Below are 57,671 nucleotides of genomic sequence, written 5' to 3'. Positions count from 1 at the left end.
TTCTCCTTAGTTCCTTTAAACTTCATAGGTGCATCATAAAAATGTGTTCCCGGAGTTATTGCATTTGTTTCAAACCCTGTTAACACTGTCGCACCTTTAACCGTTGATCCAAGCTCATAAGAACTAGTCAGCGTGCCTAAAGCATAATCTTCTACTTCCATTTTTCCGTCTTTTTCTACAAGCTTTTTCCCAGCCATTGATAATACTTGGCCATTTTTCGGATTCATCATCACTACGAAAGCACGGTCTAACATTGATTCTGATCCTTTATATTGTTTTAATATTTTTTCTATGCTCTCCTCTACTTTTTTTTGCAATTCCATATCTATTGTTAAAGTTAAATTTTTACCGCTTTTCCCTTCAGTAACAGTTTCCGTTCTAATAGTATTTCCTTGTTTATCAGCAATGCTTCTTACTTCTTTTTTTGTACCATGAAGTACATCTTCGTATTGCTGTTCGATATAACTTTTGCCGACCCTATCATTTCGGCTATAATCACGCACTAAATAATAATCTAATCGTTCACGTGGCAATCCTTCATCAGCATTTGAAACGTTACCAAGGACAGAACGGAATAGACCATCATTTACATAGATTCTCTCCCAATCAACTGATGCATCTACTCCTGGAAGGTTCGCTAAATTTTCACTAATCACCGCATATTCCTGTTCACTAACGTCCTTTTTAATAATTTGAGGTGCCATTTGAAAACCTGAGGTCATTTTACTTTTAATAGCTAACACTTCTATATCTTTAGCCGTTAGTTCTTGAAGATTTTTATCTGTAACGCGCTTCCTTTTTAAATCTTCTATTTTTTTGTCTAGCTCTTTTCCGGTAATATCCTTATCTCGGAACTTATCTATTTCTTTTTTTGATACTAAGTCTTGAGTAAGTTCTGGATTTAATTGCATCCAAAAGTCTTTCTTATCAGTCTCAGTTAACTTATCTATATCTTCTTGTGGCATTTCAATAATATCTGCAAGTTGTCTTGCTGATTTTAATATTTCTTCTTGTTTTACACCTTTCACCTTTGTATATGTAATCGTACGTAAAGACTTATTATCAACTACTGGATTTCCTTCACGATCAAATATTTTCCCACGTGGTACAGAAAGGCCCACGGTTGCATTTTCTCTCTTCTCTACTTCATTTTTATATGTTTCTCCATCAAAAATTTGCACTTTCCCTAACTGAATAATAATGCCAGAAAATAATAAAAATACACAAAGGAATAAAATATTTAACCGGAGAGGTACTACTCTACCACTTTTCTTCTCTTGCTTTTTCACCTTGTCATAATCTCCTCCTTACAATATTTCAAATAATAATCACATTTCTATATTAAAAGTAATGTACGATTTCTATACATTGCTTTGTACAAATATTAATATAATGTTTAAAACTTAATAGAAGTTAAAACAAAGGTAAAGAAAAGGTAAAGTTTACTAAATTAAATATAAAAAATACCCAATAACAAAAAGCTTAGTTTTCACTAATCGCTTTGTTATTGGGTATTAATTGATTTAAGAATTACTACTAGTGCGTATTGCTATACATTTGTCGTCGCAATTAGAAAGAGATTGTTAACTTAGTACTTTCGGTAAGTAAATAGTTACTGTTGTCCCGACACCAACCTCGCTCATGATACTAATTGTCCCTTGATGACTTTCAATAATTTTATAACTTAACATTAATCCAATACCAGTCCCTTTTTCTTTCGTACTATAAAAAGGTTCACCTAATCTCTTAATTCTTTCTTCAGGTATTCCTATTCCTTCATCTATTACATGAATGATGACACCATCATCATTTATTTCTTTTATGTGAATTGAAATTTCCCCACCATTTGGCATAGCTTCGATTGAATTTTGCAAAATATTAATAAATACTTGTTTCAATTGATTTTCTGAGCATTCAATAATTATATCTTTGTCATTCGTAAATAGTTCAACTTGAATATTTGTCAAAATTGCTTTTGTATTCATTAACGATACGACATTTTTAAAAATTTGATAAATATTTTTCTTTTCTGTATTTATCTCATCTGTTTTAGCAATTGCCAGAAATTCTTGCAGGATCGCTTCTATCCTTTCAATTTCAGAGAGCATAAGATCAAAATATTTTTCTTGATCTTCTTTATTAATTTGAAATAACTGTATAAAACCTTTAATTACAGTTAAAGGATTTCTTACTTCATGAGCCACGCCAGCTGCTAATTGACCAATTGCTGCAAGCGTATCTGATTTATTTAGCAATTCTTCTGTCTTTTTTCGCTCTGTAATGTCGCGTACAATAATCATAATTTTATCATGTAATAATGGTAAGCACCTAGCCTCAAAGAAATCAATACTTCCATTAAGTGTGAGTGGATATTCTACAATTACATTCGTTCCTTTTTCCTTCACTTGATTAATGGCTTCCTGAAACTGCTGTGCTACTGAAGATGGTAATACTTCGTAAAAATTTTTTCCCATAAAAGCTTCTGCGGGTACGTAAAACTTTGTAGGAGATCCTGCCTTGTAATCTATAATTGTGCCATCATCTTCTGTTAAGAAACATAAATCTGGTAAAGCTTTAAAAATTAATTCCAGTTCAGATGTTTGTTGTTTTAACTGCTCTTCTATCGCTTTTAAATGTGTAATATCTACACCAACAGCCCAATAACTATATCCTGTTACAGGAAACTGTTCTGATATATTCGACCACATTATTGTTTTGATTTCACCATTTTTACATGTTAAGTGCATTTCCCAATCTCTGAAATTTTTTCCACAAGTTAAAAATTTCTTTTGTATTTGATGGCGATAATTATGATCAGGATACAATAATTGCAGTGCATTAGGATTTCCAATTATTTCTTCAGCGGTATAACCTGTTACAATTTCGCATTCTCGATTCCACAAAACAAAATCTCCATTATAATCAAGCGCATCGACCATAACAGGCATGTTTTGTAAAATCGTATGTAGTTCCTCCTCTTTCTGAGAAAGCAACGTTGTATTTTCACTTTGAAATACTTTTATTGCGCTATCTAAAATTAAACTTGAGAGCATTTCAAAGTATTTTTGACAACTGAAAATTTCACTTTTTTTGGACCATACAACAAAAGATCCTAAATGTTGATTGTATAAGAAAATGGGGATTTCAATCTTTGGAAGTTTACTCTTTTTTATCTCATTCATTCCGAATGAAAAAACACACTCTTTTTCAGCATCAAGAAGTTGATGTGATATGTTAGTTAATTTATAAAATTGTTCTGCCATGGTTTCTATTGTACTCACATCAATAAGTTCCATTAGCCGCGAATTCATTCCTTTTTCACCTCAATATGTAAAATTAATACAAATCTAAAATTCATACTTCTCCATTATACGAAGAAAGCTAGTGTAGGTATATAGCTGTAGAATAATTATTCGAACAAATTTTATTTTTCAATTAAAACAAGAAAAGAATATATATACTGAATATACCTTTAATTAGTATATATTTCATTGATTCCTCACTTATTATCTAGATAACTTGAATTCCTTCTTACATTCACTGAATTTTTACTCGAGAGTCATACACGTTACTAATAGCGGTATAAACATGTAATAAGTATAAAGTTCATAAAATATTCACAATTTTTATGAAAAATATAAACATTTATTCCAATATATTCTATATAATAAAATGTAATAAGGCTTCTATGAATCTCATAGAATACCTTACCCCTAATAAAAAAGAAAAAAGAATCCAAATGGATTCTTTTTTCTTTTTTATTTACATTACATATTTATATAAAGCATGTGCCACACCATGTTCTTCATTTGATAACGTTTCGTATTTACACATTGCTTTTATTTCTTCTACTGCATTCCCCATTGCAATTGATATGTTCGCTTTTTCCATCATAGAAACATCGTTTAGGCCATCACCTATCGCTACAGTATTTTCAACCGGAATATTAAGATGTTCTGCTAAAGTATATAATCCATTCCCTTTTTGAGCATCTCGATGATTAATCTCTAAATTGTGCCAATATGAAGATGTAATTGCTAAATCTGTATTATGAAGAAATGTTTCTTTTAGTTTTTTTAATTTCTCAATATCATAAGAAAATGGTAATAGTTTATGCACATGTATATCTGTTTCTACAATTGGTTTACAACTTTCCGCACTATGAAACGCTGTATGCTCAAGATATAATGCTGCGATTGTTTCTAACTCTTTCAAGTCGAAATTTTCTTTTGAATTCTTCACATACTCAATTTCATTACGTACACTCTCTACTCCATAATCCGGTACATACACACCTTTATCAGTATAAAGCTGATAATATAAACCATTCTCTTCAAGATATTCTACAATTTCAAGTGCCTGCATATTTTGAATTGGATATCTCTTCATCATTTTTTTATCTTTATATATAAGAGCCCCATTTTCCGCAATGATTGGACACTCTAAATTAACTTCTAACAATAATCGCTCAATGTCAACAATAGAACGTCCTGTACAAATTGCTACAACATGGCCAGCTTCTTGACATGTTCGAATTGCTTCTGCATTTTCTTTACTTATCATTTTATTCCCCGAAAGAAGAGTTCCATCTAAATCAATTGCGATTAATTTCATTATTTCTTCACCACTTTCTATAAATACACGAGTTCTAATTAATTATTAGGTATCGTTTTCATACAATCCTCGTGAGGTACTTCTTATTTATAATTTATGAAAAGCGTTTCAGGTCAAGAAATAATTAAAAATAAAATCCAAAGCTTTTCTTTTTAAAAAAGCTTTGGATTTTAAACTATGAATTATAACTAATGTATTTTGTCTCACACATGTACACATTTTTTTCTTCAGTTGGGATATATACTTTAAACTTTTCTAGCCGTTTTCCATAGACATGAATCGTAATAACGCTTTCATTTTTACTAATTTCAAGAATATGACAATCCGCTGGTGGAATTACTTTATCTGTTTCTCCTTCTCCCAAATAAAGATTTCCTGTATGTGTTAAATAAACAAGTGAATTTCCAAGTTGTTTCGTTTGTATAAAGTTCTTCACCATAATCCTTCCTGAAAAAACGCCTTCTACTCCCCATGTGCCGTCATGGTCATGTAAAGGTGTAGATTGTCCATCTTTCCATACGAGAGCTAGTACTTCAAAACGTTTGAGCGGATCTTCATACAATAAATGTCGTGCATATTGAGTCAAATTGGCCTTCTGTTTATCTAACGGAAGCCATGTTTTCTTTTCTAAAAGTTCTTCTAGTAACTTTTCAATGCCACACACTATTTCTTCTTCAAATAAACCGTTTTCCATAAGATTTGTAACACCTTTAATAAACTTTTGAAATGATTTACTTCCATTACAAGTCAACATAAGAATCCTCCTCTACGTTTTATACAATTCCATATTAAGGTAATTGCCGAAAACTCACAATTGAGAAACAAAAAAACAAGATGCAAATGTATGCACCTTGTTAAGATTTTTATTTGGCTTTCAATCGAATAGGTAAGTATTTTAATGTTTGTTCATTTTCCAATATACATTTTTCTAAACAGAAAGATGGAGATAGCTCTATTTTTTCAAAAGCATTTATAAAGGTAGTTAATGCAATCTCAGCTTCTAAACGTGCAAGTGGTGCTCCTAAGCAAAAGTGAGGACCTTTCCCAAAGGTTAAATGCTTTTCATTTCCTGTTCGATGTACATTAAATTGAGAGGCTTGTGAAAATTTTTTCTCATCTAAATTCGCTGCACTAACCCACGCAACAATCATCTGATTCTTTTTCATGAAAGGACCAAATATATTTGTATCCTCTGTAATCCTCCGGGCCAATGTAACAGGAAAGCGATAGCGTAATACTTCCTCAATCGCTTTTAAAATTAAGTTAGGTTCTTTTCTTAACTCTTCATAAATTCCAGGTGAATCTACTAAAAAGCAATAAAAGCTATTAATAATTAAATTTGTAGTGGTTTCATTCCCAGCCGCTAGTAAACCTAATGAAAAGGTTACAATTTCTTCATCGGTTAATCTTTCGCCTTCATATTCAGCTCGAATTAAATCAGAAATGATATCATCGGTTAAATGATATCTCTTTTCCTGAACAATCGGTAGAAGGTATGCTTTGAATTCATGTAATGCTATCCCTTTCTCGGCATCCAGATCATTAAACTTTTCTTTACTATACGGCATAAATAAAATATCAGACCATTCTTTCATTTTTTTACGATCTGTTGTTGGGACTCCTAATAAATCGGAAATAACGGTAACAGGTAAAGGTGCAGCAAACTGTTCAACGATATTAACTTCACTACATTTTTCGATATGTTGTACAAGTTCATCTGCGATAGCCTGTATTCGAGGTTTCCACTGTTCTAAACTTCTTGGAGTAAATGCCTTAGAAACAATGGAACGTACATTGCGATGTTCTGGTGGATCTGTAGAGTTTATATTTATTCTAGTTTCTAAAGGAGGGATTGAGAATTGTCTGCGCTCCCTTCTACTTGAAAATAAGCGATAATCTGATAAAACACGATTTACATCATCATATAAAAAAACATTCCATACATCCTGCTCTTCATCATAATGAACTGGGTGATTATCCCTCATCAAACGATACCATTCATATGGATTCCATAATTCTTCTTTTGTTTTCAGCTTTGAAATTTCATGAACTAAAATAACATTTTCAGGTGAAGCCATAGTTCTTTCCTCCCTTTTCTTTTACAATAAAAGTGATAGGTCGGCAGTCCAAAGTTGTATAAACTATCATATGTTATTTTAACATATACCAAAGGGGATTTTTCATTAGAGAACTTGAGAAATATATAAGGGGGATTTTTATGTACGTTGACATTTTACTGCTAGCAGAATTAACGACAGGACCAAAACATGGATATGAAATTAAAAAAAATGTTCAAAATCGTTTAGGTGAAAATTTCGAATTAAATCACAACATGCTTTATCCTGCCCTTCGGCGCTTTGAAAATATGGGTGCTATAACGAAAAAAATACATAAACAAGTCGGAAAACCAAACCGAAATATGTACGATATAACAGAAACAGGAGAAGAAATTTTTTCTGAAATGTTACGAGAGTTTCCCGAAAAACTTGCGACAAACAATACAGAATTTCTTGTTCGTATTGCGCTATTTGAAAAACTTGACTATGAGGATAGAAAAGAGATTTTGACTGTACGTCAAAACGTACTATATAATCAGCTTACTGCTATTCAGTCTCTAGATGTTACCTCATCTTTTATTACTGAAGTCATTGAATTTAGTAAATCACGAATTGAACATGAATTGAGTTGGATTACATCACTTATGAAAAAAATATGAAAAAATAACAAGAAAAGTTAAAAACAATGAATGAAAATGATATTTATTATCAATACTATAATTAATAAAAGGGCAACCACGATTTGGCTACCCTTCAAACATTTATACTTCTGGATCGAAAGTTTTGCAATCTGTTTCTTCCGTTGTAGATGCATGTTTACCTTTATGACTTACTACGTAAATTGCCTCTGCACTACATTTATTACCGTTCGCCCAAAATTTACAGTTATTTACTTCACATAAAACGTCTTGTGCCATAGTATCACACCTCCTTGTTCTATTATCATTAACAAAATTCGGAGGTATGATACTCTTTGTCATGCATTTTTTATTCCCTTTTTAGCTTTCTTAATGGTTCAATATCTCCTCGTACAATCACATCTATATTTTCAGTTATTTTTTCAATGTCAAAATGCCACCATTGAATTTGTAATAATTCTTCTATTATTTCATTTGAAAATCTCTCTTTTATTTTATTTGCTGGATTTCCACCAACAATTGTATATGGTGCGACGTCTCTAGTCACAACAGATTTAGCTGCAATGATTGCACCATCTCCTATTTTTATTCCGGGCATAATAGTTGTGTCCATACCAATCCAAACGTCATTTCCTATAACTGTATCGCCTTTGTAAGGTAAATCAGACAAACTAGGTGTATACTTCTCCCACCCATTTCCAAAGATATTAAATGGATATGCCGAAAATCCATCCATCCGATGATTCGCTCCGTTCATAATAAAGTTAACTCCAGATGCAATACAACAAAACTTTCCAATAGTAAGGCGATCCCCAAGAAATTCATAATGATGTAATACTCGATTTTCAAATGTTTCTCCATCTTTCGCATCATAATAAGAATAGTCACCAACAAGTATATTAGGTTTTGTTATTGTATTTTTTATAAATTGAACGTTTTGATTTCCTTCAATAGGGTATTTAATATTTGGATTAGGATTCATTTTGTACAGCACTTCCTTTACCACTTATTTCACTTTCTACCGCTATTACTGGCTTTAAATTGTATATAGGTAAAATAAACAATAATCCAATTATAAAAAGTAAAGCCGTCCCTTCATACATCATACTTAATGAAAACATCTCTTTTAATGAGCCAGCTATACTCATCGTTACTACCATTGAACCGGTAAATAGCGGACTTAAAATACCATTTACACGACCTATAAAATCGGTATCGCTATTTTGAATAATAAGCGTATTAATACCAATTTGGATACAAGGAAGAGCTAAGCCACTAAAAAGCTGAGCTGTAAGTGTCACCCATAAATTTGTAGAATATCCTATAATGCCAATACCAATTGCTTGACCAAGCATACCGATAATTAACATCTTTTGCGGAGCAACGTTTTTCGCAAATACCATTGCTAATGCTCCGCCAACAATCATTCCCGCACCATTTACTGTTAGTAGCCACTGTAAACTCTCTTTTGATAATCCTAGCTGCTCAGTCACAATAAATATACCTAATGGTTGAATTAATCCTATACCTAGTCCTGCAGCCATAAAGCAAAGCCCTAGCAAAGTTAATGCTTTTTTCTTTTTGACATACTTAATACCATCCTTCATCTCCTGCAGCAGAGTGATATCTTTCTTTTCTACGTCGTTTTCAAGATCTTTCGGAAGAAATAACAATACAACTGCCGCAAGTAAAAACGAGATACCTGTTATGATGATTGAAATATAAATTCCAAAACTATGAAAGATAAATGTCCCTAGAATTGGTCCTAATACCATAAATATTGCAAATATCGTTTGATATATAGACATCGCTAATTGAATTTGTTCCGTTGATAAATGTTGTTTAAACAACTTCATTCCAGATGGTTGTGAAAACTGTGAAAGGATTGCAGAGATGAGTGTCACAAAAAACACAATTTTCCACGTTCCAAACATAAGCGTAATTAATACAGCGAATACTGAAATGGAACTTAACGTTTCACACCATATCATTGTCTTCTTTGGCTTCCACCTATCAGCAAAAGTACCGCCAATAAATGAAAAAATAAAAATTGGAGCGAATTCAGCAACTGAAATCATTGAAATAGCAAAAGCATCACCTTTTGTTATTTCCATTACATATAGTAATACCGCAAAGTTTCGAACCCATATTCCTATTTGTAAAAATAATGCTGATGCTAAAATCCCTTGAACAAACCGATTTTTTAATACTTGTGATACCCCATTGTTTTGTTTCGTTACTACATTTGTCGACATAAAAAAGCCTCCTATTTCATGTTCTGAACAGGAGGCAGCACAAATCATATAAAAAGACTATATATTCGCAGAGCGAAATACATCCCTTTTCTATAAATGTACAGACTAACCCTATTCAGAAGAATATTTCGTTTTTTAACGAAGATCTCTTACAAATAGAATTAGTTGATCATTGGGATGTCTTCACCCTTCCGTTTCAAATTTAAATAACACATACATACTCTATGTAAATCATTTTCGATGTATGCATGTCTCCTTTTAACTATTCTAGAAAGTTAAAGGTAATTCCTCTAAAGAACGCATTAAATAGTTACCTTGCCATTTAATTTCTTCACGATTCCCTTTTATTTGTAGTTCAGGCATTCGATTAAACAAAGTAGTAATAGCAATCTTTGCTTCTAACCTCGCAAGTGGAGCTCCTAAGCAGAAATGACTACCATGACCAAAGGCAATGTGACGGTTGTTCTCCCGTGTAATATCAAATATTTCTGGATTTTCAAATACTGTTTCATCACGGTTCGCTGAAGCCAATGCAATAATAACCATATCTCCTTTCTGTATTGTTTGATGGTGAATTTGAAATGGCTCCGCTGCCCATCTTGAAGTTGTAACCTCAACTGGAGAATAATATCGTAATCCTTCCTCAATAGCAGCATCAATTAATTTTGGGTTTTCTTTTAATAACTGTAATTGATTTGGATTTTCAAGAAGTGCTAATACCGTATTTGTAATTAAATTCACTGTCGTCTCGTGTCCTGCTACAATTAATAGCATTATCATTGAATATAATTCCCGAGCGCTAAGTTTATGCCCTTCACTCTCTGCAAGTATTAAAGCACTCACCAAGTCTTCTTTTGGCTCTTTTCTTTTAATATCAACTAAATAATGAAGATATGTAATAAACTCAGATAGTTGCTTTTCAGTTTCTCTTATTTCTTCTGGTGTTTCTGGGTAAGCAATGACAGCATGAGACCAAATTCTAAATTTCGCTTGATCTTCTTTTGGAATACCGAGCATTTCACTTATTACAATGATAGGTAAAGGGAACGAATAATCATCAACAAGATTTAATGAACCCTTTCGCTCGACTTCATTTAACAAACCATCTGCAATATCCTGTATTCTTCCTTCCAATTGCGTGATCATCTTCGGTGTAAAAACTTTTTGTACGAGTGATCGTAGACGATTATGGTTAGGTGGATCTGAATTTAACATATGAGTAGTTAAATAATCACTATTGTCAACCGTAAGAAACACATTCAATGCATCTTGAGGAAATATATTGGCTGGATCTTTTTTTAAGCGACTGTCTTTTAAAAGCGGCAAGGCATCTTCATATCTTGTGACAAGCCATTCCGCTCCTAGTTCAGTTTTATTCACAAATAAGATAGGTTGCATTTTTCTAGATTCTTTATAAATTTCATACGCATCTTCTTTAAATTGAGCTGAAGCTAAATTAATGCCATCCTCTATTTTTAGTCCAACTTTGTTTTTCATTGACATTGTATTCCCTCACTCTCATTTGTTTTTGAAAACCAACCCAACATATGCATTATACTCTAATAAAAACGTGAAAATTGTAAATTTTTAATCGAAATCTTACTTCGTATATTGAAAAATAAAAAAGTGAGAGAGTAAAATCGTTTCACTCTCTCACTTCTCTTTATGCGAAGCACATAAAATTACTAATTTGTTGATAGCGATAACTTACTTTACGACGACGACCACCTTGCCACGTGTAACCTGACACTCCATTTCTTCTCACTTCAGTCGGGAAGAACCATAAATCCCTTCCGAAAGGACCAGGACGATGTAAGCGTAAATAGCCCCATCTTCCTAGACAGTTACACATCCATGATTTCATATTACCTGGTTGTGCCGGAGAAGCAAATGTAGACGGTAACGACGGCGCTTGTGACGGTGGTGGTGACGTTGGAGCATCTTCCGCATCATCTGGTCTGTAATCTTCTTGTTCAATATCTCTTACTTCATTTGTAGGTTCATACCCGTAGTTTTGTGGATTGTAATACATCGCTTGATCATATGGATAATTTTGTTGGTTATACATATTAACAAATCACCTTCTTTTCATTCATTACCTTTACCATTCATATGTGATATGCCCTCGCTGGGAAGCTTGTGTATAGCCCAAATTCAACTTAAAAAGCTCGTATTATTAAAAATACGAGCCTTTCAAAAATAGAATGTGTTTATTATTTCCTTAACTTCACACTATAAAAACGCATTTCATCTAACGTACCTTCAAATTCAAATACTTCTTGTTTAATTAATTGTTTCAAGCGATATTCTAAGAAAGTATCTCCAACCAATTGTTCAACAAGACCAAGTGCTTCACCAATTACTCTAGGAGCTTTGAGGAACTCTCGATCAGCACCCACACTTTTCGCGCATTCAATTATAAATTGATCAAAATAATCTTCTTGTACAGAATGCACTTCATTTTCTTTCCACACTCTTAAACATTCTATGCTTTCCGATAATCTATCCCACTCATGTTCAAACTTCATTCGCTTCTCTTCAGTTAAATAAGGTAACTTTATAAAACTTTTTTGGAATAGAGCTAAACTTTCAGGTGGTAATTCTCCCGTTCCACGAATATCATACTCTTGTTTTAATATTTCTCTACTTGCTTCAGACGTATTAATAACTCGAATGTTTTTCTTATCCTTTAATTGTGCTATTACAAAACTTAGGCCTACATGTTCATGTGCATTATCAGCCTTCCAAATTGTAATAGGCGTTTCAACAGGAATAGTATGTAGTTCTTCTATAGTTGCTATAAATCTTGATAAATATTCTTCTTCAAAATAACTATCATAAGCAGTTAAGTTATTTATTAACCACTTCTGTCTTGCTAGTTGCCCCTCATTCGTATGCAACTTATATATCGGTCCAATTGAAAAGAATTCAGAAAAAGCGACAACACTCTCTTCATATAACTCTTCTTGGCTTAACATATATTTTAAGCAACCAGCCGTTGAATCATCAAAAGCAATATGTACGTGCGTACTTTCTATTACATTCCTTTTACAAGTAGGATTACTCGTTAATTGTTTCGGAATATCCATCAAATTTTTAATTGTATCTTCACTATAATTTTCTTCTAATAAGTTTAACTGTATGAGAATACTTTGAAGTAAATCTTTAGCCTCATCTTCGTACATATCCCCTACAGCATTTTTAATTTTATCTATCACACAAATCCCTCTATTCATTTCAAAAATAACGTAGACTATAGTGTATCATTTTAGTATAGTTCTTTAAAGTCAAATTCAGATTGCTACAGCAATCTGGATTTTCAACAAAAGCTCTCCTTATATTTTTGAATTGCTAAATATTTTACTTTAAAAATCTTTGTATCTAAATGTATAATTATATAAAAACAAAAATATAGGAGCTATATTTATGGATAAAGTACTTACAAATTATAAACATTACTTAAAAAATTGGAGATTTATATTTATTTGCATACTACCTGCTATTGCCTTATTCGTTACTTTCGATGTCATCTTTGAACTACTGTTTCATCAAAATTTCTACTTATCTAACTTAATTTCTGCTATCATATTATTTTTAATATTTATTAACGTTAAAGATAAATTTAACATTAAAGGCTAAAAAACACTATTTCAAAATAGCCCTTTATTATTGCATCCTACTATAAAATAAGGCTCATAGTAGATTTTCATAAAAAATAAGAGCACCCTGCAATTGGCTGCTCTTATGTGATTAGAGGTTTTTTCTGAGTATTAAGTAGGACACGAAGATCTTGTCCTACTACATAATATATGCTTGTACTTATTATTTCGTGCATGTATTAAGCACCATGTTCAGGTACTTAATATATGCATAGTCATTGCTAAAAAATCTACTCAAATATTCACTGTACAATTTCATATTTATAAATTAAAAAACATCCTCAATGGATGTTTTTTATCTAACGATTTTAAGCTTCCATAAACTTAGCCGGTACACCAATTTTTTCAACTACAGAAGATATATTAGTAGGATTAATCATTACATTTTCAATACATACTAATTTATTTTCTAATATCCCATTCTCTGTAGTAATAAGTTCTTTAAACCGATCTAAAGTCATTGAGAATTTATGTTCACTTCCACCATTCATACTAACTTTTACATACTTCATAGTGTCACCGCCTTTCATAATAATTTACATTTCGACAAGAAGGCGCTTACATCCTTTTTATTTACTCTTAGATTTCTCACGTTTACATATATGTTGAGAAAAGAAACTACTATTATTTACTCACAAAATTATTGTTAATAAGAAAGATAAAGATAAAAATGCACAAAGTGGAATATATAAACTGGTATCCATTCTTGCAAAGTGCGTATCTTTTTGTCGTTTAAAGATACCAAAATAGTTAAACTCACCAATCACTCTAATAGAAAAGACAATCATACAAATCCAGGAACCGACTTGAATAATAACATTAGGAACCGCAAAATGAACAATATTTGCTTGTTGCAACAAAATTATTGCTGCCATACTTAATAATAATGCAATGAACAATGTCATTCCGGTGCGAGGTGTAAACGCCTTTTCCCCTGATTTAGTTGGAATAACACTATTTGTCCCCCAATTACCTCCGAAAGCCCAATATACATGTAAAAAGCTAACTAAGAATAATATACAAGCAGATATATATGTAATGATAAGCATTTTATCCTCCCCTTATTTTAGTTCCTATCTATAAAATATGCTATTCCCCTCCGCAATAGCAACCTTCATTTCATTACATAAAAAAACCGTAATGATTTATCAATATTAAGATAAGTCATTACGGGGTTATTAAACTTCATTATGCATTATACCTATTTCTTCGGCGTTCCATCCTTGTTTGACCTTGAACTGCATTTTCTTTGTATGGATCTATTTGCTCTGTCATTTCATATGTTGCAACTGGTTCTTCGTACTTATACTCATGGATTTTTTCTGGCATTTTACTTTTAGATTCTTTCCCACCAAACTTAAATAGTTTTATCTTTAATTTCGGTAATCTTGGAAGACGAATCTTAAATGATAATCTTTTGTGTTTCTTTTTTGGTCCAAGTAGATTTATATTTTCTTTATTATTATCTTTCTCTTTGCGGTGAATGAACATCGCAAGTAATCCTCCTATTACAAGTCCTCCAATTAATAGTAATATATATACATAATGGCTTGTCATTAAGCTCGTTATGCGTTCAAGTATGACTAACGACTGTACTTCTTTTATATCCCATAGTAAAGCGGCCCATAATGAGAATAAGCCCAAAGTAAGTCCATATGTACGAAAACGGAATAAACATGGAATTAACGCGACACATGCAGCAATTTTCGCATTTGCTATGATTGAGCTTGTTGCAATATCTTGATGCCAAATAACTAACAGTAATGTTATAAATGGCGCATACGCTATCCAACTGCATATACGTGAATACATCTTTTTAGCAAAATAACTACCGAAACTAGTAAAAAATAAAAGCCCTCCAATATATATAGATTGTTCTAGAGGGATTTGCTTTGTAAGTCCTGCAATTGGAAAGAGGCCGCTCAGTAGCATTAAGAGCACATCTAATTTCTTCACAATTCCCCATTCCTTTCAAATTTTTTCAATTAATAAAAATCGTTTTTCCATATGAAATAGTTTTTGTATTTCTAAAAAACATATTAATCCTGTCTGCACATAAAGTAAATATGTAAACGAAAAGATACTTGACAAAGGATATCCTTATTTACATAAAAAAATGACAAATCCTGATCGATATAACGAGCAGGATTTGTTTACTAGTATTTAAAGTAGAATAATTGAATCTTTCTTTTCTACTTTTACTACATCTACATCCAATTCATCATCAAATTCTTTAAACTCTCTTGCATCTATGTCAGTAATATAACTCTTTATTACCTTTTCCATATGCATGGAATATGTCATGTGTACATTCTTTTTCGAAAGCATACTAGAATTACAGCACATGTAATGTATCATTTTAGCGATATAATCCCTTTCTACAGGTTTTACACCTAATGGTAGAATTTCAAGTATATATCGCTGAAAAATCCCACTACAATTAAGTGAATATTCACCAGTGCTATAATACATCCCTTTTTGATCTGCATATAAGCCAATGCTATCTAAAGCATCATCACATTCTATTAAACCGTAACTTGGTACATCAAAACCTGTATTTATTCTAATAATATTTAAATTTGGAACCTTTAACACCTCTGGAACAATATTAGGTAAAATATCTATATTAATTTCTTTATTTTGTAACTCTTTTATCCAATATTTTCTCAATTTTGCATCTACAATGAAATAAACTTGTTCATTTTGTTCTTTTGCATATTGTACAATTTCCATTAATGTTTCGAAAACATATTGTTTAAAAAGAGCCCCCATATCATTTCTCTTTGATGGTTGTGGTAAAAATGTATTATGTTTATTTATATTTAATAATACGCAATCAATCGTTTGCCACTCTGTACTCCCATATAATTTATATAAAATTTCTTTTCCTTTTATTTTTGAAAAAATAAGTAAGAAATCGAATTTCGATATTCGTTCAATTGATAAATTAACATATATACAAGGTAAATTTATCTTATTCCAACTACGCTTCAAAAATCCTTTTTGCTCTAATAAACTAAAAACACTATTTACAATTGTTTTACGAGATACACTTTGGCCTATAAATAAATTAATAAATGTTGAAATACGGTTTGCTCGTGCAAATCCCTCTCTAATGATTTGTTTTGGATCAATTTTTTCTCGTCCATCACAATTTTTCAATGCGATTAATGCTAATGTCGCATCACTGCACTCGCCCGCGGTAGCATAGACAGCTTTCTTAACATCATCTACAAGATTTGTTTTATATTTTTGGCAATATTGCATTTTATATGGATTTTGTAACAACTTTTCAATATTGTATCTCACAATCTTTAATAACACTGGAAAATCTGTATTCAATACATAAGAATTTTCACCAACTTTAGTTAAAACAATTTTGCTATCAAGTAATGCTTGTTCTATTTCCAGCGCTATATTTTCAGACCAAACTTCTAATGTTAATGTCTCTAATCCTTTTGGTGCAAATAAAGGAAATAATTCATTTTTGTTATTTGTTGCTACCTTTTTACATTCTGGAAGTATTGTGAAACAAGAGAATTTACGCTGAAATTCTTTAAATAAATACTCTCTTTCCTTTACTGTTATACCCGGTTCTATTTTAGTACCTTGAACTTTATAAATTCTCTCATTGTATGGAAATAACACCCTTTTATTTTCTCCTACAATATAATCTTTCGGATATTGGAGAATATGGTCTAAATCCACCTCTCCTCCTATTTGAAAATCATCTTTTAAATTTCTAAATATCTTAATCCATTTCATGCCGGTTGTAGCTTGTTGTATTTTTAGTTTTACAAACCGTATTTTTTTATTATTTGACGCAAACTCTGAGGTAGAAATCAATATCATGCCTCGTTTCCGTCTTAAAAGTAAAGGAATATCTGGATGATTATATTCTTGATAAAATCTCCGAATCCCTATTGAAATATTTAATAATGGAGCGTTCTCACCACCGCGGGTTATGCATTCGAATCGATATACATAGGAGAAAAAATCTTGTGTTTTTTCATCTTTTATCGGCCCTGACATCGCCTCACAAATATTTTGTGATCTAAGAGGGGAAAAATAGATTTCTTCTTCATTTGTATTTTTTAAATATATAGGACGCTCACAAAAAATATGTGAGATTAAAGCGGGCACCCACTTAGAATACGTTTCATTATCATGTAGTACTGGCAAATTAGAAATCAAATCGGATTGCCATTCATATTTTGGTGGTTCTACTAATCTATTTGGTTTCCAATCATGAATAATCTCATACCAACTTTGAAAAATATAATCGAGCTGCTCTTGTCTAATAGGTTCTTTCGATACAATCCATGGTGTATTTTCATTTAATACGTATGGGTTATGCTGAATAAACAATATATCCGAAAACATATCATACAATCTTTCATTCAAACGTTTCAACTTACTCGTTAATAAAAATGTCTTATAATGTATCTCTACGATGTCCAGCCATTCAATAGGAAAGTATATAAATGATACCTTTTCATTTAAAAGGGGTTCTACTATATTTTCAAATGTTAGCAGCCTTAATTTTTTCATAAAATGATTCCTTCCTTTCTTCAGTTGTCTTGATTATCAAAAAGCTAGAACAATAGTTACTTAATCTAATCCATTTAAACCAAGTATTTAAAAGAAACGTAAAAACTGTTTATCTACATAAATTATTATCAAACCGACTCTTTCAAAAATTCAAAGTAATTATCATGTATAACACCTCTATTATATTTGTATTTCAATACATTCGAATTATACATTATATATAATGCATTGTACTTATCATTTACAATAACTTTACAAAAAAACCAAAAAAGAACACCTTAATTCGGTGCCCTTTTTACAAATATGAACCTTTATGCAATTGAACATATAGATAACAGTAATCCCCAAAATGAAATTGCTCCTGTTAAACAAATACAATCAGCAAGACAAATAGAAGACTGCGATAATGGAACAAATGACCTACTTGTACTCGAACCATATTGTTTTATTTTCTCATAATTCACATCTAACATTAGATGTAAACATGTTACACCATCCTCAATAGTATGTAGAGGTTCTTTTTCTAATCGCTCCAATAATTTACTATCAAAAGCAACTGATAGAGGATACTGCTTATCTAATTTCATATTTTGATAAATTAGTTGCAAACGAGATAATATATTGTTTTTCTTCTTTTCAGATGTTACTGTACATTTCATTTTATTAAATTCATTTAATAACAGTGTCAATTCATCTCTTTTTCCGTATAAATCTTTAGCTATTTTTCTCTTTAGTTTATACGAATGGATAATAGATTTTAGTTCAATCATATTCATACACTTCCTAATTACATATTATTTACCCAATTATTTTATAGATAAACAGTACTTTTTAATCTTATTTAAATTACACTCAAGCATCTTCACTTACTATCGATTAACATTACATTAACCTTACAAAGTTGTAATGAATTCATTAGCTAGAAGGAATCAATCCCTAAACCAGACAGATATTTGATGATAAAACCATAAGAAAAAAGCAATGATTAGATTTTAAATCTAGTCATTGCTTTATCCATCACATCTTGATTACATCTATATATCTTATTGTTACTCTTTCACTTGAATGATTGAATATATCCATTAATAATGGCTATATTCTTTGTCGGCACGTACATATAACTAATGTTTTTTAATTGATAAAGTGAAACTTTAATCAGCTCTCACCAATCGGGCTTTTATGGGCAGTCCGCCACCTAACTTCTCTTTGCTCTCGCTGAATTTTTTTGGGGATGTTACTGCCCGCATCTAGCAAGATAGATGTTATCAATATTCATACGTTACAATAGTACCGGTAGTATCAGTAAAACCATCAAAACAGTTAGAGCAACCACCACAACCGCCACAGCGACGAGCAGCATCTTCAATATAGTAATATGGATATTGGTTTTGCTGGTCCCAATAGACAATATTTCCAGATCGGTAATCATTAAGACTTAACGCTTGTAGTTCTTGTTGAAACTGATTCATTTTCATAACCTCCGTTTATAAAATACAACCTCATCGATGCTTCCCTATGTTTCTGTTCGTTACATCTAAGTAGGAATAGCGCTATAAACTAAGTTCAATACGTACACCAACAAAGTATGACTTATCACTAAATGATGCACCTTGTTCATATACCTATTTTTGCTATGGGCTCATTTTTATAAAGTGAAACTTTAATCAGTGGGGTTTTGTTCATCCCCTACCTAACTTCTTTGCTTCCGCTGAATTTTGAGGTGGGGGGCTTACTGCCCGGCAAATAGCGTGATAAATAAAAATTAAAAAATATGAATTCTATCGTCATATCTTCATACCTACTAAATTCAATTAATTTCTCAATAATTATGTTGTCATATCCTATATATTTCCGTCTGCCGCTTAGATTTTTCTGTACTGTAAATGCCTTTCGCTATAACACCTCCAAGTAACCGGTTTCTATGACAGATAAGAAATTCCTACAAAGAAAAAAGCCCTTATTAGGGCTTTTCATTCTATTTCTCCAGCAAAACTCTCTATGAAATTCCTAATAGAAAAAAGACACACTTAGATTGATGCGTCTTTTTGTGATGCCTCTTTTGTGAAATCATATAAAGCAATTGCGCCTAAAAGAACAAGTATACCTTGAGGAACATCTAGCAAAATAGTTTTCCAAATTTCTGGAATTACCCATTTAATATCTGCTGCTGTTTCAAGATATGTTTGGAAATAGCTGATTGTAAAATTAATTATCCCTAAAAATACAAACAACGATAAACCAAATCGAATTAATTTCTTATTTGTAAACATATAACACCTCTCAAAATTCATTGGATATTCCTGCTTTTGCTTCTTTATATTTCCATATCTTTATATCTAATTTTAACACATAAAGAACTCAAAAAATACGATATGCATATTTGCATATCGTATTAACAACACTCCATGATAATTTAGGAATTCCTGCGAAGAAAAAACAACTCCGTTACAGCTAATAGCTCGGGTTTCTTTTCTTATTTAACTTCATACCACCAACATTTACGTTCTTTAATTGTAAAATAAATGTGACAGAAGTTTATCCAGTTAATGCGTAGACAAGTAAATGAGCTAAATTATCGATATTCTATTTCGCCATATCCGTAGCACTAATGACTTTATGCAAATTTGACAAGAAAAAATATATAGATAGGTATGATCCAGACCTATCTATAACATTACTTCTATTCTTTATCCAATTACATCTTTTACGTCTGTATCCACTGGCCACTTTTCTAATGTATAAGCCATTTCCCAAAATGAATATTCATATTGACTGCTAATAATAAAATGCTGTTTCATACGTTTGCGGTCTGCCTCTGTTACTTTTTCAGCGATAGTATCTAAACGTGTAATTTGTTCTTCAACTAGCGTACGGAACCAATCAGATCCATAAGCAGAAATCCATTCGTTATAAATTGGCTCTTCCGGCTGGCACTCTTTTAAGCGTTCGCCAATTTCATAATACAACCAATAGCAAGGTAAAATTGCTGCAATGATATCTCCTAAATGCCCTTCATACGCAGCACGATACATATGTGAAGTATACGCATATGCAGTTGGCGCAGGAATAAAATTATCTTTTTCTTCTTTCGTTATCCCTAGTTTTTTAGCAAAATTCTCATGTAAAGATAACTCGGCCTCATATGTATTTTGAGCATGATATGCCATACGAGCTGTCGTCTCTAATTCAAGAGCTTTTGCAGCTCCTAAAGTTTGTACTCTAGCAAAATGACTCAAATAATATGAATCTTGAAGCACATAATAGCGAAAACTAGCTAAATCTAATGTTCCTTCACCAAGTTTTTTTACAAAAGGATGGTTAAAACTCGCTTCCCAAATTGAATCTACTTCTTTACGTAATGATTGTGAAAAAGTCATTTAAATCCCTCCAATAATGTATAAAATATAAGTATTTATCCACAATTATTAAAGCTGTAAAATAAAAAAACTTTCTTTACAGGCGTAAAGAAAGTGAAATTGACAGTATTTATTTACTCATTAAATAGCAACGTCTTTCCCACTTCCCTACGCTGGCATTAACCAGATCAGGTACTAAGAGTCTCAAAATCACATTTGATCTCAGCCTATAAAAGGCCCCCCTAGTGGATAAATATTTTATTTTTATAATGTATTCATCATAGCATACTTCGTGAAACTGTCAAAAGAATTAGTTATATAATCTCCTTAAAACCCTTCTTCATTTCTAACTTTTAATGATGTTTCAATAATCATATCTAATAGTTTGCTATAACTAATTCCCGCTGCTTCTGCACTTTTGGGCAATAGGCTTGATTGTGTCATCCCTGGTAATGTATTAATTTCCATTACATATGGAATTCCGTCCTTCACCATCATATCAACTCTTGCATAAACACTACATTTTAATGCTTTATAACAAGTCAGTGAAGCTTTATTTACACGTTCATTAATTTCTGCTGGAAGTTCGATAACTTCCTCAACCGTACTAGTATCATCATATTTTGCATTGTAATCAAAGAACTCGGCTGCATGTCGAATTGAAACTATAGGTAACTGTTTTCCATCCAGAATAGAACATGTAATTTCATCACCTTTTATATACTTCTCAATTACTACTTCAGAATCCCATTCGAATACAGTTTCTAGCATTGAGATCAATTCATTTTTATTGTAAACGATTTTCACCCCGACACTCGATCCGCCAGAGTTTGGTTTTACCACTAATGGAAATCCTAACTTATCTAACTCATCAAGATTTAGATCCTCCATTTTTGTAAGTTCAATCCAATCTGGTGTTTCTACACCTTCATAACGTAAAATCTTTTTCGAAATATTTTTATCCATACATATACTGCTAGATAACATATTACTTCCGCTATAAGGAATCCCTAAACTCTCCAGTGTTCCTTGAACTGTCCCATCTTCTCCGTATTTTCCGTGTAATGCGAGCAATGCAAAGTCAATGTCTTTCGCTTTTTCAATTAAATCCATTTTTTCGTTTAATGTAATTGGAACTATTTCATACTTATTTTTATCTAAATGAGCAATCATTTCATTCCCCGTCATAATTGAAACTTGTTTTTCAGACGATACCCCGCCCATAATAACACCGATTTTCATTTTCTCAACTCCAAATTTCATTTTTTAATGTATCACCAATTATTTTAATTCCCCGAACTATTTCTTCTTCTTTCAAGCGCGAAAACCCTAATCGGAAAGTGTTCGCTCCTTCTCCATCAGAGTAAAAAACATCTCCAGGTGAAAACGTAACGCCTTTCTCATAACACTTTTGTAAAAGTGTGCGGGCATTCATATGCTCTTCTAGCTCTATAAATAAATGAAGTCCACCATCTCCAGTCATTCTTTTAAAAGGAATGTACTGGTTACATGCCCCGACAGCTAACTCATATTTTTTCTTATAAACAGATCTTGCCTTTTTTAAATATTTTTCAAAATATCCCTCATGTAAATATTGAAACAGAACAGCTTGATCTAGCGTAGATGTGTGAATCGTTCTTGCTCTTTTTACGCTTTCTAAATAATGAATCAGCTCTTTATCTGCAATAATCCAGCCTACACGTAAACCAGGGAAAAGCACCTTTGAAAAGCTACTAATATAAATCACATTATTGCCAGCTCCCGCAAAAGTTAATAATGGAGCTAAATGTGAACCTGAATAACGTAATTCTTCATTAAATCCGTCCTCTATAATAGGAACGTTGTATTTTGAGAATAACCTCATCAATTCCGTTCTTTTCTCTGAACTCGTAACAATACCGGTTGGATTATGATAAGAAGGAATTAAATAAGCAAAATCAAAATCTTTTTCACGCAAACTTTTTTCAACTTCATTCGTATCAATACCATCCTCATGCATATCAATCCCATGAACTTCAAGTCCATGTAAACGGAAAAGCTTAAGTGCAGCATGGTGAGTTGGATTCTCACAAATGACACGACCGGATTTTTTTGATAAAGAAGAGAGTACAATATCCAATCCTTCTGTAAATCCATTTGTAATTAGAATATCTTTATTCGAAATGTCTACACCTTTCATCTCCATGTAATGAAGTAAATAATTCATTAACGGTCTATATCCCTTTGCATATCCGTAGTTCAATATGATGTCCCCTTCAATGGACATACGAGTAAGAAAAGCTCTTTTGAAATTTTCAACATCAAATAGCTTCTCATCCGGGGCTATACTATTAAAAACAATCATTCCCTTTTCCCAACGAACACCATGTTTCATTAAATCTAATTCATCCGCTAATGCGGTCACTGTATTAAGTTTATTTTTCCAATCTATTTCAACAGACGAATTGTTAGATATATCCACCTTCGCAACAAAGTTCCCTTTTCCTTTAACTGCATAAATGAGTCCTTCTTGCTCTAAATCTGCATAAGCAGCGAGTACAGTGTTTCTACTCACACTTAGTAATTCACTTAGTTCCCTTGTTGATGGGATTTTTTGATCCCCGAGCAAATGCCCTTTCATAATCATTTTCTTCAAATAATCTTTCAATTGAATATAAACGGGACGTTCTTTAACAACTTTAAAATCCTTAAACAATTTCTTACCCCCTGCAATCATTTTTGCATATTTATTTCATTCTCAAAAGGTCCACGGCATATGTATTTTTTATAAAGGGCGGTACGGTCTTACAAATCTTTTCGATATAAGTTTATTACATCTTTTAAAGCTGCAGCTGCAGCGCCTCTTGGATTAGAAGCCCCACCAATTGTAGTAACTTGTCCCATCGTATCTGTAAAGAACGTAATTCCTTTTTCGGTTCCATTTACTTTTGCTAACGGATGATCTTTTTCTATTTCGCACGGTTCAACAGTTAAATTGACATTGCCACCCTCATCCTTATATGCTGATGCTATTAATTTAATAATTTTATGTTGTTCCTTAGCATTTCGAATTTGCTGTTTTGTAACGTGCTCGATTCCTTTTATATGTATATCAGTAAGTGTTTTCTCTGTTTCCATTAAGCTGTTTGTCAAAAGTAACAATTTACACGCACTATCTGAACCGCTTATATCTAATATAGGGTTTGTCTCAGCAATTCCTTTATTTTGTGCTTCTTTCAGTGCTTCTTCAAATGTCATATCTTCCTCATACATTTTCGTAAGAATATAATTAGTTGTTCCATTTAATATTCCTTCTATTTTTTCAATACTGCAACCGGCTAAACTAAATTGTCCAATATCTAGTGTCGGTAGTGCAGCGGCTGTTGCACCGCTATATCGAATTCGTATATTTGCGCCTTTTGCTGCTTCATTTATTTCTCTCCAATTTGTAACGAGCGCACCTTTAGAAATTGCTACTATATCCATCTGTTTTTCAATCGCTTGTTTCATATATTGTTTCCCTGGATTTCCATCTTTAAGATTTGTAACTGTTGATTCTACCAATACAGTACCACTTATGCTAGTTGTTGCACGTTCCTTCGGATGATACTCTAAATATTTTTCAATTGCAGCGGTACCGCCACCATACATTAATAAATGATGAAGTGATAAGCCGTCTTCATTATGTATTGCAATATTTCTCCCTAATACGCCGCTTACAACTAATTGAATCCCATATGTTTCATATATATATGAATATTTTTCATTTAATAATTTTATAAACTCTCTGCCTACTGTTCCGTATCCTGATAATACAACTTGAATTTTCATAATATCCCCCCATATTTTTCTACCAAATCACTCTTTCAATATAATATAAAGCGCTCTCGAATTCCATCGAGAGCGCTTTATTATTACCTATTTCGGTAAACGTGATAGCTTTTCAGCAATTGTTCTATAAAACTCTTGAATGCTAGAAAAACCTAACGAGTCTGAAACACTTAACCCTACCATGTCGAGATGGTCCCAATTCGCTTTCGTTTCGATATGATTCCATTTTCCAATCTGTAATGACTCATTATTATTTACAGTAACATTAGAAGATGGTGCAATCATAGAATTTGTATTTACTACACCATCATTTTGCCACCAAGAAGTATCAACTAGTGGACGGTTTTCTTCATATCTCGCATAAGAACCTAAGAAAAATGCATTTCCCATTAACACTTTATTCATCGTTATATGAGGCAAATGTAAACCTGTTATAGGTGCTGCTTGTGATGCATGTCCACTATAGGATAAATAATACACATCTGGTTGCGTCTTTACCCAATTATTTAACTCCTTTGCACCATCTGTACTTAAATCCCATTGACTTATATCTTTTGTATTTTTCCAAAGTGAACTATTTAGAATACGATTACTATATTGGAAAAAGGACTCTCCAGCATTCTTCTTTATACCCCATTGATCCAATTTAAAATCATATAATGATAAATTATTGTTTCCTCCAAAGCTTGCAGCTGTAATGAGTAAATCTTTAACGAACGGCAGTAGAAGACTACCATCCGCAAGTGTTGTACCGTTGTGAGGGGTTGCTAATGTTGTAACACTATGAACGTATGATTTTCCGCCTTCAAATAGTGGTGATATTTTGGTGTCTGGGTGATTTTTCACATAATTCTTTTCTTCAAAACTACCTTCTTTTAATAGCTGTACTAATGTTCTAATCGTTTGTCCACCCATGCTATGTCCAACTAAATGAACTTTATTTGTTTCACTCCAATTCGGCGCAAAACCACTATAAGTTCTGCCAAAACGATTATGTCCATGTTTCTCAGCATGGACTGCACCATAGTCTACTGTCCCACCGCTAATTTGTGCATACAATTCACATGCACGATCCCAGTTACTAGAAACAGGTCCAACAGCTGCGGTATGTACCGTATAACCATTTCGTTTCAAATCTTCCTGTATATCATGAACACCACCCCAATATTTTACGCCAAGCATTTCTTCTCTACCCCATCCAGCAAATCCATTCACCAATATGATAGGATAATTATTTTGTTGCCTCTCTTCAGCGTATGATATTTTCGCTGCGAATGAACATACGGTCACTAATGTAAAAAAACATATTTTTAAAAATAACTTCCCCATACTTTCTCCCCCTAATAAAACGTTTACATTTTTCTTTTTAAAAAAAATTAACAGAATAATTTAACAACTTAAACATAATGTAAAGTATTTTATATACGTTGTATATATAGAAAACATATACAAATGTTGATAAATATTAATTCAAGTAAATATTTACTTTTTACAATACAACTTGTAAATCTATTTATTTAGATTTATAATTAGATATAGTTTCCTCATGTTAAAAAGATTTAAAAACCATAAGAAAACTAATCTCATTGCTTGAAAAGGAGGAAAAATCATGCAAATCGGATCAAATATTCATACATTGTCTCAACCTACTAAAATAACTCCATCTAATCTTGAGCATAATACTATCTCTTCTACTAAACTTGAAAGTAAGAAAATAAATGATCCTATCAAGTTTGATATTCGTTTATCTGAAAAAGAAATGAAACAGCCTGAGCATAAATTTAATGAATTAGATTTATGGAAGATGTTAAAGGATAAAGGTGTTCCCTTATGGATCATCCTTGAAATGCTACAAAAGGCTCGTAAAGAAAAAGAAGCCCAAAATAATTCAGTTCAAAATTCAAATGGGATTGAGGAAACAAACGAGACTCGATTAAATGAAGTAATGTAAAGCATAATAATTGATTTGTCTATAAACTAAAAAGAGTTCGAAGGTGATGAAATTTTTATCAACTCCGAACTCTTTTTTAAGGTTTTTCGCCAATCGTTACAAATTGAAAAGATACTTCTCCTTCCAAACCTTTAATTAGCTTTTTTACTTTGACATTTTCATTAACCATTGTATTATCTGTCGACATTTTAGGTCTTTCATCACCTAGAGATTTCTTTAATTGAAGAAGGTGCATTTTCGTTTCATTTGCTTTTATTTCCTTATATACGCTATTTTTTGCTACAATCACATACGATTGCGTTGGATATTTACGAGTGTTTCCTATCCAAGTGTCACTATCGTATGTAACAGGAATCTCATTTCCTTCTATTTTAATACTTTTCATAGTCTTTTCGTCTTCATTTGTAAATAATAGCGATCCTTCTTTTGGGAATTTTGGTAACGTATCTAAAATATAATTGGAGCCATTACCTCGTTTATGAAAAATTTTTTCTTTAATCAGTGCTAGTGCTGTAGATTCATTTAAAATTAATACATGTCCATTTCCAACTTCACCTTTTTTCACAGAAAACACTTCATTTTCTTTCGTAATTTCCTGATAACGATTAATAATTGGTGAAATATTATTTTCATCTCCAATAATTAATACACCGTTTGCAGGAAATGAGTTATCCTTTTTAGAGCATGAACTAAAGCTTATTAAAAGTATTATAGTTAACATAAAAATAGTTAAAGTTCTTTTCATCACGGTTCCTTTCATAATTCATATCATTTTTTACATGCTTTTCTGTAATTTTATTAGTTGATATCCTTTATTGCTCCATAGTCTTATAAAGCTTTTGTAGGTAACGCCAACGAGTAATAAAGAAATATAAAACTTGTATACATATAAATGAAATTAAAATAAAAATCGAGCTATTTAAAATAGAAAAACTAACTAATTGTTGCAGTGCCGTATACGCTACTACAGTATGAATCACCGCAACAGCAATTGGTAAGAAGAACATTAATAATAACTGTCTCGTTACAACTTTCTTTAGCTCCCGTTTACTTAACCCCATTTTCGAAATCATTTTATACTGCTGTTGATCACGATTCAAATCAGTATATAATCGGAAATAAATAAAACTAGCAGCAAATGTAAAGAAAACGATTCCGACTAAAACACTTGCCATAAGTAATAAACCATTCTTTTGCTTTGCCTCCAACAAGTTTAATGTTAAAGCTTCAAAGTAGAAATCTCTGTCCCTAAGATCTTTATCGAATATACTCTTTAATTGATTGGAAATCTGTTTCGTTTTTATCCAATCATCTACAACAAATCCGTAAGTACGATGTTGAATATCTTCATCCTCTGGATTACTCGTCAAAGGAATTTCATCATACACATGATCTTGAACAGCAATATAAATACTACTAGAATCATGTGGTAAAACTAAATTCTCTACAGTTTTCTTCACACGAAATGTCTTTGTCCAATCTCCTTGAATGACTTCAATATTTTTTTTATAGTCACCATTTTTAAATTCTTGCTTTTGTGACACCCTCCCAGGGATTAGTAAAATTTCATCTTCTTTTTCAATCGTTTCATGTTGGTACCCGAGTGCTCTCGTAAGTTCGTTATATTCACTTAATTTCAATACATTTACGTTACTTTCTGTAAATTTACTTGAAGATGAAGCCATTCGATACGGAATATTTGTATCCAAGAGATGTTTTTTTATAATAGAGAGATGTTTATCTACCAATTTGTTGTTTTCAGAGCTTTCATACAGAAATGTATATGGGTTTGTCATCCACACTAAATTTCTATTACCAATAGCAGCTGTTGTACCAATAGCTGTAAAAGCAACTGCTGAAATAATAGATACAATAAAAAACATCGTTGCATTATCTTTCATACGGTAAATTAATTCAGAAAACGTTAATATATTTGTTCTTTTTAAAAAGAAAGATTCTCTCCTTTTAGCAAGATGTAATATATAAACGCTACACTGTGTATATAAAAAGTACGTTCCTATAATTACTAGTAAGACACCCATTCCAAGTGTAGTAAAACTGGAACTTGAAATAAAGCGAAATACTGAGAAATATCCATATCCTATACTAATTAAAGAAAGCAGTGATAATAAAATTGAAGATTTCGGTTCAGGTTTTGGTTTTTCCTCTGCTCGAATAAGTTCGACAAGTTCCGTTATTTTTACCATTTTAAATGTAAATAGTGAAACAATGAAAAATAAGAAAAGAAAAGTGATAACTGTTAATAATACAGCCTTCACTGGTGTATAAAAAGGCAAACCATTATTAATCATTAATACACTTGCGCTTATCAATAAAACTAGTTTAGAAAATATGAGTCCAATGAAAATCCCTATACAAATTGAACCAAGTCCAATCAACATATTTTCAATTAATAATAATTTCTTAAACTGTCTCATTGACATACCTTGCATCATTAATATGCCAAATTCTTTCTTACGAGTTTTTAAAAATGAACTAACTGAATATAAAATAAAGAAAAATGAAAATACAAAAATCAAACCTTGCGAAATTGTAAATCCCATCGTACCATATGCACTCATTGTTGCACTTGTTGATTTTAATTCCCCTTGTAAATCAGGATGAAATAATAAAAGAGCATACGTAAAGAAAACCATAATAGAAAATGTACTACTTAAAAAATGGGCAGCATATGTACGCTTATTACGAAAAATATTATTAAATGCGAACTGACGAAAAGTCATGCCTTTTCCCTCCTAACAAAGAAAGAACATCCATAATCTTTTGATAAAAGGCTTGTCTGCTTTCACCACAATAAATTTCGTTATATAGTTGACCATCTTTAATAAATACTACTCTACTGCAAAAACTCGCAGCATACGGATCATGTGTAACTAACATCATCGTTGCTTTTTCTTCTTTATTAAGAGTATCAAGCATCTCCATTACATCATTTGAAGATTTAGAGTCCAAGTTCCCTGTTGGTTCATCCGCAAGTAATAATTGCGGCTTATGAACGATCGCACGAGCGATTGCTGTTCTTTGCGCTTGTCCCCCTGATATTTCAAACGTTCTTTTATTCAAGATATCTGTAATATTTAACTTCTCTGCAATCTCTTCCAATCGCTTGTTCATTTCTTGCACGGAAACACCATCTAAAGTCATCGGCAATACGATGTTTTCTTTTACAGTAAGTGTGCTAAGAAGATTAAATGATTGAAAAACAAATCCTAATTGTTTTCTGCGGAATAACGCTAAATCTTCTGATGATAATTGGAAAGGATTTGTACCATTTATTAAAATTTCTCCCGATGATGGAGAATCAATAGTAGATACCATATTTAATAACGTTGTTTTTCCACTACCAGATGGCCCCATAATCCCTACAAATTCACCTTCTTGAATTGATAAATCAATATCAACTAATGCTTTATAAGGTACTTTCCCTTTATATACTTTACTAATACTTTTTGCATGTAAAATTTCCATGTATATTCTCCCTTCATTTGCACTTCTCATACCAGAGTGTAAATGAATTGTCTTACATCTCATATTGATTCATCTTTCATTTATCTTACACGCTTGTAAGATTTCTGAAAAAAACGATAATTAAACTGTTTTCAAACTAAAATTAACGCATACCTATCTTATAATAATTGTATAGTTGCAGGAATTACAATGTATATTAACTCTTTATTATATACTGAGAAAAGACCGATTGCTTTATCGGTCTTTTACTACCTAAATTTATATTTTTATCCACTCAGATTTTCGCAATATATAATGATTATATATTTGATTTTCTATCCTCTGTTGGCTCTTATAAATAAACCCGCATTTTTCAATAACTTTATTTGATGCTACATTGTTAATTAAATCAATTGCGTTAAGGACATTTAAATTTGTTTCTTTAAACAAATAGTCAAATTATAGTGCCTTTATCTGCTTCGTAAGTTCTATAAACCGTTCATCCAGTGCTTTATATTCTTTGTCGTTAGAAGTTAAAAAGCTTAATTTACCTAATACTTCTTGTCTCTCTGTTTCTAACGTTAAACGTAGTTCTTCAATCTCATCTCTTGTTTTAGTAGGTTCTTCTAGCTGCTTTTGTATCGTATTGTTTGAAAACACGAGTTTTGTGTTAGTGGTTTTCTCCAGAAAATATCGATCGTGAGATACAATTACTAATGTTCCGTTATACTTAGCTAATGTATTTTCAAGTTGTTCACGTGAAGGTAGATCCAAGTGATTCGTCGGTTCGTCTAAAATGAGTACATCTTTTTCATCTAAAATATAAGCCAATAGCTTACATTTTACTCTTTCTCCCATACTCATATGCTCAATCGGCTCTTTCCATTGAGACGCTTGGAATCCTAAATGTTTCATTAAATTTTGGACTTTTCCTCTTTCTTCAAACGTCTCTTTAAAAAATAAATTTTCTGGTGTTTTATCAAGCGGTAAATCAAAAACTTCTTGTGTTAAATAGCCGATGTTTGCAGATGGTGAAATCCATATTTCTCCTTCAGCAGTTTCCGTTCCCATAATCATCTTCAGTAATGTTGTTTTCCCACTACCGTTTGGTCCAACAATCGCAACTTTCTCACCGTGCTGAATTGTAAAATTAACGTTTTCAAATAATACTTTCCCATGAAAGTCTTTTTTTAATTGCTTCACTTCTAAAAAGCGTTTTCCTACTTTTTTGTTCGCTTGAATAGAAAACTCAACTGAATATTCTTCTTTCACACGTTCTACTTTCGTTTTCTCCAGCTCTTTTTCGAGTCGTTTTCGTTTTGACTTCACTTGTGCATCCATTCGCTTCGCTTTTACACGATAGAATTCTTTCACTCCTTCTTGTTTTGTAGACTGCGCGTGTGCCTTTTGTGACCATGAACTCAATTCTTTTATATGTGTTTCTACTTGTTCTATCTTTTTTTGCTGCTTTTCATATTCACGCTGCTGCGACTTTCTTTTTTGCTCACGTGCTTTCATGTAGCTCGTATAATTACCACTATGCTCAATTAATTTTTTGTCCTCAATTGACCATATTTTTGTTGCGACAACATCTAAAAAATATCGATCATGCGATACAACGATAACTGTACCTTTCATGTTTTTTATTTGTTTAATGAGAAATCCCGTACTAATCTCATCTAAATGATTTGTCGGTTCGTCTAATATTAAGACATTAGGATTTTCAGCAAATCCTTTTGCTAATCGAATTTTCAGCTTTTCACCACCACTTAAAGTATGAAAATCGTTCGTTGGCACGCCCCATTTCGCAAGAAGTTCTGCTTCTTTTGCAATTACATCATTACTAATAAAAGATTCTATTTCTTGCTCAACATATGCTATTGTCATATTCATTTGCATCCATTCAACAGTACCTTTTGAAGGTTCAATCTTCTCATTTATTAATTGAAGTAACGTTGATTTACCAGCACCGTTTTTACCAATTAATCCAATAACATCCCCTTGTTTTACTGTCACATTTAATTTCTCTAACAACATATTTTCCTTTATTTCAACATAAACATCATTTAATTTTAATAGTTCTTTCATAATACCGATCCCTTTCATTAAGGGAGAATAAAAAATCCTCCCAAATAAATTTGGCAGGATTAGTCATTACATTATTTATACCCAAATAAGCTATTACGCAAATCAAATAGCAAAACCGTTGTTTGGAATTGGGCAGACTAATCCTATTTTTTAGAAATTGAAATTTATTGAATTTCAACATTTAAAAATAAGATTAGTTAATCATCGTCCACCCATCATTCCTTTCCGTCGTTAATAACCATATTGTACCATACTAGTACTGTATGAGTAAATGCAATTATATGTGCTGTTAAAAAGATTGCTTTCTTTTAGGTTTATTTATCATTCCTTAACTTCATGTTGAATAAGCACAAATTACATTGATTGTAATACGTCCTTTAGATTTCCCCAGTAGTAAACTTCTAAGCACTCTCTCTTATATAAAGTGAAACTTTAATCAGTGGGGGTTTTCTTCATCCCCACTGATTATTAGTTGAACCAATCGGATTTTAATGGGCAGCCCGACCCCCACCTAATTTCTTTGCTTTCGCTGAATTTTGAGGTGGGGGTCTTACTGCCCATTAAAGCGGGATAAATTTTGTATAAAAACAAAATGTTATTCATTATCCAATAATCACTTATTGTTTTTCGATAAATTTTTATTGATTATTACCTTGTAATAAGCTATTATATCTTTACAGAAAATATTAATGTAAGGATTGAATTTATGGACAGGACATTAAAAATCACAAAGTTAAATATGTTTTTAAGGATTTTTCTCGTCCCGATTATAGTAGGGATAATTGTTGGTATACTGACTAAATTGGGGCAAGGTATACTTCCTGGACATTGGAATTCATTAGCTAATCTAGGAAGCGTTTGGTTAGTTCCATCCTTTTTTGTGGCTAGCTTTAGTTATTCTAAGCGTACAGCTATACTTTCTGGTATCCTTGCACTACTCGGTATGGTATTAGGCTACTATGGTTATGCAATAGTTATTAAAAATGTAGCTCACTCTATTTATTTTATATCCGTATGGATTGTATGTGCATGTATAGGAGGAACTATCTTTGGAGTTGCAGGTTTTCTATGGAAAGATACTACGGATCCACTTCATAAATTCGGAAGCGCGCTTATTAGTGGCGTTTTTGTAACGGATGGACTTCACATTCTTTTAAATTTTGAAGACTATAGTCACATGTTACCTGTTGGATATACCGAAGTCATAGTTGGGATTATCTTGATTCTTGTATTAGAACGCTCTAATGCTAATCGAATTTCTTCTTTCTTAATGATGGTTCCTATCACTATTTTAGGATTAATTGGATATAAATTATTAAGTTTGTTTACTTAATAAAAATTCATGAAGCTAGCTCTTTCAAAGGGCGAGCTTTTTTCTTACAAAAAACTATTTAAATATTAATAAATTATTAAAAACCTCTCATTTAACAGCCTTATTTATTATTGTGTCATTACACATACTTACACGACCTTTTATTAGAATCATACCAGTCTTTTATATCATTTTATTTAATCCATATAAAGTAAGGCTAAAAAACTTATTTCATAAGTTCTTTAGCCTGAGTCATTTTTACACATTTAAAATTTAATACGTACAACGGTACCTTTACCAACTTCTGAATGGATTTCTACACTATGTCCTAATTGCTTCGTAATTTCATATACGAGATATAGCCCCATTCCAGTTGATTCTTTAAAATCTCTACCATTTTCTCCTGTAAAGAAAGGTTTAAACACTCTTGGTAAATCTTGCTTCGGTATTCCTACACCATTATCAGCAATTTCAAGTATAACATTATTACCTTCCTTACAAGCTTTCACTTTAATCTTCTCTCTACTACCTGATGAATATTTAATCGCATTCGATAGTATTTGCCCAATTAAAAATTGTAACCATTTCGCATCACTTTCTACAGTAATGCCTTTATCAATTTCAAGCTCTGGATATACAAAATTCCGGATAAAGAACCGTTTATGCTCATGTACCGAATCATTCACTATTTTATGTAGTTGTACTCTTTCTACATAAAAATCTTGTGTAAATGCTTCTAAACGTGCGACATACAGAGCCATTTCTAATCCCTTTTTTAATCGATCAGTTTCCTCATTTATACTTTCAAAACGTGAATCTACTTCATCCTGTGTAATTAATTCTATTACAGATAAAGGTGTTTTCATTTGATGAATCCACTGATTCATAAAGGTTAAATGGTCATTATTTTTTCTCTCTTGCATTTGCAGCTGATTTTGATAATGTCGATATTGCACCTCAAGTAGTTCTTGAAGAGCAGCCGATACAGCTGCAAAATCAGATTTTTGAACAGATTCATCCAAAGATTGCATCGGGTTTGCTAGGCGCTCATAAAAAGAACGATGTGTAAAATAACGAAACACTAAATAACTTCCCATAAAGAAAACACCTAGAAACATTGCATATAACGCCGTTGTAATATGATTATGCCCATCAAACCAATATACGAGAAATATAGCTAGTAGTTGAATTATGGTAAAGCAAATAAGTGGTATATGATCACGTATAAACAACCTTATCATTTTTCTATACCATTATCCCAAGTAATATGAAATCTATATCCAACACTACGAATCGTTTCAATCGCACCTTCTATATGCAACGTTTGTAACTTTTTACGCACACGTGTTGTATTTACACTTAATGTATTATCATCAACATAAGATTCACTATCCCATAATTTATTAAGTAACACTTCTCTACTCACAACACGCGGATAATTTTTCATTAATGTCTCTAATAAAATGGCTTCGTTTCTCGTTATATCAATCTCGTCATTTCTAAGTTTCAATACAAGTCTTTCGGGATATAAACAAAGACCTTGTTGTTCAATCATTCGTTCTTCTAATTTCGGTGCATAATCTCCATATGCACGTCTTAAATGACTACGAATTTTCGCCACTACAACTTCATAATGAAAAGGCTTCGGAATAAAATCATCGCCACCGTTTTCTAACGCCATAACTTGATCCATCGTGCCTTCACGGGCCGAAATGAATAGTATCGGACATGTTGAAACTCCCCGAATTTGACGACACCAAAAGTACCCATCAAAACTCGGTAAATTAATATCTAATAAAACTAACTCTGGTTGTTCTTCTAAAAAAATGTTTAATACATTTTGAAAGTCCGATACAATAACTCCTTGATAACCATATTTCGCAACATGTGTCGATAATAGTTCTGCAATTTTCATATCGTCTTCTACAATCATAATTTTGACCATTATTGAACTCCTTTTTAATCCACAATCTCAAATATACTTATATAAAATAAATACTACCTCTTTTCACAAAATCAGTAAATTAAAAAAAGGATGCTTTTATACAAAAGTATCCTTTTTCGTCCCTTATCTATTTAATATGAAATTTACTAAAAGTAAATCCTAGTTTCTCCACATAATCCATTCCTAGTTCCATACGCGCTGTTTTCAGCGGATCCACAACTTGGCAAACTTTTAAATTACCTACTGCCGATAATAAAAGCGTTGCATCAACTTTAGACATTGCTAATTCTTCATGTAAAAATGTCACCATATTACGTACAGCACGATTTGCTGCATCATCTAACAATTTCTCTGAAGCAATCGTCATCATTTTTTCTTTTTGAATAGCCATTGGTAATGGCCATTGTTTTCCTTTTATAATTTGAACTGTTACCGTTACCTCACCAGCAACCTCTACACCACTAACACCAATTTCACCATCACCCATTGCTGCGTGTAAATCACCTAATGCTAATAGTGCTCCTGGGACATTAACTGGTAGTAGTAATGTTGTTCCTTCTTTAATTTCTTTACAGTCCATATTCCCGCCGTGATCATGCGGTGTGCCACATGAAATGCTCTCTTCTTTCGGTGCAGTACCAATTACCCCAATCATTGGATTAATCGGGATTTGTAGTTCACTTGAAAACAAAACATATTCATTATGTATTGGGACAATTTTCACTGTATTTTCATTTAACTCATCACCCATTACACCAAGGTTTGCACCTGTAGTTAAAACGCCCTGCTCTGCAATTTCAATTTTTTCAATCGTTACGACTAATATATCGCCAGGTTCTGCTCCTTTAACATATACAGGTCCAGTCGCTGGATTAATTCGGTTCCAATCTAATTCTTGTAACACAACATCTTCAGAATCGATTTGATTTTCAAAGCAATCATATGTTTCAAATACAAGACTGCTCCCAATTTCTACTTCCATACACGGCTTATTTTCTGGTGACATTGAGTAAATGATATGGTCTTTATGAATTCGATACATAATACCTCTCCCTTTTATATTTATCTACTATTACTAATTAGCTTTTTTTATACAAGCTCCTCTTAAAATTAAATGTTATTTTTATGTAAAAAAGCACGCAGATTGTTTTATAACATACACTCTTTACTATAACAGAAAGGTGGTATCACTATGCCCCTTATTCCATACAACGAAAGTGATGTTGATTTACTAGCTCGATTAATTCGTGCTGAAGCTGAAGGCGAAGGTCGCCAAGGTGAGGAGTTAGTTGGATGCGTTGTAGTAAACCGTGTATTTTGTGATTGCTTAGATTTTAAACAACTCCGTACCGTACGAGACGCTGTATATCAAAGACCCGGCGGATTTGAAGCAGTACAATATGGATATTTTTATCAACGCGCTCGTGAATCAGAAAAAGAAATCGCACGAAAAGTTTTACAAGGTCAATGGCGCTGGCCTGCACGATGGGCTCTTTGGTATTTCCGTCCAGTTGGAGCTTGTCCGCCTGAATGGTATAATCAGCCATTTGTAGGACAGTTTAAAAGCCATTGTTTTTATGAACCAAGTGGTGATGAATGTCCGAAAATGTATTCACGATAGTAAAATTTGCAACGCAAGTACTTAGAAATTTTGGTACTTGCGTTGCTTTTAACTGTGTTTTAGAAATCTAATAGTGTGATAAAATTTTCTATGCCTACTACATGTATTAATAATGGTATACGAGGACCATTTGATTGATTCATAATGAGCTTATATATAATAGTGAATAATTGTTTTTGATTTTCTTTCATTATTTTTTTATTTTCATGATGACAAATCGCATATAATTGCTCCATTAAGTTAGAGTAATCTTTATTAGAACGAAGTATTTTACAAACTTCTACTAGCCATTCTTTCTGCCTTTCATCTAATGTGTAGTAAAACTCTGCATTTTTCTCCTCATTTACCGCGATTAATTTTTCAGATTGAAAGTTTCTTATCCAATACTCTGCGCGATTGCTTATCGCTCTCATTTCATCTAATGCATAGCTCCTATCTATTTTCTTTAATATCCCCTGTAAAATAGTTGAATCAAAATTTAATAATGGTAACGTTCCTGCTACTTGATTAAATTTCGGATATTCTTTAATCTCACTATCAACTTTAGAGATTTTAATTGCATCAAATAAATCTTCATTTTTGAGCGTTTTATTTTCATAACTATCTTTCAATCGCTCATACTCTGTATAATTACGAATCACATCTTCATCCAACCCAATATGAAAAGCAGCGCCTGGTTTGTATTTTGCAAACATAAAGAGAATTACTTCTGGTATATACACTTTCAATAAATTGCTTGGTGTAATACTATTCCCTGAAGAACTAGACATTTTTTCATGATTCCCTTTAATACCAATAAAATCGTAAGAAACGTAATGAGGCGCTTCTCGATTGAATATTTTCCTTGCAATTTCTTTTGATACATTATAACTACCTGTTTCTGATGAATGATCTCTTCCACCCGGTTCAAAAATAACATCCTCTATCATCCATCTCATCGGCCAATCGATTTTCCAGTTTAGTTTCATTTTATTTGTATTTAATACGGATAACTCTTTTTCATTTCCGCATTCACATTCATATCGGACTGTTTTTAATACTTCATCAAAATGTGTAATAGTTGTTGTATCTTTTCCGCATCTCTCACAATATAATGTAGCTGGATAAAACCTCTCTCGCTCTTCTTCACTACACTCTCCAGTTTTAAAATCCATTAAAATATCATATATTTCTTTTCGTTTATACAAAGCCTCTAAAATATTTTTGTTATACCTTCCGCTTCTATATTCATCATGTTGATAAATAAATTCTACTTCAATTCCAAATGCTTGAAGCGATTTTTCAAACTCTTTTTCAAAATGCTCCGCATACGAGTTATGACATCCATACGGATCTGGAATATCACAGTATGGCATACCAATATACTTTGCAAAAGATGGATCAATATTTTTTGGAACTTTTCTAAACCTATCATAATCATCCCACGAAAATATAAAACGAGTCTTTTTCCCTAAATCTTGAAGTGCTCTTACTACGAAATAAGTCGTTACGATTTCACGAAAGTTCCCAATATGAACAGAACCTGACGGACTAATTCCAGATGCACAAACAAACATTTCTTTATTTGGATGTTTCCTAATTAATTCATGTGCTACTTCATACGCCCAATGCATATATTACTCACCTCAATTATTTTTTGTTTCTCATTTCCAGTTTTATGCAACAAAAAAACTCCCCCCCCAAGATTATTCATCTTGAGGACGAGAGTTGTTAGCTTCGCGGTACCACCTTAGTTTGTTAATATGTCACCATATTAACCTCTTCAGGTACGGCAAAATATGCTTATACCCTATCTCTATAACGGGAGAACCCGTCGCACCATCCCTAAATAAATTAGTTCCTTGCGCAGCTCCAAGTCTTTTTTCATTAAGATGTATACCGCTCTTTCTCAGCTACCAGAGCTCTCTGTACGTATTCTTTCTTAACTACTCTTCTCTTCTATGCCTTAAATATTAGTTTTTTAATATGATAATTTATAACACTTTTATTGTCAAACTTTTCCGAATCGAAATCGTGAAATTATCTAAAAAAATTCTTTATCGCTTCTAATTGAATTTTGTGGCTACACTCATCACAACAATATGCCCCTTTTGGTTTCTCTTTAAATCGCTTATATTTTTCACTGCCTTCGTAAACACGAAATATATTCTTACAAGAAAAGCAAACAATCTCATAAAACATCATATGCATTTTCCTCTCCTTGTTTATACACTTTTTTAATCACTTGAGAAGGTCATTTTTCTACAGTATAAATTTTAATATCCTTTGACTAAAAGGTTTACCTCTATTCTTATCGAATTATATTAATATCTTATAACGCGAGGTGAACATCTTGTTCAGTAATATAGAATTAGTTTTAGATGCTAAAGCAAGTTTAGCTGAAGGACCATGTTGGAATGGAAAAAAGCAACTTTTATATTGGGTTGATATTATGGAGAGAAAATTATGCATATATAATCCTACCGCTAATACGAACCGAGTAATTGTTCTCAATCAACAAATTGGCTGTGTTGTTCCATATTTAGAGGATGTACTACTCTTAGCTATGGAAAACGGCTTTTATTCTATTAATGTAAATACAGAAAAACTGACACATATTTTTGACCCTGAACCACATTTAATAGAAAATCGTTTCAATGATGGAAAATGTGATCCAGCTGGTCGTTTCTGGGCAGGTTCTACAGATACATACGGTATGAATGCTGCAGGTTCCTTGTATTGTTTACATCATAATTTAAGTGTAGAGAAAAAAGTTTCACATGTAAATACATCAAATGGAATTGCTTGGTCACCTGATCATACATACTTTTACTTTATAGATACACCTACTAAAAAAGTGGTTCGCTATCAATATAATATACGTACTGGAGACATTCATAATCCAAGTGATGTAATCAATTTCTCTGAAAATGATGGTCTACCTGATGGTATGACAATTGACGAAGAAGGTTGTTTATGGATTTCACATTGGGGAGGTTCAAAAATAACTAGATGGAATCCCTCTACTGGAGAACAAATATTAAGCATTCCAATTCCCGCGTTATATGTAACATCATGTACATTTGGTGGGCCTAATTTAACAGATTTATATGTTACAACAGCCAGAACAAGAATGAGTGATAACGAATTAAAAGAGTATCCACATGCTGGTGGTATTTTTCGAATTCAAACAAATGTTAAAGGCTGTCCCACCTATTCATTTTGGAATAAAAATATTGGAGCTGAAACAATGTGAACCGTATCGATTACATAAGACAAGAAGAAAAGAAATATCACGACCTTTGCTATGAACAATATAAACTGTTTGAAGCTGGCTCTTGGCTTTTCAAACCAGTTAAAACGGTTATGGACTTGATGAACCACTTTGACGGACAAAACAACTTGCAAGTACTTGACCTTGGCTCTGGCGTTGGGAGAAATAGCATTCCAATTGCAAAAAAAATAAAAAATACTAGCGGCACCGTTACATGTGTTGATTTACTTAATTCCGCTTTAACAAAGCTACAAATTTATAGCAAAGAACATGATGTATTCGAGGTTATAAAAACAGAAGAAGCAGCAATTGAAAACTATCATATTGACTCTAACGCTTATGATTATATCGTTGCAGTATCAAGTTTAGAACATGTCAGATCAGAAGAAGATTTTAAAAATGTACTCCACTCTATGAAAAGAGGTACAAAAAACGGCGGTATTAATTGTTTAATTATTAACTCTAACATACAAGAAATTGATTCAATAACGAATGAAGAATTAGAAGCTTTAATTGAAATTAATCTTTCAACCGAAGAAATGATAAGTACTTTAAAAAGCATTTATAAAGAATGGAAAGAACTAAAAGTTGAAATAAAAGAATTAGCTTATGATATTGTTCGAAATGAAAGACACATTCAATTAAAAACAAATGCTATATCGTTTGTAGTTCAGAAATAATCGTATAATAAAGATATGATTATTTCTCTCAGATTTATTTTTATTGCACGAAATTTGCAACTATAAATATTTATGAAACAAAAAATAAAAGAGCACTTGTTTCCGCAAGTGCTCTTTTGGGGATTTTGAGATACCCTATTAACGAAAGTTAAGGTTACTTAAAGTTAAAAGGTATTTATATTATATGCTTGTCCTTTTTATTTGTGCATAATCAATATATAAACATCTTTAATCATTCTTAATAACTTTTAGTTATCGTTCTTTCTTACATTTTATCATTAAGAAATTGATTGAAGGTTTATTTGCCATGTTCTTATTTGGTTCATCAATTTCCGAAACTTGTACTAATCTATATTGATTAAAATCTTTTTTTATAGATTCAGAATCATAAAAGAACATTTTTACACCTTCCATTATCTCATAATAATCTTTATCCAACTGTTTTCCTTTTCCGTACATGGGAGCTTTTTGAGAAACAGTTGTAAAAACCATATATCCGCCTGGTTTTAACTGATTATAACAATCTTCAATAAATTTCTCTCTTTCCTGTTCATTCAACAAATGAAGAAGTGCATGACTAAATATCCCATCATACAGTTTATTATCAAAAGGCATTTCGTTTACTGAACCGTGATACATACTAACATCTTCTAGTCCGTTTTCTCTTGCTAAATCGATTGCTGTTTTCGAAATTTCAATACCTGTTACATTTATACCATTATCGATAAAAACCTTTGCATTTCTTCCATATCCAATACCCGGAACTAATATATTCTTAACGTTCTTTTCAAGAAAAAAATCTTTTGTCAAAATTGCAGATTCTGTAGGTTCAAATCCCCACATCGTTTGTTTTTCGATAAAACTTGATTCCCAAAATTCCATTATGTTTCTATCTCCTTATTTTCAATCCATTTTAGTATTAAATTAAAGGCAAGTTTTTTGTGTTGTTATATGGTGTTGTTGCTATATAGTTTTTTCTTCTATTCATACCACTTACCTTATTCATCTTGGCTCCATTGAATATAGCATAATAATAAGCATATATCTAATATAAAGATTGGTGTAAAAGCCGCTCTTTTTATTAACCCTTTATCATTCTAAATGAATTTTAATTAAACTTTTTTATGAAAATCAAAACTTACATATACTAAAAATAGATCTATTTAGCTCAATCTTTTTTCAATAAGGATTTGATGATCTATCTTCTATTTTCAAAAAAATAAAAAGCACCCGAATGGATGCGTATAGATTAAACTTATTCATTATTACTTTTTCCACTTTCATCATCAACTGATTTGGAGTCTAACATGCTGCCTATATCCGGCGGTAAAGTTAACTCTATACCAGCTACTGGTTGATTATCTTCATTAAACCATTGTTTCTTAAATTTAATCAATTCTTCATTTTTCTTATTTTCATCCATGTTATCCCCCCTTTTATGTATGATATTAAACACTTTACTTAATATGTACATTGAGAAAGATAATATACTATTTGTACATAATGAAAGAGCAAAAACCATTCTCTGTTTACACAAGCCATTGTACCTATTAAAAAAATCCCCGTACATGTTACTCCGCGCTCTGTTATCATATTAGTGTCGAAACATACGTGGCCTATGCGATAAGTATCTGGTCATTTTGTTTATTATTCAAATGAAGAAATTGTTTATCAAAATAAACCTTCAGTAAAGGAATTTTTTGCAGAAAAACAATTTAAGGAGATAAAAGAGTATATAGGTTTATCTGTGGAACAGTACCGTATCGCTAATATTGGTTTACATCCAGCTATCGCTCAGTACAATGGGTTCTATACACTTGACACATACAACAATTTTTATCCTCTATCTTACAAATATGAATTCCGAAAAATAAAACGATTTGTACGTATTTTGACGAATGGGGTGTCCGTTGTTATATTTTCACCGATGAACTTGGAAAACACTATATGTTTAAGAAAAATTCGAAAAAACGTTTAAAAAATGTAGAGCTAAATATAGATCATTTCAAAAAAAATGGGTTGTCGTTACATATTTTCTGCTGTCCCTATTGAAAATGCAGTGAAAAACAATTTATCCATCGAGAAAATATTTATATCAAAGACATCCGCTTGGAAAATTTATTTATATAAAGCAATATAGATAAGTACATTAGATTACATCTCTCGATATAAATTTATAAAAAACCAAACCAATATTTAACTACAATATTAGTTTGGTTTTTACTATTTTGTATGAAATTGAACTACTCACCACATTCCCAACTACCCTTAAACACTTTTTAACTTTTTTAATAACTATATCCTCTTTGCCACTGTCCTTGAAAACCTTGGCCTTGGCCTTGTGGGAGCAAAAACTGAACAGGTGCACCTGAAAGTTGAGAACCTGAAACTTGCGTAACCCCAACTACTGCATTACCACCAATTCCAGAAGGAAACACTATTGTAACCATTTCTTGACCGGTTTGAGTAAAAGTAACTCTATGAATAAAAACACGTGTACCAGCCTGAAGAGTTTGCCCATTAGGTAATGTAACAGGTTGTGGAATAGTAAATAATTGACCCACTAAATTTTGAAATTGTTGTTGACGAAAATCCTCTACATAACCATATTCAGAAGTATTTTGATAATACATAGCCACCCAACCTCTCTTTATTTAAATTTACATGTTATATTTACCTATATATTCGGTAGGCTTTTTCTATGTCTAGACAAATCACCTAAATTTAATATAAAAAATTTTTGATACACTTCAAAAATAAGTATTTTTATAAGAAGTTATTAATATTATTAACTAATTGAAATTATTAATTTCTAACACATATATATCCTATTCTATTTAACCTAACATTCAATCGACCAATAACCTCTAAATTTTCATTTTCACAATCGATCCCTTTCTTTTTCTTATTCACCGTAATCATTTGTTTATCCCTTGAAGTTCTTTCATAAAAGCTTTCTATGTTACTCCAACCTTTCCTTTGTATTAACTCTAAATTATATTGTCCTCATTGTATAGTTGTTATAAAAAAATTCAAAAGTTATTGCTATCGGATTCAAAAGGATACTCACCTTTCTTCAAGGTATTGCAATATTTACGCTCAGTACTTGTAGCAATCCCTAAGTTTTTAGCCACCTCAGCAAATTTTGTCCTCGTCCTATTGTAAGCTGTTCTTCAGTTATTATATAATTTATCCCTTCCAAAAAAAGTAAAATATTTCACAATTTTCAAGAAGAGTCTATAAATATCTTTTGAAACTCCTATTAAAAATTTGTCATAAAAAAGATTTAATTTTGTTTATAGGAAACAAAATTAAATCTTAATCTAGATAAGAAATACATCTCAAAGCTCTAATATGATTACTAACCATGAAGTCATTTAATTAATCGAAAATTCAATAAATTAATATTAAATACATCATAAAATTACCAATAATTATCTGTTTTTTTACCTTCTTCAAAGGAAATAGACTCTTTACTTACAAATTTTAATGAATCACTTTTTAAATCTAATGAATAGATACTTAAAACCCAAGGTAAGTCTTCCATATAATATTTAACAACTACCATTCTCCAATTATTATTGCATTACAAAAAAAGCTACTATTTTTCGACTCACAACAACCCTCCTTATTTGCATTATTCTTTTTTAAATTGAAAATTTAGACGTTCAGCTTGTTTGATTTCCTCCATTACTTTACGAATTCCTTCTTCAATCCTATCTTCCTTTACATTCGATACGTTCAACTTTAATAGTCTTTGTTTCGGAAAACCTCTCACATAATTCTTATCAATCGTATCAATACTGATTTGCATTTCACTTAGTCTTTGTATCAACATGTCCGAAATACTTGTTTTATGTACTTCTAAACAAGTATGGATTCCAATTGTATTTTGCTTTTTATGTGTGAATAAATGCGGGTTTTCACTATACATTCTTTCTAATACTTCTGCTAGTTTTTTAGATCTATCATTATAGGAAGATTTAATTTTGTTTTTATGACGTTCAAACATACCACTCTTTATATAAATTTCTAAAGCCGCTTGAGAAATCATCGGACTATCAATATCTAGTATTTTTTTGTATGTATAGAAAGCATTTGCAATGGATGGTGGGATGACCGCAACTCCAACCCGTAAACCTGGAAAAATAATCTTCGAATAACTTTTCAAATATATGACATGACTACAATTATCCAAGCTATATAACGGATCTGCTTTTGAATCAGTTTCTAAATCTGCTAAATAATCATCTTCCACTATAAATACATTGTATTTCTTAGCCAATAGTGTGATTTTTTCTTTCTCATCTTTAGAATAAGACGTTCCAAGCGGATGATGATATCTCGGTATCGTATAGAAGAATTTTATTTTTCCGGTTTGAAATATTTGCTCCAATTCATTCAAATCGATACCTTCATTCGTACGTTTAATACCGATTACAGGAACTTTATTTATTTCTAGATAATCAATATATAGATGATATGTTGGTTGTTCAATTAATACAGTTTCATTTCCATTCGGAAATGGTATAGAAGTTAATATAGCAAGTGCCTGCTGAACACCGGATGTTATAAAAATATTTTCTTCTTTTGTAAAGACTTGATAATTTGCTAGTTGTTTTTGAATAACTGGTATTAAAGATGGTAAGCCTTTCGGCGTTCCATATACAAACAAATCATTTTTATACGTATCAATAGCCTTATTAATACAATGTTGAAAATCTAAATACGGAAAAACATCTGGATCTGGTGCTGAGGAGGCAAAATCAATTATCTCGTTATTTTCTATAGTACTCTCTGATTTTTTAACAACGTAGTATCCACTTTGAGGGACAGAATATATAATGTGACGCTTTTCTAATTCATGAAGAGCACGTATAACTGTTGCCTTATTACATTCATATTGCGTAACGAGTGACCGTATAGACGGTAATTTCTTTCCTTCTCTTATTTCTCCATTTTGAATCATATTTTCTATGTCGTTTAAAATATGTAAATACTTATACATCTTACACCTCCTTCAGTAATTCTATATTTAATTATATCGATTTTTCATTTATATAGCATTCATTCCTCAATTAGTTAATTTTCCGATCATCTATATCGTAAATCCCAATAGCATATGAATCATTTTCAATCCATTTCTTTACTGCTTCTGTTTTAAGTACCCCTTCAACTTCTTTTTCTATTTTCTGTCCAAGTTCTCTCGCCCCTACTTCATCATCGCTAATCTTAGTTTTTATATCAATGGTAACAGGTTGATTCTTTTTATAATTTATTTGCTGAATACCAAACCATTCATATCCATTCTTTCTCAATACGTCATCAAATATCTGTCCAAAAACTAACTGCCATCTTTGTTCTGCATTTACAATCTCCTTGTTTCTTTGAGATATATTTACTTTATAGGACATAATGCCTTGAATTTGCAATCTTTTATTAATTTCTTTTTTTATTTCGTTAGCATTTTCGCTATCAGCAATCTCTAAATCTACTATTCTTGCTTTTTCATCCCATATAGCAGCACTAAAAAAAGATTCCTGCTTGACTGTCGCTGTAGCAATACCCATAACTATAGAATCTTCACTTTTAGATTCTTCCATTTCAGGCTCACAAGCACACAATAAAGCAATTGAAAATAAAAATACAATCAACTTCTTTCCTCTTTTCATTGCACTTCCCTCCGTAAATTTTCATTTACGATAAACTTTTACTTTCACATATAAATACCTTCTATAATTTAACATTATTTCATATTTTCTCCTCTTAAAAAGGGAATTACAATTAATAAATAGAATATCTCCATGAATACATAAAAAGTGAGGGATATATAATGCAACGTGTAAATACGATTGATATTAGTAATGTACTACAATTAGAAAAAACTCTTTCGTCTTTATTAAACAAAATGATTTCTTCAAAACTAGACCTTGAAAATTGGTTAAAAGAGCAGTCAAAAGTGATTTGGGAAATCGAAGAACAATTAAGATCACATTATATCGCCTTTCAATGTAATACGGATGATGAAGAAATAAAAGATACTTTTGAACATGATCAACAATTTGTAAAGCCACTTTTAAAGCGGTACCAAAATTTATTGGATAATAAATATTTAGAGTCACCTTTTCGAATGGAATTAGATTCTAATCTATATGGTTTATTAGATGCAAAAATAAAAAATGCTCAAAAGTTATTTTGTGAGGACAATATCGAATTAGAAATAAAGGAAGACAAATTAGTCACAGAGTACTTTGAAATCACTGGAGGATTAAGTGCTATTTGGGACGGAGAAGAAAAAACGATAACAGAATTACAATCCTATTTACAAGATTCGAATCGTGACATCCGTAAAAAGGCAAAAACCATTATTTCTGAACAGTTTTTATCTGTTGAAAAAGAACTCCAAAACATATTAAATCAATTAATTGAAATTCGCCATCAAAAAGCAAAAAATATTCAACTAGAGAATTATCGCGATTATATGTTCAAAAAATACGAGCGTTTTGATTATTCAGCGATAGATTGCTATGAACTAGCTGAATCCATACGTAAGTATGTTGTGCCTCTTAAAGATAAAATATTACTAGAGAAAAAAGAGAAACTGCAAGTGGATACGCTTCGCCCGTGGGATGTATCAGCTGTAACTCCAGATCAAAAAGTACTTAAACCAATTGCAAATGAAAATGATTTAATTGAAAAGAGCACTCATATCTTTAATAAACTAGATATTGAATTTTCAGCACTTTTAAACCGAATGTATAAACACAATTGTCTTGATTTAACAAGCCGCAAAGGAAAAGCAGCTGGTGGCTTTTGTGAGTACTTACCCACTTCACAATTATCTTATATTTTTATGAACTTAAATTATACACAAGATGATATTATAACTTTTATACACGAAATGGGGCATAGCATTCATAACGACCTCATAAAACCATTAAAATTACGACAGTATATAGAAATTCCAGCTGAAACAGCTGAACTAGCCAGTATGACAATGGAATTATTCTCGCTTAATTATTGGGATACCTTCTATACAGACAAAAAAGATTTAAAACAAGCAAAAATTAACTTCTTTAAAGATGTTATTTCATATTTACCTGTTATGCTTATTGTCGATCAATTTCAACACTGGCTGTATGAAAATCCAAGTCATACTTCTGAAGAAAGAACTGAAAAATACTTACAACTTCAAAAACATTATCAGTCTAGCGTCATACATATTGATGGCTACGAAAACTGGATAGCAACGAGTTGGTTACCTGTACTCCATATTTTTGAAGTACCATTTTATTATATTGAATATGCGATCGCCCAACTTGGCGCTTTACAAATGTATAAACAATATAAAGAGGAACCTAAGCAAGCACTAGAAAATTATAAAAAGGCATTATCACTAGGAAGCTCGCAATCTATAAAAGAAGTGTATGATGCAGCCGGTATTCGTTTTGATTTTTCTGGTGAAACAATTAAAGAATTAATGCTATTTGTAGAAAAAGAATTAGAATTACTTGAGCAATTATAAGAAGAAAGCTGCACCTATATTTTTGGTGTAGTTTTCTTCTTTATTTTATTAATCAGTTCTATGTACTGAGAATCTCCATATCCGATTGTAGGAAAAAGATGAAACAACTTCGTTAATAATTCTTGAGTTGATAAATCTTTATTTTTAGAAATGAATTTCATTACTGCATTATCTTCTGTTAACATTTCTAAAAATAAGTCTATAGCCTGATACATTACAGGTGGTACCTTATGGGAGGTCTTTTTATGGTTTACTAATACTTCATTGTATATAGAAGAATAATTCCCCAATTCAAGTTCAATTTGATTTACTTTAAATTCATCCTCTCTAAAGCTATTTAAGTATACCTTCCCTTCATAAGCAGACTGTTCAAGGTGAGAAAGTATGGTAAGTAGGTTCATTTGGCAAAACATATCTTCACCAAACCATAGAACAATACATTTATACTTTTTCGTAAAAAGGTTTTCTAACGGATCTATAACCTTTTTTATATAACTTTCTACTGAACTGTTATGTCCTTTCGCTCTTGTTTTAATAAACTCTTCATTAAAAACTTGAGTAGTAGCCGAGTTCACACACATTGCCTCATTAAATGGGGCATAATCAGAATCACCCATTAGCTTTTCGTTTTTAAATTCTTCATACATAACTTGACCATTTAATATGTTAAGTACCTCTTTATCAAATAGCTCACACTTCCTATTTCGTAACTGCTCAACCTCTATTTTTCTAGAAATATTCATATTAAACGCCCCTTCTTTATTTAAATTTAGTTTAACAAATGATTGAATAGGCATTTTGTTAAGTTGGTATTCTCTTGGATTCATTCCAAAAACATTTTTACATATTCGATTTAGCCGTTCCTATTTATAGTGCGATAGAATATTCATTTGCTGGAAATGGGAATATCATTGACTATGAGTATTCTATTACAAAAGCACTATTTGAAGGCTGCCCAGAAGAAATTGAACTACCAAAAGAGATGATAGATAAGTTTCTATTATTTATCAAATTAAAGGGGATTTTTGAATATAGCTTTTTCATTATTTCCCCTGCGTTTATAACACTTCTTTAATGATGTTTATAATGTTTTGTTTCGTTTGACTTAAATAATTGTTATTTTTAGTAGAAATTAATATACCAATCAGGATTTTAGAATTAAAGTCCTTAATCTTAAAAGATAGTATTTCTTCATTCAAAATTGTACCTTTCGGGATAATTCCTATCGCATTTTCAAAAAGCATTTCTGGAATGAGGTTTAAAGCACTACAATTGTAAATTCTTTTAAAAGATAAATTGTTTTCCGCCAAGAAAGAACTTACAGATTGATAGGAATAACAATTACTTTCTCCTACAATAACTGGATAATCTATAATATCAAATGCTTCAATGGATTCTTTTTGTAACAAAGGATGCTTGGGATTATTCACTATAAATTCAATCTGTTCATCACATATTGGGATGAATTTTACCTTTGATTTATTTTCATTATTTCCACACACCGCAAAATCAATCTTATTATGTTCTATCATTTCTGATAAAAGTGCTGTATTTCCCACTACAAAATCACAATGTATATATGGTTTTTCAGCATTTAAAAACTTTAATATTATCGGTATTAACCTTTTAGCAACGGATTCTAATAGGCCTATTCTCAAACTTCCTTTCTCTTCATTACTAATACGTTGTGCTTGAGTTATAGAATATTCCCAATGTGTTAATAAGTTTTCTACTTCCTCTGCAAAAAGTTTTCCTTCTTCTGTTAATCTTGCATCCCATCCTCTTTCAAATAACAGAAAACCAATTTCATTTTCCAGCTTTTTTATATGTGTTGTTACTGTTGATTGTGCATAGTTTAATTTTTTAGCAGCTTGTGAAAACGTACCTTCTTCAATAATTTTTTTAAATGTAAGTAACTCTTTTATTTCCATTTCATACACCAACTTCATCGATTTTATTGATAATCAGTTAATATATTTTCAATTATACAAATGGAAATATTAGAAGTAAAATGAAATAAAAAGGAAAGGAGTCATCTACTATGCCATTTGTCACTGTTTATCATCCTGAAAAATTATCCGATAATAAGTTATTAAAAGATGTAAGCAATCAAATTCACCATTCGTTAATTGAACATTTCAATATTCCTGAAAATGATTATTTTCAAATGTTTTTACCTTATCCTTCTCATCAATTTTTTTATAATTCATCTTATCTTTTAAAAGGTTCGTTAAAACGATCCAATAATATGATTTATATTTCTATTACATGTGGACCTGGAAGAACAATTAATCAAAAAAAAGATTTATATAAAGCTATAGCCACTAGTACGGCTAATATTTTACAAATCTCTACTGCTGATGTTTTCATTACACTACACGAGACACCTATGGAGAATTGGTCATTTGGTCAAGGAATAGCTCAAATGTTAAATCAACATAATAACTAGATTTTAATTTTCCTTAAAACAAAATAAACTTACCGCTTTCTATAACTATATAGAAAGCGGTAAGTTTATTTTACTAGGAATACCGGAATGAAACTCTGGTGTATACACAATAGAAAATGTATATCCCTGCTCAATAAATGATACTTCATTATGTTTACATTCAAAGGGAATATTATTTTTCTTAAAGTTATTTTGGATGCGCCGTAAAAATGCTGGATCCGGTGTTCCGAAAGAAACGTATACTTTCGGTGATAGAGCTTTCATCGCGATTGGAATCCAAGGTCGCTGCCACCAAGTCGCGACGATATATGCAGTGCCACCAACTACAAAGTTAAAAATATCCCCATCTTCCATCGTTTTCATATTTAGATTTGATTTTAACCATTCCGTAAAAACAGGTACACTTTTAACAGGAAGACCAATTTCCCTTACGTATAAAATGTTTAAAGGTGAGTGTGGTACTAATACATCCTCTTTAACATAACTATGCGCAATAATTTCGAGTAGATTTCCATCTCCGTCTTTAAAGTATAAATTGAATAGACCATTCTCTTCACCAATTACATTTCCATTTTGCCATTTTACAATGAGTAATCCAGAGTCCTTTAACCATTTTGCTGTTTCATGGAATTTTGAATATGGGATTTCAAAAGCAAAATGCGCAGGTGCGATTGGTTCATACACTTCTTGAAAACTAATTGTTGTATAAGGTGTTACTTCAAATTGAATGAAGGATGCTGTTTCTTTTTTTATTGGAAAAGATAATATGTCCTTATAAACTTGTTTTACCCCTTCTATGGAAACCGTTTGTAGTTTTATATCTGATATATGTGTAATCACTTTACATTCCCCCTCATTTCTTATTATCTATTCGTATTGTATTACACTTATAAATAGATAAAATCAAACGGAAGGATGGATTTTTCATATAGAAACTACAACTTTAGTATGAATATGTTAGCTCCAATTATTTTTTATTTCCGCTATAACAATTTCTGGTTTATCCCAGTGCAACATGTGTGTAGTATCAGGAATTACTTTTACTATACTGTCCGTTTTCTCTTTAAAAACATTTGCTGTCTTATCTCTATAATCCGCCCAAACTTGTGGGACTGTAGCTCGAAGTAATACAATATTAGCCGGTAGCTTCTCATATATATCTATTGTTTCATCTTTATGCATACCTCTTATTATATTACTAGCTGTATTTCCCCTGGCATGCCACCATACTTTATTATCCATTTCGATCCCTAGATCCTTTACAGCAACTTCTAACAATGAAGACCACCTAGTATAAGCTGCTTTTTCACTTTTGAAAAATTCGTCCCAATTATTAAAAACGTATTCATCAAAGTCCTTTTCATAATAAGCAATTTCTTCTTCCAACGTTTCTTCTTTAAGCCTTTTTGTTTGATATCCACCATCAATAAGAATACTTCCTTGTACTTTTTCTGGATGATTTAACAAATAAAATAACGCTACAAAACTTCCCCATGAATGTGATAGAAAATAGAAGTATTCGATTCTCAATTCATTTATTATTTCATTTAACCAATTTGCTAAATTGTGCATCTCATAATCTTCTGTTCTTTCAAATGGGGGTGTTTTACCATGTCCAGGTGCATCAACGGAGATAAATCTATACTCTTCTTTTAATTCCTCAGCAATTTCTATAAAACTTAAACTCGTACTACCTAATCCATGTAAACAAAAGATAACGGGCTTCTCATTATTCCCCCATTCAGTAATATGTACATTTATTTTTTCATTGCTAATATAGTAACGTTTCAAAACATTTATCCTCTATATTTTGATTTTTTAATTTACACTTTATTTATTTCTATTATTTTCAAGTATTTCCTGTATTCTTTTCCACACAAAAAGCTGCTTTTCTTTAAATGAAAAGCAGCTTTTACACTAAAATACATTATAATTTAACAGCAATAATCATAAATCTTTTTGAATTCGTACGAATCCCTTTTTCAGAACTATACGTATCAATGAACTTTTGTAAAATAGTAAAATCCTCTTCCTGTTCTCCGAATCTAGGAATAATAGGGGTATGTTTTAATAAGAAAATGAGATCTTCAGACCTACTGTAATAATCAGTAACATCATATTCACGTACTTGCACGAGATCAAATCCTGCACTAATAAGTTCATTCATATAATTTTCTTTTAAAGTACCATCCCGTTCACCTAAGCATTGTCCTCTACCAAATGCTTCTTTCAGGTTTAATTTATCATTCTCACTTACTTGTTGTGTTAAGAAAAAGGCACCCTTTTTCATTACTTTCGCTAACTCAGATGCCAGAAACGGGGCATGACAACTTGAAGCAATATCAAAATGTGCATGTGGAAATGTTAAAGCTTCAGAACCCATTTGAAGAAACTCAACATTTTGTACACCTGATTTTTTCAAGTTAGAATGTGCCGTTGCAATCATGCCGTTAGAATTATCAATTCCAATCAACAATTTAACTGATGATGCTATGTTAAGTACATTTTCTCCTCCACCTGTACCAACATCAAGTAAAATATGTGATGGTTTACACCTTTCTTTTACCTCACTATAAAAGTCCCATGTATCTCCTACAGTTTCACATTTTATTTTGCTAAAATCCCATCCATTTAATCTTCCTACTTTATCATAGAAGCTTTTATACTCTAATTCGTTCATCTTATTACTTCCCCTTTGTAAAAATAAATTAAATATGTATAATAACCTACGACACTCCTTAATTATATATTATAAAATACAAATTATTAAAACAATATTTCCCTTCACACCACAATAAGTTTACATAACATTTTTATGGTTTATCTTTATCTATATATTCTAAATGCCCTCTTCCCCAACTACACATACTATCCAAAACAGTACTGACTGTTTTTCCATGTTCAGTTAAGCTATATTCTACTTTAGGTGGTATTTCTTGATAAATTTCGCGTTTTATTAGTTGATCTTGCTCTAATTCACGTAATTGCTTCGCTAACGTCCCTTGAGATATATCTGGTATCAATCGCTTTAATTCACCAAAACGTTTCATTCCATCTGTTAGCAAAATAAACAAAATGAGTGGCTTCCATTTCCCACCGATTATTTGTAATGTTGCTATTACCCCTTTTAACTTCGGTTCTTGTAAATCCATTTTTCTCACCTCTCCTCAGATATCATAAAATGAAACTTTAATCAGTGGGGGTTTTGTTCATCCCACACTGATTATTAGTTGAACCAATCGGGCTTTTACGGGCTATTGATCTCTTACCTAACTTCCTTGCATTTTCCTAACTTTGAGGTGAGAGTTTTACTGCCCGTTAATGCCGGATAAACCATATTTAGAAATTTTTCCTATTACTTATCCGCATGTATAGCGATTAGTACGAAATTTGCGACTATGTACATATAAAGTGCGTACTTTTCACTTGCTCCCTTTTAGCGAATAATAAAAGCATAGCACAGTTAGTTATATTCTAAATTTTTTATTAAAGGAGTGGCTAAAATATGTCTATTACTACATTAAAAAATAGCCGTATTGTTATCATTGGCGGGAGTTCTGGTATTGGATTAGCAACAGCAACACAAGCAATTAAACAAGGCGCACATGTTATTATTGCCGGACGCTCGGAAGAAAAATTAAAAGTTGCTCGAGAAGTAATAAATAACAATCATCTTCAAACTTATATATTGGATAATCAAAATAAAGAGCAATTACAAAATTTTTTCAAGATAGTTGGGAACTTTGATCATTTATTCACACCGGGAGCCTCTTACACACTTGGACCGATTACCTCTACAGAGGAAATTGCTGAAAGTAGCTTCATCGGAAAGTTTTGGCCTCAATATTATGCCGTAAAATATGCAATTCCTTTTCTTTCAAACTCTGGATCGATTGTGTTAATGTCTGGTGCATTTAGTCAAAGACCACTTAAAGGCGCACCTGCCTATGGAGCTTGCAATGGTGCTATTGAAAGTTTAGGGAAGGCTTTAGCTGTGGAATTAGCTCCTATTAGAGTTAATGTGGTTTCTCCTGGAACAATACAAAGAGAAAATGAACAAAACGAAAATAGACTAGTTGCTTACAAAGCTTATAAATCTCTTTCACTTGTACAACGAGCTGGATATAATGATGAAATTGCACATACTGTCCTATATTTAATGCAAAATAGTTTTACTACGGGTAATGTATTGTTTCCTGATGGAGGATACACATACCATTAATTATTAAAAATTTAATGCCTCCTTGTATTAACTAGTATTAAGGAGGCTATTATTAACTAAAAAAGGGATATATTAATGTAGGATCTTCTTTCAAAAGTTCTGCTAACAACAATAATTGCGGAAAAGGTCATAAGATTAACTCTTTATCCAGCAACCCCTTTTGTTCTCGAATCATTCCGCCTCCTCGCATAAAAACCGCCCTAATTTCTATTCCCTACAATTTCATATAAAATCAATATTATAAAGTAGGATTCAACAACTTCTTACAGAATTCTATATTTAATACATATTGGACGGATTATTTTCAAATTCCTCTATAAAAAAGGGAGGTCATACAATTGTGAAATTTGTACAAGAACGAAGATTAACTGTCAAGACAACTTTTTCAAAAGAATACAAGATTTTTATTTTTGGTTTACTCATTTCACGAATCGGGGATTCATTATATACTTTTGCACTGCCTTGGATTGCCTATCAATTAACTGGTTCAGCTGTAATTATGAGTTCTTTATTTGCTGTTAACGTATTGCCAATCGTTTTATTTGGTCCTTTAGTTGGTGTAATAATTGATCGTTATGATCGAAAAAGGTTACTTTTGGTAGCGGATATTAGCAATATTATTTTAGTAAGTCTTGTTCCAATACTACATTCATTACATCTATTAGAAATCTGGCATTTATGCATAATTACTTTTATGTTAGCAGTTATGTCCATGCTTTTTGATGTAACAACAGTTACAGTCATTCCACACATCGCAGGTGCATCATTAACGAAGGCTAATTCTTTATATCAAATGGTTAATCAATTGGCTAGTTTGTTTGGTCCAATCATAGCTGGGCTTTTCATATCTTTTATTGGCGGCTTTCAAGTACTTTGGATTAATGTTCTTTCATTTATTGCTACATTAATTGCTGTGATTATATTACCTTCTATGAAAAACTTAAATAAAAAGAATACTGATAAAAAAACATTGCAAAATGTACTAAATGATTTGTTTGATGGATTTAAATGGCTGAAAAATGATCGGTTAAATATAGCTTTGTCACTTCAAGCAATGGTAGGTAACTTTGGAGCAAGTGCTGTTTTAGGTATACTTATGTATTATTTATTGTCGACATTAAATCTTACCTCCACACAAAGTGGCTATAATTATACTTTAATAGGAATAGGTGGGCTTTTAGGAAGCTTAATTGCCGTTCCTTTAGAAAAGAAATTCCGACGTGGTGTACTTATTCCTTTACTCCTATTTTTGGGAGCGCTTGGATTAACATTTGCTTTGTGGAGTACATATTGGCTCGCTCCCGGAATTGCTTTCGGAATCGCGATGACATGTAACATCACATGGAATACGATTGTTACATCAATTCGGCAGGAAACTGTTCCATCCAATTTGCAAGGACGTGTTTTAGGTTTTTCTCGTGTACTTACACGATTATCTATGCCATTGGGGGCATTAGTAGGTGGAATTATTTCAGCCTACAATCCTGTATTTATATTTGCTTTAGCTGCTTTTACTAAAATAATTGAAGTATTTATTGCCTTATGTAGTCCGATACGAAAACTGTAAAGAGGAAAAATTATATATTTTGAGATATTAATAAAATAAAAAAGGCATAAAACATGCCTTTTTTATTACTTATTTGTTTATTGGATAACAAACTTCTGTAACCCACTTATTAGGATCCGCTTCCATCGCTGGGCTCACATGATAAATATTAAACATCGGGCCTGCTAATTTGTAACCTTCTGTCTCAATCCATTTTGCCGCAGCCTCATTTACAGCTATCATCTGTTCATAACTTCCATTAACTGTTATAGAAGCTACATTAGTCGATTCCATATTTTTAAATGTAACGTCTTTTGTATTTTCGTGCTTACCTAGAATACTTAGCTGTATTTCTATATCTACATCATTTTCTTTGTATTCACGATCATGGAAAACCGCAATACTATAACTCGGTTGGGCAATACTAATATTTTTCATTTGAATTTCTTGCATTAATACACTCCATAAATTACCTTCGCAATTATACGATGGAATAATCTTTCTAACACTAGCTACAGTTCTTTCTGGAATTTCTTTTATTGAAACATGATAATTCATCTCAACAACATCCTCTCTCATCGTTTTCATTGAGTCTTCGAGGAGACGTAATTGTTTTTGGAGGTTATTCATGTCTTCTTTAATTTGAGCACTACGATTTAAAAATTGCTCTT

Annotated in this window: 56 protein-coding genes, 4 pseudogenes, 1 riboswitch and 1 other annotated feature (2 of these 62 cut by a window edge); of the genes and pseudogenes, 13 read left to right on the top strand and 47 right to left on the bottom strand. The window is 31.7% G+C overall.

All coding sequences use genetic code 11. The annotated features are described in order from the left end of the window. The 5 genes from ACS2QP_RS06755 to ACS2QP_RS06735 form a co-directional block, all read right to left on the bottom strand. Window positions 1-1,289 carry the 5' portion of a peptidoglycan D,D-transpeptidase FtsI family protein gene (locus ACS2QP_RS06755; protein WP_088338980.1) on the bottom strand. Its footprint begins 838 nt before the window's first position, so only the first 1,289 of its 2,127 coding nucleotides appear in the window; the start codon lies at window positions 1,287-1,289; its stop codon lies beyond the left edge, outside the window. Between the two features lie 294 nt (window positions 1,290-1,583). After that, entirely contained in the window at window positions 1,584-3,311 is a 1,728-nt protein-coding gene (locus ACS2QP_RS06750) for an ATP-binding protein (protein ID WP_438882254.1), read from the bottom strand. Window positions 3,312-3,762: 451 nt separating this feature from the next. Beyond that, a complete protein-coding gene (locus ACS2QP_RS06745) occupies window positions 3,763-4,614 on the bottom strand; it encodes a Cof-type HAD-IIB family hydrolase (protein WP_000766393.1) in 852 nt (283 codons plus the stop codon). A gap of 175 nt (window positions 4,615-4,789) precedes the next feature. Next, a complete protein-coding gene (locus ACS2QP_RS06740) occupies window positions 4,790-5,368 on the bottom strand; it encodes a cysteine dioxygenase family protein (protein ID WP_000954442.1) in 579 nt (192 codons plus the stop codon). 109 nt (window positions 5,369-5,477) lie between these two features. Then, complete coding sequence (locus ACS2QP_RS06735) at window positions 5,478-6,692, bottom strand: cytochrome P450 (RefSeq protein ID WP_000168020.1); 1,215 nt, start codon at window positions 6,690-6,692, stop codon at window positions 5,478-5,480. A gap of 140 nt (window positions 6,693-6,832) precedes the next feature. Here ACS2QP_RS06735 and ACS2QP_RS06730 point away from each other — a divergent pair, with 140 nt between their 5' ends. Continuing rightward, window positions 6,833-7,330: a PadR family transcriptional regulator gene (locus ACS2QP_RS06730; protein ID WP_000289127.1), complete on the top strand. Its 498-nt coding sequence runs from the start codon at window positions 6,833-6,835 to the stop codon at window positions 7,328-7,330. A 102-nt stretch (window positions 7,331-7,432) separates the two neighbouring features. Here the strand turns inward: ACS2QP_RS06730 and ACS2QP_RS06725 are convergent, their stop codons facing one another. From ACS2QP_RS06725 to ACS2QP_RS06700, 6 genes are all read right to left on the bottom strand, one after another. Then, window positions 7,433-7,588 (bottom strand): DUF1540 domain-containing protein, encoded by a 156-nt coding sequence (locus tag ACS2QP_RS06725; RefSeq protein WP_000046095.1) that lies wholly within the window; start codon window positions 7,586-7,588, stop codon window positions 7,433-7,435. A 70-nt stretch (window positions 7,589-7,658) separates the two neighbouring features. Further along, a complete protein-coding gene (locus ACS2QP_RS06720) occupies window positions 7,659-8,291 on the bottom strand; it encodes a Vat family streptogramin A O-acetyltransferase (protein ID WP_001069204.1) in 633 nt (210 codons plus the stop codon). Further along, window positions 8,281-9,564, bottom strand: a complete 1,284-nt coding sequence (locus ACS2QP_RS06715) for an MFS transporter (RefSeq protein ID WP_438882253.1) — start codon at window positions 9,562-9,564, stop codon at window positions 8,281-8,283. Before ACS2QP_RS06715 ends, ACS2QP_RS06720 begins: the two co-directional genes overlap by 11 nt. A 267-nt stretch (window positions 9,565-9,831) precedes the next feature. After that, window positions 9,832-11,067, bottom strand: a complete 1,236-nt coding sequence (gene cypA / locus ACS2QP_RS06710; RefSeq protein ID WP_088338572.1) for a cytochrome P450 — start codon at window positions 11,065-11,067, stop codon at window positions 9,832-9,834. A 160-nt stretch (window positions 11,068-11,227) separates the two neighbouring features. Then, a complete protein-coding gene (locus ACS2QP_RS06705; RefSeq protein WP_000282687.1) occupies window positions 11,228-11,632 on the bottom strand; it encodes a hypothetical protein in 405 nt (134 codons plus the stop codon). 145 nt (window positions 11,633-11,777) lie between these two features. Then, window positions 11,778-12,782, bottom strand: coding sequence for a DUF1835 domain-containing protein (locus ACS2QP_RS06700; RefSeq protein ID WP_088338573.1), 1,005 nt, complete (start codon window positions 12,780-12,782; stop codon window positions 11,778-11,780). A gap of 208 nt (window positions 12,783-12,990) precedes the next feature. Between ACS2QP_RS06700 and ACS2QP_RS06695 the strand changes: the two genes are divergently transcribed. Further along, entirely contained in the window at window positions 12,991-13,203 is a 213-nt protein-coding gene (locus tag ACS2QP_RS06695) for a hypothetical protein (protein ID WP_000362068.1), read from the top strand. 328 nt (window positions 13,204-13,531) lie between these two features. Here the strand turns inward: ACS2QP_RS06695 and ACS2QP_RS06690 are convergent, their stop codons facing one another. From ACS2QP_RS06690 to ACS2QP_RS06630, 13 genes and pseudogenes are all read right to left on the bottom strand, one after another. Further along, entirely contained in the window at window positions 13,532-13,735 is a 204-nt protein-coding gene (locus tag ACS2QP_RS06690) for a hypothetical protein (protein WP_000878372.1), read from the bottom strand. Between the two features lie 120 nt (window positions 13,736-13,855). Next, a complete protein-coding gene (locus ACS2QP_RS06685; RefSeq protein WP_438882252.1) occupies window positions 13,856-14,272 on the bottom strand; it encodes a DUF3995 domain-containing protein in 417 nt (138 codons plus the stop codon). Window positions 14,273-14,411: 139 nt separating this feature from the next. Then, window positions 14,412-15,179 (bottom strand): DUF3959 family protein, encoded by a 768-nt coding sequence (locus ACS2QP_RS06680; RefSeq protein ID WP_119683459.1) that lies wholly within the window; start codon window positions 15,177-15,179, stop codon window positions 14,412-14,414. Between the two features lie 207 nt (window positions 15,180-15,386). Beyond that, complete coding sequence (locus ACS2QP_RS06675) at window positions 15,387-17,774, bottom strand: RNaseH domain-containing protein (protein ID WP_438882251.1); 2,388 nt, start codon at window positions 17,772-17,774, stop codon at window positions 15,387-15,389. A gap of 311 nt (window positions 17,775-18,085) precedes the next feature. Beyond that, window positions 18,086-18,550 (bottom strand): homoserine dehydrogenase, encoded by a 465-nt coding sequence (locus ACS2QP_RS06670; protein ID WP_438882250.1) that lies wholly within the window; start codon window positions 18,548-18,550, stop codon window positions 18,086-18,088. 209 nt (window positions 18,551-18,759) lie between these two features. Continuing rightward, window positions 18,760-18,894 (bottom strand): annotated as a pseudogene (locus ACS2QP_RS06665) (site-specific integrase); the annotation flags it as partial. Between the two features lie 145 nt (window positions 18,895-19,039). After that, a complete protein-coding gene (locus tag ACS2QP_RS06660) occupies window positions 19,040-19,243 on the bottom strand; it encodes a heterocycloanthracin/sonorensin family bacteriocin (RefSeq protein WP_332283135.1) in 204 nt (67 codons plus the stop codon). Between the two features lie 558 nt (window positions 19,244-19,801). Further along, a complete protein-coding gene (locus tag ACS2QP_RS06655) occupies window positions 19,802-20,065 on the bottom strand; it encodes a DUF3937 domain-containing protein (protein ID WP_002082716.1) in 264 nt (87 codons plus the stop codon). A gap of 396 nt (window positions 20,066-20,461) precedes the next feature. Beyond that, window positions 20,462-21,151 (bottom strand): thiaminase II, encoded by a 690-nt coding sequence (gene tenA / locus ACS2QP_RS06650; protein ID WP_332283136.1) that lies wholly within the window; start codon window positions 21,149-21,151, stop codon window positions 20,462-20,464. A 127-nt stretch (window positions 21,152-21,278) separates the two neighbouring features. After that, window positions 21,279-21,384, bottom strand: a riboswitch (TPP riboswitch). A 73-nt stretch (window positions 21,385-21,457) separates the two neighbouring features. Beyond that, window positions 21,458-22,372, bottom strand: a complete 915-nt coding sequence (locus ACS2QP_RS06645) for a D-alanine--D-alanine ligase (protein WP_061660682.1) — start codon at window positions 22,370-22,372, stop codon at window positions 21,458-21,460. 4 nt (window positions 22,373-22,376) lie between these two features. Beyond that, the gene (locus tag ACS2QP_RS06640) at window positions 22,377-23,825 is read right to left on the bottom strand and encodes a PLP-dependent aminotransferase family protein (protein ID WP_332283141.1); all 1,449 of its coding nucleotides are present in this window, start codon (window positions 23,823-23,825) and stop codon (window positions 22,377-22,379) included. A gap of 89 nt (window positions 23,826-23,914) precedes the next feature. Further along, window positions 23,915-24,940 carry a homoserine dehydrogenase gene (locus ACS2QP_RS06635; RefSeq protein WP_332283143.1) on the bottom strand — a complete coding sequence of 342 codons (1,026 nt, stop codon included), beginning with the start codon at window positions 24,938-24,940 and terminating at the stop codon, window positions 23,915-23,917. Between the two features lie 87 nt (window positions 24,941-25,027). Next, complete coding sequence (locus tag ACS2QP_RS06630) at window positions 25,028-26,269, bottom strand: esterase/lipase family protein (RefSeq protein ID WP_153580994.1); 1,242 nt, start codon at window positions 26,267-26,269, stop codon at window positions 25,028-25,030. A gap of 280 nt (window positions 26,270-26,549) precedes the next feature. Between ACS2QP_RS06630 and ACS2QP_RS06625 the strand changes: the two genes are divergently transcribed. Further along, complete coding sequence (locus ACS2QP_RS06625; RefSeq protein WP_001165493.1) at window positions 26,550-26,891, top strand: DUF3914 domain-containing protein; 342 nt, start codon at window positions 26,550-26,552, stop codon at window positions 26,889-26,891. Window positions 26,892-26,967: 76 nt separating this feature from the next. On the opposite strand, the gene ACS2QP_RS06620 is transcribed toward ACS2QP_RS06625, so the two are convergent. The 5 genes and pseudogenes from ACS2QP_RS06620 to abc-f form a co-directional block, all read right to left on the bottom strand. Then, the gene (locus ACS2QP_RS06620; RefSeq protein ID WP_063547372.1) at window positions 26,968-27,636 is read right to left on the bottom strand and encodes a lipoprotein BA_5634 family protein; all 669 of its coding nucleotides are present in this window, start codon (window positions 27,634-27,636) and stop codon (window positions 26,968-26,970) included. Between the two features lie 67 nt (window positions 27,637-27,703). Then, entirely contained in the window at window positions 27,704-29,635 is a 1,932-nt protein-coding gene (locus ACS2QP_RS06615; RefSeq protein WP_438882249.1) for an ABC transporter permease, read from the bottom strand. After that, window positions 29,610-30,380 (bottom strand): ABC transporter ATP-binding protein, encoded by a 771-nt coding sequence (locus tag ACS2QP_RS06610; protein ID WP_000404284.1) that lies wholly within the window; start codon window positions 30,378-30,380, stop codon window positions 29,610-29,612. The genes ACS2QP_RS06615 and ACS2QP_RS06610 overlap by 26 nt, the downstream gene beginning before the upstream one ends. 258 nt (window positions 30,381-30,638) lie before the next feature. Next, window positions 30,639-30,815, bottom strand: a pseudogene (locus ACS2QP_RS06605) (GNAT family N-acetyltransferase); the annotation flags it as partial. Between the two features lie 3 nt (window positions 30,816-30,818). After that, window positions 30,819-32,447: a ribosomal protection-like ABC-F family protein gene (gene abc-f, locus ACS2QP_RS06600; RefSeq protein WP_438882248.1), complete on the bottom strand. Its 1,629-nt coding sequence runs from the start codon at window positions 32,445-32,447 to the stop codon at window positions 30,819-30,821. Window positions 32,448-33,153: 706 nt separating this feature from the next. On the opposite strand from abc-f, the gene ACS2QP_RS06595 reads away from it, so the two are divergent. Next, complete coding sequence (locus ACS2QP_RS06595; protein WP_000376271.1) at window positions 33,154-33,780, top strand: DUF6518 family protein; 627 nt, start codon at window positions 33,154-33,156, stop codon at window positions 33,778-33,780. Window positions 33,781-34,025: 245 nt separating this feature from the next. Here ACS2QP_RS06595 and ACS2QP_RS06590 read toward each other — a convergent pair whose 3' ends face one another. The 3 genes from ACS2QP_RS06590 to ACS2QP_RS06580 all read right to left on the bottom strand — a co-directional run bounded on the left by ACS2QP_RS06590 (window position 34,026) and on the right by ACS2QP_RS06580 (window position 36,746). Next, window positions 34,026-35,000 carry a sensor histidine kinase gene (locus ACS2QP_RS06590; protein ID WP_153581001.1) on the bottom strand — a complete coding sequence of 325 codons (975 nt, stop codon included), beginning with the start codon at window positions 34,998-35,000 and terminating at the stop codon, window positions 34,026-34,028. Beyond that, the gene (locus tag ACS2QP_RS06585) at window positions 34,997-35,704 is read right to left on the bottom strand and encodes a response regulator transcription factor (protein ID WP_000238994.1); all 708 of its coding nucleotides are present in this window, start codon (window positions 35,702-35,704) and stop codon (window positions 34,997-34,999) included. Before ACS2QP_RS06585 ends, ACS2QP_RS06590 begins: the two co-directional genes overlap by 4 nt. A 127-nt stretch (window positions 35,705-35,831) precedes the next feature. After that, window positions 35,832-36,746, bottom strand: coding sequence for an acetamidase/formamidase family protein (locus ACS2QP_RS06580; protein ID WP_103622052.1), 915 nt, complete (start codon window positions 36,744-36,746; stop codon window positions 35,832-35,834). Between the two features lie 150 nt (window positions 36,747-36,896). On the opposite strand from ACS2QP_RS06580, the gene ACS2QP_RS06575 reads away from it, so the two are divergent. Then, the gene (locus ACS2QP_RS06575) at window positions 36,897-37,325 is read left to right on the top strand and encodes a cell wall hydrolase (RefSeq protein WP_025687953.1); all 429 of its coding nucleotides are present in this window, start codon (window positions 36,897-36,899) and stop codon (window positions 37,323-37,325) included. 59 nt (window positions 37,326-37,384) lie between these two features. Here ACS2QP_RS06575 and lysS read toward each other — a convergent pair whose 3' ends face one another. Beyond that, complete coding sequence (gene lysS / locus ACS2QP_RS06570; protein WP_326264849.1) at window positions 37,385-38,938, bottom strand: lysine--tRNA ligase; 1,554 nt, start codon at window positions 38,936-38,938, stop codon at window positions 37,385-37,387. An 80-nt stretch (window positions 38,939-39,018) separates the two neighbouring features. Continuing rightward, window positions 39,019-39,275 (bottom strand) — a binding site (T-box leader). A gap of 69 nt (window positions 39,276-39,344) precedes the next feature. After that, the gene (locus ACS2QP_RS06565; RefSeq protein ID WP_000551042.1) at window positions 39,345-39,515 is read right to left on the bottom strand and encodes a DUF2197 domain-containing protein; all 171 of its coding nucleotides are present in this window, start codon (window positions 39,513-39,515) and stop codon (window positions 39,345-39,347) included. 142 nt (window positions 39,516-39,657) lie between these two features. Between ACS2QP_RS06565 and ACS2QP_RS06560 the strand changes: the two genes are divergently transcribed. Then, window positions 39,658-40,560, top strand: a complete 903-nt coding sequence (locus tag ACS2QP_RS06560) for an SMP-30/gluconolactonase/LRE family protein (RefSeq protein WP_438882247.1) — start codon at window positions 39,658-39,660, stop codon at window positions 40,558-40,560. Then, window positions 40,557-41,258 carry a class I SAM-dependent methyltransferase gene (locus ACS2QP_RS06555; protein ID WP_001079454.1) on the top strand — a complete coding sequence of 234 codons (702 nt, stop codon included), beginning with the start codon at window positions 40,557-40,559 and terminating at the stop codon, window positions 41,256-41,258. Before ACS2QP_RS06560 ends, ACS2QP_RS06555 begins: the two co-directional genes overlap by 4 nt. Before the next feature lie 252 nt (window positions 41,259-41,510). Here the strand turns inward: ACS2QP_RS06555 and ACS2QP_RS06550 are convergent, their stop codons facing one another. Continuing rightward, a complete protein-coding gene (locus ACS2QP_RS06550; RefSeq protein ID WP_119683426.1) occupies window positions 41,511-42,140 on the bottom strand; it encodes a class I SAM-dependent methyltransferase in 630 nt (209 codons plus the stop codon). Between the two features lie 373 nt (window positions 42,141-42,513). After that, the gene (locus ACS2QP_RS06545) at window positions 42,514-42,681 is read right to left on the bottom strand and encodes a hypothetical protein (protein ID WP_000344134.1); all 168 of its coding nucleotides are present in this window, start codon (window positions 42,679-42,681) and stop codon (window positions 42,514-42,516) included. Between the two features lie 225 nt (window positions 42,682-42,906). Between ACS2QP_RS06545 and ACS2QP_RS06540 the strand changes: the two are divergent. Further along, window positions 42,907-43,398, top strand: a pseudogene (locus tag ACS2QP_RS06540) (DUF6044 family protein); the annotation flags it as partial. Window positions 43,399-43,546: 148 nt separating this feature from the next. Here ACS2QP_RS06540 and ACS2QP_RS06535 read toward each other — a convergent pair. From ACS2QP_RS06535 to ACS2QP_RS06520, 4 genes are all read right to left on the bottom strand, one after another. After that, a complete protein-coding gene (locus ACS2QP_RS06535; RefSeq protein ID WP_002183603.1) occupies window positions 43,547-43,891 on the bottom strand; it encodes a hypothetical protein in 345 nt (114 codons plus the stop codon). Window positions 43,892-44,682: 791 nt separating this feature from the next. Beyond that, window positions 44,683-44,826 (bottom strand): hypothetical protein, encoded by a 144-nt coding sequence (locus ACS2QP_RS06530; protein ID WP_438882246.1) that lies wholly within the window; start codon window positions 44,824-44,826, stop codon window positions 44,683-44,685. Window positions 44,827-44,895: 69 nt separating this feature from the next. Continuing rightward, the gene (locus ACS2QP_RS06525) at window positions 44,896-46,266 is read right to left on the bottom strand and encodes a PLP-dependent aminotransferase family protein (RefSeq protein WP_153581004.1); all 1,371 of its coding nucleotides are present in this window, start codon (window positions 46,264-46,266) and stop codon (window positions 44,896-44,898) included. A gap of 70 nt (window positions 46,267-46,336) precedes the next feature. Next, window positions 46,337-46,930 carry a DUF4030 domain-containing protein gene (locus ACS2QP_RS06520; protein ID WP_149149627.1) on the bottom strand — a complete coding sequence of 198 codons (594 nt, stop codon included), beginning with the start codon at window positions 46,928-46,930 and terminating at the stop codon, window positions 46,337-46,339. A 161-nt stretch (window positions 46,931-47,091) separates the two neighbouring features. On the opposite strand from ACS2QP_RS06520, the gene ACS2QP_RS06515 reads away from it, so the two are divergent. Further along, complete coding sequence (locus tag ACS2QP_RS06515) at window positions 47,092-48,783, top strand: M3 family oligoendopeptidase (RefSeq protein ID WP_438882245.1); 1,692 nt, start codon at window positions 47,092-47,094, stop codon at window positions 48,781-48,783. A 14-nt stretch (window positions 48,784-48,797) separates the two neighbouring features. On the opposite strand, the gene ACS2QP_RS06510 is transcribed toward ACS2QP_RS06515, so the two are convergent. Then, window positions 48,798-49,610, bottom strand: coding sequence for an AraC family transcriptional regulator (locus tag ACS2QP_RS06510; RefSeq protein WP_228549819.1), 813 nt, complete (start codon window positions 49,608-49,610; stop codon window positions 48,798-48,800). Between ACS2QP_RS06510 and ACS2QP_RS06505 the strand changes: the two are divergent. After that, window positions 49,610-49,819, top strand: a pseudogene (locus ACS2QP_RS06505) (aminoglycoside phosphotransferase); the annotation flags it as partial. The gene ACS2QP_RS06510 and the pseudogene ACS2QP_RS06505 sit on opposite strands and share 1 nt — an antisense overlap. Window positions 49,820-49,841: 22 nt before the next feature. Here ACS2QP_RS06505 and ACS2QP_RS06500 read toward each other — a convergent pair. Next, a complete protein-coding gene (locus ACS2QP_RS06500) occupies window positions 49,842-50,714 on the bottom strand; it encodes a LysR family transcriptional regulator (protein ID WP_153581006.1) in 873 nt (290 codons plus the stop codon). A 110-nt stretch (window positions 50,715-50,824) separates the two neighbouring features. On the opposite strand from ACS2QP_RS06500, the gene ACS2QP_RS06495 reads away from it, so the two are divergent. Continuing rightward, a complete protein-coding gene (locus ACS2QP_RS06495) occupies window positions 50,825-51,232 on the top strand; it encodes a tautomerase family protein (protein WP_242259603.1) in 408 nt (135 codons plus the stop codon). Window positions 51,233-51,277: 45 nt separating this feature from the next. Here the strand turns inward: ACS2QP_RS06495 and ACS2QP_RS06490 are convergent, their stop codons facing one another. The 4 genes from ACS2QP_RS06490 to ACS2QP_RS06475 all read right to left on the bottom strand — a co-directional run bounded on the left by ACS2QP_RS06490 (window position 51,278) and on the right by ACS2QP_RS06475 (window position 54,384). Continuing rightward, window positions 51,278-52,072: a VOC family protein gene (locus ACS2QP_RS06490; RefSeq protein WP_000627925.1), complete on the bottom strand. Its 795-nt coding sequence runs from the start codon at window positions 52,070-52,072 to the stop codon at window positions 51,278-51,280. A 117-nt stretch (window positions 52,073-52,189) separates the two neighbouring features. After that, window positions 52,190-53,023 (bottom strand): alpha/beta fold hydrolase, encoded by an 834-nt coding sequence (locus ACS2QP_RS06485; protein ID WP_000833454.1) that lies wholly within the window; start codon window positions 53,021-53,023, stop codon window positions 52,190-52,192. 136 nt (window positions 53,024-53,159) lie between these two features. Beyond that, on the bottom strand, window positions 53,160-53,912 hold the full coding sequence (locus tag ACS2QP_RS06480; RefSeq protein ID WP_136363418.1) for a class I SAM-dependent methyltransferase: 753 nt from the start codon (window positions 53,910-53,912) through the stop codon (window positions 53,160-53,162). A gap of 133 nt (window positions 53,913-54,045) precedes the next feature. Then, complete coding sequence (locus ACS2QP_RS06475; RefSeq protein WP_000365520.1) at window positions 54,046-54,384, bottom strand: winged helix-turn-helix transcriptional regulator; 339 nt, start codon at window positions 54,382-54,384, stop codon at window positions 54,046-54,048. A gap of 353 nt (window positions 54,385-54,737) precedes the next feature. On the opposite strand from ACS2QP_RS06475, the gene ACS2QP_RS06470 reads away from it, so the two are divergent. Next, window positions 54,738-55,454, top strand: a complete 717-nt coding sequence (locus ACS2QP_RS06470; protein WP_242259602.1) for an SDR family oxidoreductase — start codon at window positions 54,738-54,740, stop codon at window positions 55,452-55,454. 340 nt (window positions 55,455-55,794) lie between these two features. Then, window positions 55,795-57,021 carry an MFS transporter gene (locus tag ACS2QP_RS06465; RefSeq protein WP_242259601.1) on the top strand — a complete coding sequence of 409 codons (1,227 nt, stop codon included), beginning with the start codon at window positions 55,795-55,797 and terminating at the stop codon, window positions 57,019-57,021. 69 nt (window positions 57,022-57,090) lie between these two features. Here the strand turns inward: ACS2QP_RS06465 and ACS2QP_RS06460 are convergent, their stop codons facing one another. Then, on the bottom strand, window positions 57,091-57,671 hold the 3' portion of the coding sequence (locus ACS2QP_RS06460) for a MerR family transcriptional regulator (RefSeq protein WP_438882244.1). Its footprint extends 232 nt past the window's final position; the window shows 581 of its 813 coding nt (coding positions 233-813); its start codon lies off the right edge, out of view — the gene reads right to left on this strand; its stop codon occupies window positions 57,091-57,093.

Source organism: Bacillus cereus group sp. Bce019 (assembly GCF_051781745.1).
GTDB lineage: Bacteria > Bacillota > Bacilli > Bacillales > Bacillaceae_G > Bacillus_A > Bacillus_A cereus.
The sequence above is the reverse complement of the archived record's forward strand: the minus strand, read 5'-3'. Positions and strand labels throughout refer to the sequence as shown.

Excerpts from the sequence above, each read along its gene's own strand:
- ACS2QP_RS06750 (WP_438882254.1), bottom strand. The coding sequence starts at position 3,311 with ATGAATTCGCGGCTAATGGAACTTATTGATGTGAGTACAATAGAAACC.
- ACS2QP_RS06745 (WP_000766393.1), bottom strand. The coding sequence starts at position 4,614 with ATGAAATTAATCGCAATTGATTTAGATGGAACTCTTCTTTCGGGGAAT.
- ACS2QP_RS06740 (WP_000954442.1), bottom strand. The coding sequence starts at position 5,368 with ATGTTGACTTGTAATGGAAGTAAATCATTTCAAAAGTTTATTAAAGGT.
- ACS2QP_RS06735 (WP_000168020.1), bottom strand. The coding sequence starts at position 6,692 with ATGGCTTCACCTGAAAATGTTATTTTAGTTCATGAAATTTCAAAGCTG.
- ACS2QP_RS06730 (WP_000289127.1), top strand. The coding sequence starts at position 6,833 with ATGTACGTTGACATTTTACTGCTAGCAGAATTAACGACAGGACCAAAA.
- ACS2QP_RS06725 (WP_000046095.1), bottom strand. The coding sequence starts at position 7,588 with ATGGCACAAGACGTTTTATGTGAAGTAAATAACTGTAAATTTTGGGCG.
- ACS2QP_RS06720 (WP_001069204.1), bottom strand. The coding sequence starts at position 8,291 with ATGAATCCTAATCCAAATATTAAATACCCTATTGAAGGAAATCAAAAC.
- ACS2QP_RS06715 (WP_438882253.1), bottom strand. The coding sequence starts at position 9,564 with ATGTCGACAAATGTAGTAACGAAACAAAACAATGGGGTATCACAAGTA.
- cypA (WP_088338572.1), bottom strand. The coding sequence starts at position 11,067 with ATGTCAATGAAAAACAAAGTTGGACTAAAAATAGAGGATGGCATTAAT.
- ACS2QP_RS06705 (WP_000282687.1), bottom strand. The coding sequence starts at position 11,632 with ATGTATAACCAACAAAATTATCCATATGATCAAGCGATGTATTACAAT.
- ACS2QP_RS06695 (WP_000362068.1), top strand. The coding sequence starts at position 12,991 with ATGGATAAAGTACTTACAAATTATAAACATTACTTAAAAAATTGGAGA.
- ACS2QP_RS06690 (WP_000878372.1), bottom strand. The coding sequence starts at position 13,735 with ATGAAGTATGTAAAAGTTAGTATGAATGGTGGAAGTGAACATAAATTC.
- ACS2QP_RS06685 (WP_438882252.1), bottom strand. The coding sequence starts at position 14,272 with ATGCTTATCATTACATATATATCTGCTTGTATATTATTCTTAGTTAGC.
- ACS2QP_RS06675 (WP_438882251.1), bottom strand. The coding sequence starts at position 17,774 with ATGAAAAAATTAAGGCTGCTAACATTTGAAAATATAGTAGAACCCCTT.
- ACS2QP_RS06670 (WP_438882250.1), bottom strand. The coding sequence starts at position 18,550 with ATGAATATGATTGAACTAAAATCTATTATCCATTCGTATAAACTAAAG.
- ACS2QP_RS06660 (WP_332283135.1), bottom strand. The coding sequence starts at position 19,243 with ATGAATCAGTTTCAACAAGAACTACAAGCGTTAAGTCTTAATGATTAC.
- ACS2QP_RS06655 (WP_002082716.1), bottom strand. The coding sequence starts at position 20,065 with ATGAATTTTGAGAGGTGTTATATGTTTACAAATAAGAAATTAATTCGA.
- tenA (WP_332283136.1), bottom strand. The coding sequence starts at position 21,151 with ATGACTTTTTCACAATCATTACGTAAAGAAGTAGATTCAATTTGGGAA.
- ACS2QP_RS06645 (WP_061660682.1), bottom strand. The coding sequence starts at position 22,372 with ATGAAAATCGGTGTTATTATGGGCGGGGTATCGTCTGAAAAACAAGTT.
- ACS2QP_RS06635 (WP_332283143.1), bottom strand. The coding sequence starts at position 24,940 with ATGAAAATTCAAGTTGTATTATCAGGATACGGAACAGTAGGCAGAGAG.
- ACS2QP_RS06630 (WP_153580994.1), bottom strand. The coding sequence starts at position 26,269 with ATGGGGAAGTTATTTTTAAAAATATGTTTTTTTACATTAGTGACCGTA.
- ACS2QP_RS06625 (WP_001165493.1), top strand. The coding sequence starts at position 26,550 with ATGCAAATCGGATCAAATATTCATACATTGTCTCAACCTACTAAAATA.
- ACS2QP_RS06620 (WP_063547372.1), bottom strand. The coding sequence starts at position 27,636 with ATGAAAAGAACTTTAACTATTTTTATGTTAACTATAATACTTTTAATA.
- ACS2QP_RS06615 (WP_438882249.1), bottom strand. The coding sequence starts at position 29,635 with ATGACTTTTCGTCAGTTCGCATTTAATAATATTTTTCGTAATAAGCGT.
- ACS2QP_RS06610 (WP_000404284.1), bottom strand. The coding sequence starts at position 30,380 with ATGGAAATTTTACATGCAAAAAGTATTAGTAAAGTATATAAAGGGAAA.
- abc-f (WP_438882248.1), bottom strand. The coding sequence starts at position 32,447 with ATGAAAGAACTATTAAAATTAAATGATGTTTATGTTGAAATAAAGGAA.
- ACS2QP_RS06595 (WP_000376271.1), top strand. The coding sequence starts at position 33,154 with ATGGACAGGACATTAAAAATCACAAAGTTAAATATGTTTTTAAGGATT.
- ACS2QP_RS06590 (WP_153581001.1), bottom strand. The coding sequence starts at position 35,000 with ATGATAAGGTTGTTTATACGTGATCATATACCACTTATTTGCTTTACC.
- ACS2QP_RS06585 (WP_000238994.1), bottom strand. The coding sequence starts at position 35,704 with ATGGTCAAAATTATGATTGTAGAAGACGATATGAAAATTGCAGAACTA.
- ACS2QP_RS06580 (WP_103622052.1), bottom strand. The coding sequence starts at position 36,746 with ATGTATCGAATTCATAAAGACCATATCATTTACTCAATGTCACCAGAA.
- ACS2QP_RS06575 (WP_025687953.1), top strand. The coding sequence starts at position 36,897 with ATGCCCCTTATTCCATACAACGAAAGTGATGTTGATTTACTAGCTCGA.
- lysS (WP_326264849.1), bottom strand. The coding sequence starts at position 38,938 with ATGCATTGGGCGTATGAAGTAGCACATGAATTAATTAGGAAACATCCA.
- ACS2QP_RS06565 (WP_000551042.1), bottom strand. The coding sequence starts at position 39,515 with ATGCATATGATGTTTTATGAGATTGTTTGCTTTTCTTGTAAGAATATA.
- ACS2QP_RS06550 (WP_119683426.1), bottom strand. The coding sequence starts at position 42,140 with ATGGAATTTTGGGAATCAAGTTTTATCGAAAAACAAACGATGTGGGGA.
- ACS2QP_RS06545 (WP_000344134.1), bottom strand. The coding sequence starts at position 42,681 with ATGGATGAAAATAAGAAAAATGAAGAATTGATTAAATTTAAGAAACAA.
- ACS2QP_RS06535 (WP_002183603.1), bottom strand. The coding sequence starts at position 43,891 with ATGTATTATCAAAATACTTCTGAATATGGTTATGTAGAGGATTTTCGT.
- ACS2QP_RS06530 (WP_438882246.1), bottom strand. The coding sequence starts at position 44,826 with ATGGTAGTTGTTAAATATTATATGGAAGACTTACCTTGGGTTTTAAGT.
- ACS2QP_RS06525 (WP_153581004.1), bottom strand. The coding sequence starts at position 46,266 with ATGTATAAGTATTTACATATTTTAAACGACATAGAAAATATGATTCAA.
- ACS2QP_RS06520 (WP_149149627.1), bottom strand. The coding sequence starts at position 46,930 with ATGAAAAGAGGAAAGAAGTTGATTGTATTTTTATTTTCAATTGCTTTA.
- ACS2QP_RS06515 (WP_438882245.1), top strand. The coding sequence starts at position 47,092 with ATGCAACGTGTAAATACGATTGATATTAGTAATGTACTACAATTAGAA.
- ACS2QP_RS06510 (WP_228549819.1), bottom strand. The coding sequence starts at position 49,610 with ATGAATCCAAGAGAATACCAACTTAACAAAATGCCTATTCAATCATTT.
- ACS2QP_RS06500 (WP_153581006.1), bottom strand. The coding sequence starts at position 50,714 with ATGGAAATAAAAGAGTTACTTACATTTAAAAAAATTATTGAAGAAGGT.
- ACS2QP_RS06495 (WP_242259603.1), top strand. The coding sequence starts at position 50,825 with ATGCCATTTGTCACTGTTTATCATCCTGAAAAATTATCCGATAATAAG.
- ACS2QP_RS06480 (WP_136363418.1), bottom strand. The coding sequence starts at position 53,912 with ATGAACGAATTAGAGTATAAAAGCTTCTATGATAAAGTAGGAAGATTA.
- ACS2QP_RS06475 (WP_000365520.1), bottom strand. The coding sequence starts at position 54,384 with ATGGATTTACAAGAACCGAAGTTAAAAGGGGTAATAGCAACATTACAA.
- ACS2QP_RS06470 (WP_242259602.1), top strand. The coding sequence starts at position 54,738 with ATGTCTATTACTACATTAAAAAATAGCCGTATTGTTATCATTGGCGGG.